The following is a 57354-nucleotide window of genomic DNA, read 5'->3' as shown; positions in this document are numbered from 1 at the left end:
CGCAGGTGATGCGGAGCTCGTCGGCCGGGGTGACGGTGATCTCGTCGTAGAGGCCCACCGCGAGGAAGACGTTGGCGAGGTCGTGGAAGCCGTCGGGGCGGGCGGCGCCGACCGCCAGCTGGACGTTGACCTTGGCCGGGACGCGGACCGTGACGCTCACGCGGTCTCCTTCTCCTGAGGCCGGTCGGCCTTGTGCTCGGCGATCCGCGCGAACTCTTCCACGGTCAGCGACTCGCCCCGGGCCTGCGGCGAGACCCCGGCGGCGACGAGGGCCTCCTCGGCCGCCGCGGCGGATCCGGCCCAGCCGGAGAGGGCGGCCCGCAGCGTCTTGCGGCGCTGGGCGAACGCCGCGTCGACGACGGCGAACACCTCGCGCTTGGAGGCCGCCGTCTTCAGCGGCTCGCTCCGGCGGACCAGGGAGACCAGGCCGCTGTCGACATTGGGCGCCGGCCAGAACACGTTCCGTCCGATGGAACCGGCGCGCTTGACCTCGGCGTACCAGTTGGCCTTGACCGAGGGGACGCCGTAGACCTTCGAGCCGGGCGGGGCGGCGAGCCGGTCGGCGACCTCCGCCTGGACCATGACGAGGGTGCGCTCGATGGTCGGGAAGGTGTCCAGCATGTGCAGCAGCACCGGAACGGCCACGTTGTAGGGCAGGTTGGCGACCAGCGCGGTCGGGGCGGGGCCCGGCAGCTCGGTGACGTGCATGGCGTCCGAGTGGACCAGGGCGAACCGGTCGGCGCGCTCGGGCATGCGGGCCGTGACGGTCGCGGGCAGCGCCCCGGCCAGCACGTCGTCGATCTCCACCGCCGTGACCCGGTCGGCTGCCTCCAGCAGCGCGAGGGTGAGCGACCCGAGGCCCGGGCCGACCTCGACCACCACGTCGTCGGGGCGGACCTGTGCGGTGCGGACGATACGGCGGACGGTGTTCGCGTCGATCACGAAGTTCTGTCCGCGTTGCTTGGTCGGGCGCACGCCGAGGGCTGCCGCGAGCTCGCGGACGTCGGCGGGGCCCAGAAGGGCGTCGGGGGTGGGGCTGCTGGTCACGGGGACAAGGGTACGGGGGGTTTCACAGGGCCCGGTTTCCCAGCCTGGTCGTCATCCGTGCAAGCGGCCGCCGCAGTGGGGCCATGGGCTCGCGCCCCGTCGGACGTACAGCTTCTTCGCCCGGTATGTCTGTTCCGCCGCCGGTGCGTCCTGGGGGCGGCCGCTGCCGCCGAGGGCCTGCCAGGTCCGGGTGTCGAACTGGTAGAGGCCGCCGTAGGTGCCCGAGGAGTCGACCGCGTCGGGCCGGCCGCCGGATTCGCAGGCGGCGAGGCCCTGCCAGTCGAGGTGGTCGGCGCCCCGGACCGAGGCCGGGCGCTGCTTGGTGCCGACCTTCACCACCTGCGGGCGCGGCTCGCGCACCACCTCCGACTTGATCCGGCGGGGCTTCTGCCGGACGCCGTTGACCGTGCGCAGGGCGAAGGTGATCCGCCGCAGACCGGGTTCGCCCGCCCGCTCCACGACCTCCGTGCCCCGGAACAGCGTCGGGTCCTCCGTCCGCCGCACCTGGAAGGGAATCGGCTCCTCGCGGACCTCCCGACCGCCGGTGATCCGCAGCACGGTCACGGTCTGCCCGTCGCGCGGGAAGCTGCCCTGCGGGACCGAGGTGGTGTCCTGGCCGTGCAGGGTGATCCCGGCCTCCTCGACGGCCTCCCGTACGGTCGCCGCGTTGGTGCGCACGGTGCGGGCGCGGCCGTCCGCCATGATCGTGACCGTTCGCTCGGTGCGCACATCAAGCGCGAGTCCCTCGCGTCCGATGCGCCGCGAGCGCGAGGTGGAGACGTACGCGCCCTCCTGCCGTACGCCGAGCTGCCGCAGCGCCCCCTCCACCGTGTGGGCGGTCGTCCACACCTGACGGCGGTGTCCGTCGAGGGTGAGCCGCACGGGGCGGGCGTAGTGCACGGCGACCTCGTCGCCGCTGCTGATCTCCGTGCCGGGCCCGGGCGCCACCACGTCGTGGGCGCCGATCTCCACGCCCTCCTCCGTCAGCAGCTCGGTGACGTCGTCGGCGAAGGTGTGCAGCGTGCGGGTCTCGCCGTCGACGTTCAGCTCGATCGCCTTGTCCTTGGCGACGAACGCCGTGGTGCCGCCCGCGAGGAAGGCGACGACCAGGGCCTGCGGGAGCAGGCGCCGCATGGGGCTGTCGGGGCGCTCGGCGTAGCGGGCGGCCTTGCGCCGGCGCGCGGACCTGCGGTGTGAGCCGTTGCGCGCCGCGGCACGCGACCCGGCGCGCGCACCCGTGCCCGGGTCGGGGTACCCCGCGAACCCGCGCCCGGGCTCGCCGTCCGGAGCCCCCTGCCGGGGCAGGCCGGGCAGGGTCGGCACCTCGTGATCGGGCAGGGTCGGCGCCTCGTAGGAGGGCAGGGTCGGCGCCTCGTAGGAGGGCAGGGTCGGCGCCTCACGGCCGGGGAGGGTCGGCGCCTCGCGGGCGGGCCGGTAGGTGTCCTCGCGGGCGGGCCGGTAGGTGTCCTCGTAGGCGGGCCGGTAGGTGTCCTGGTAGGCGCCGGGGGCCCCGGGTGTCCCGTGGGCGAGCGTCTGTGCGCTGTGCAGGTCGGCCGGTGGCGCGTCGAAGCCGCCGTACACCGGGTCGGCGTAGGCCGGGCCATACGTCTCGTACGTCTCGTACCGCGCGTTGCTCACGCCGCTCCAGGGGCCGGAGGGGTCCAGAGGGGTCCGGATCGGGCCCCCAGAACCTAGCGGAGCCGTCGTCACTCTCCAAAGCGACGCGACTACGCACAGTCGTGCGGTGAGGTCGGCGGCGGGGTCAGTATCCGAACGCGCGTGCCGTGTTGGCGCCGAGAGCCGCGGCCAGCGTGTCCTCGTCGATGCCGCGCACCTCGGCCATGGCCCGCACGGTGATCGGCACGAGGTACGGGGCGTTGGGCCGGCCGCGGTAGGGCGCCGGGGTGAGGAAGGGCGCGTCGGTCTCCACGAGGAGGAGCTCCAGCGGGGCCACCGCCACCGCGTCCCGCAGGTTCTGGGCGTTCTTGAAGGTGACGTTGCCGGCGAAGGACATGAAATAGCCCGCGCCCGCGCAGATCTCCGCCATCTCGGCGTCGCCGGAGTAGCAGTGGAAGACGGTCCGCTCGGGAGCGCCCTCCTCCTTCAGCACGCGCAGGACGTCGGCGTGGGCCTCGCGGTCGTGGATGACCAGGGCCTTGCCGTGCCGCTTGGCGATCTCGATGTGGGCGCGGAAGGACAGCTCCTGCGCGTCCTTGCCCTCGGGCCCGGTGCGGAAGTAGTCGAGGCCCGTCTCGCCGACGCCCTTGACCTGGGGCAACGCGGCGAGCCGGTCGATCTCGGCGAGCGCGTCGTCCAGGGCCGCCCGGCCGCCGGGCTCGCGGGCGCCCTGCCGCGACCAACCGTCGGGGTCGCCGTGCACGATCCGGGGCGCCTCGTTCGGGTGCAGGGCGACCGTCGCGTGGACGGCGTCGTGCGCGGCGGCCGTCTCCGCGGCCCATCGCGACCCCTTGATGTCGCAGCCGACCTGCACGACCGTCGTCACTCCGACCGACGCCGCCTTCGCCAGCGCCTCCTCGACCGTGCCGGACTGCATGTCCAGGTGGGTGTGGGAGTCGGCGACCGACACCCGGAGGGGCGCCGGGAGGGGCGGGGCCGCGTTCTTGTCCTGGCGGCCGGAGTCGTTCGAAGGCATGCCCCGATCCTACGAAAGGGGTCTGCGAGAGAGGCACGCCCTCCCCGATGGACGAGAGAGGCACGCCCTCCCCGATGGAGGAGGGCCGGGGAGGGCGTGAACAAGGGAAGCCGGACGGGTCAGCTCGCCTTGCGCTGGAAGGGGTGCAGCAGGTCGGACAGATGCCAGTGGTGGTGCTCGCGCTGCTCCTGGTCGGCCATCGCCCCGGACTCGGCGTCCGCGGTGGGCGCCGAGACGGGCCCGCCGGGCGGTGGCACGCGGGAGGGCCGGTGCGCCGCGTCACGCGCCGAGGCGACCCGCCCGGGCCGCATGATCCGCACGACGTGACTGTCGCAGTTGTGGCACTCGGGCTTGCTCAGCGGGGAGGGCACGACCTTGCCGTCCGCGACGTAGAGGACGAACTCGTGACCCGCGCCGTCCGTGTGGTGCTCTATCTCGTACGACTGCTCCCAGCCGTGCCCGCACCGCATGCAGGCGAAGGAGTAGGACTCGTTGACGACTGCGGTCGCACCGGCGCGGAGCCCGGTCTGCCCTGCGATCTCACTCATGCCAGCTCCTGTTGGTCCGCTGTGGCGTGAGGACGATTCCGTCCCCGCAGCCCAGTGGACTCCTCTGCCGGAGCGATGGCAGCAGACCTGTCGACTATTGGCCCCGATTTGGGCGTCCCTTGCCCCTGCGCCCCTTGCGCTTTGCCCAGACATGGGGCGCACGCTCAAACGACATGCGCCCTGCTCAGAGGGTGTTCAGCGCCCCCTTGGGGGCGCTGGGAACTGCGCGATCAACCCCACACAACCCGCGCCCCGCAAAGCACCCGAAGCCCCACCCCGAACCCGGTCACCCCGCCGCGTTCTTCGCAGCGACCACGGCATCGAACACAACCCTCTTCGGCACCCCGGCCTCCACCGCCACCGCGGCGATCGCCTCCTTGCGCCGCTCCCCCGCTTCCTCCCGCACCCTCACCCGCCGCACCAGCTCCTCCGGTCCGACCTCCTCGGGCCCCTTCTCCGGCGCGCCCTCCACGACGACGGTGATCTCCCCGCGCACGCCCTCCGCGGCCCACTCGGCCAGCTCGCCCAGTCCGCCCCGCCGTACTTCCTCGTACGTCTTGGTCAGCTCCCGGCACACCGCGGCCCGCCGCTGCGCCCCGAACACCTCGGCCATCGCCGACAGCGTGTCGTCGAGCCGGTGGGGCGCCTCGAAGTAGACGAGCGTGCGCCGCTCGTCGGCGACCTCCCGCAGCCGTCCCAGCCGCTCCCCCGCCTTGCGGGGCAGGAAGCCCTCGAAGCAGAACCGGTCGACGGGCAGTCCGGACAGCGCGAGCGCGGTGAGCACCGCGGACGGCCCGGGCACGGCGGTGACCCGCACGTCCCGCTCGACCGCGGCGGCGACCAGCCGGTACCCGGGGTCGGACACCGACGGCATCCCCGCGTCGGTCACCAGCAGCACCCGCGCGCCGCCGGCCAGTTCCTCGACCAGCTCCGGCGTGCGGGCGGACTCGTTGCCCTCGAAGTACGACACCACCCGGCCCTTGGGCGTGACGCCGAGCGCCTGGGTCAGCCGGCGCAGCCGCCGCGTGTCCTCGGCGGCGATCACATCGGCTCCGGCCAGTTCCTCGGCGAGCCGGGGCGGGGCGTCCGCGATGTCGCCGATGGGGGTGCCTGCGAGTACGAGGGTTCCGATCACGCTCCCATCCTCCCAGGGGCGGGGGGTGCGGACTCCTCCCAGGGGCGGAGGATGCGGACGCATACCGGCCATGCACGGGACTCACACAGAACGGTTCCCTACGATGGCGCGGTGACCAGTACCGCGTCCTCCACGGACACCCGGCAGGGCCAGGCGCCGCTCGACCAGCGGCCGTCCTGGCAGCAGCGGCTGCGCCGCTTCGGCTACCAGGGGCAGCCCAGAAGCGACGCCCGCGACGTCCGTGACCGCTTGGTGCCGCCGTACACCGAGCCCTCCCCGCGCCTGTGGGCGGCGCTCGGCGTCCCGCACAAACTCGCGGTGCGGCTGGTGCGCTGGTCGGGCTGGATCGGCCCGCTGCTGGTCACGCTGCTGGCGGGGGTGCTGCGGTTCTGGAACCTGGGCAGCCCCAGGGCGGTGATATTCGACGAGACGTATTACGCCAAGGACGCGTGGGCGCTGATCCACCGCGGTTTCGAGCTCAACTGGGACAAGAACGCCAACGACCTGGTCCTGTCCTCGGGCGGGCACGTCACGCTTCCGACGGACGCGGCGTACGTGGTGCATCCGCCGGTCGGCAAGTACGTCATCGGGCTCGGCGAGCTGATGTTCGGGTTCGACCCGTTCGGCTGGCGGTTCATGACGGCGCTGCTCGGCACGCTGTCGGTGCTGCTGCTGTGCCGGATCGGCCGCCGCCTGTTCCGCTCCACCTTCCTGGGGTGTCTCGCGGGCGCGCTGATGGCGGTGGACGGGCTGCACTTCGTGATGAGCCGCACGGCGCTGCTCGACGGTGTGCTGATGTTCTTCGTGCTGGCCGCGTTCGGCTGTCTGCTGGTCGACCGGGACAGGGCCCGCGAGAAGCTCGCCGCCGCGCTGCCGCTGGACGAGGACGGCCGGGCGCGTCCCGACCGGCACACGGCGGAGACGGCCCGCCTGGGATGGCGCCCCTGGCGCTGGGCGGCGGGCCTGATGCTGGGCCTGGCCATCGGCACGAAGTGGAACGGCCTCTACATCCTGGCCGCGTTCTGCCTGATGGCGGTGTTGTGGGACGTCGGTTCGCGGCGGGTCGCGGGTGCGCGTCACCCGTACGCGGCGGTCCTCAAGCGCGACACGGGCCTCGCGTTCCTCGCCACGGTCCCGGTCGCCCTGCTCACCTACGTCCTGTCCTGGACCGGCTGGATCCTCTCCGCGACGAACGGCTCCGGCGGCTACTACCGCAACTGGGCCGCGACCAGCGGCAAGGGCGGCAGCTGGACGTTCCTGCCCGACTGGCTGCGCAGCCTGTGGCACTACGAGCACCAGGTGTACGAGTTCCACGTCGGCCTGTCCTCGCCGCACACGTACCAGTCCAACCCGTGGAGCTGGCTCGTCCTCGGCCGCCCGGTGTCGTACTTCTACGAGTCCCCGGCCCCCGGCAAGGACGGCTGCCCCGCCGACGCGGGCGAGAAGTGCGCCCGCGAGGTCCTCGCCCTCGGCACGCCGATGCTGTGGTGGGTCGCCTGCTTCGCGGTCCTCTACGTCCTGTGGCGCTGGTTCTTCCGCCGCGACTGGCGCGCGGGCGCCATCGCCTGCGGCATCGCGGCCGGCTACCTCCCCTGGTTCATGTACCAGGAGCGCACGATCTTCTTCTTCTACGCCGTCGTCTTCCTGCCGTTCCTGTGCCTGGCGGTGGCGATGCTCCTCGGCGCGATCATCGGCCCACCCCGCTCCTCCGACACCCGCCGCGTCGCGGGCGCCACAGCCGCGGGCGTCCTGGTCCTGCTGATCGCCTGGAACTTCATCTTTTTCTGGCCCCTGTACACGGGCCAGGCCATCCCCATCGACGACTGGCGGTCGCGGATGTGGCTGGATACGTGGGTCTAGCTGGGCGGAGGTGTCACGGGGGTGCGGCAGTCTGCCGCACCCCCTTGGTCGTCGGTGGTCGCCAACTGCTGTAGCGCGGGCCGCCCTCGGACGGCCCGAAGACGGCCCCGCGCCGAACCTGGGCAGATGTGTGGACCGCGCGACGGGTGATGCGGGACCTGCGCTTACGTTGCCGACGGCCCGCTGCCCCATGGACCCCGGAACCACCGTGTAGGCGGGCCAACTCTGCGGCAGAATCTCTCAAGTTCGATGCAAGCGGCCGGGGGGCCGACACTCTGCGATGACGACTACGGGGGAACAGTTGCCGTTGGGCGGACCCATCCCGATTCCGAACCATCTGAAGTTGCCACCGGGACGCCAGCATTTCGTCAGGCGGCTTCGTCGAGCATGGCGGTCACGGAAGGCCTTGAAGGGTGTCACCCAGTGGGTTCTGGACTGGGGACTCCCGATGGCCGTCTGCCTGAGCGTGCTGTACGTCTTCGCCGCCCGAGCGGAGAGCCCCAGTGGGGTGTACCGAGTCTTCGCCCTCATCGACGCCCCGCAGCATGTCCTGTTGTGGTTCGCGTCGCTCATCGGCTGGCTCCTTGTGCCTGCCATCATCGGTGGATTCGCAGGGCACGTGATCGCCGAGCGCATCAGTCGGGCGAAGTCGATCTCGACGCACACCCTCTTCAAGCAGCGTAAGTTGCGGCAGCGCCTGCGTCTCCCCGGGCTCATCGATGACCTGACCGCCTACTTTCACGGAACCATCGCACAGCAGGACTTCGTTGATGCCTGGGTGCGAGTGGCTCACCGCAACGACTGGTCCAGAGCACAGGATCACTGGGAAGTCTTCGTCCGGGACACCATGTCGACCCAGCAGTACGCCCATCTCGACCGCCACGAGTGCCTGCGCCAGGTACAGAACACGACAAAGATGGCACTGCGCGTCTTGGCTCGCAGCTATGGGATCTGCATTGTCTGTGAGAGGAGGAGGTGAGTCGTGCGATCAGATGACGCCGTGGAGATTGTGCGAGCATCGCTGGCACTGGCTTTCCCGACAGCAAGCACCGAAGGTCTCACACGAGCTGCGGAAACGCTGATCCGCTGGGGCGCGGAGGATGTTGAAGAACACCTTGACCAGCCATTGATCGCTCGGATGTTGCTTGATCTGCTTGAGCTTGCCGGGGTGGAGCCCGAGTATTTCCGGCCTGCAGAACGAAGCTGGCGGGTAGGCGCCCTCATGGAGGCCGCAGCGCGATATCGCACCTGGTCGCACTCCGAAGGCATGGAACCGCTGCCGTTCCTGCCAAGACCCCCGGACGAACCCAGCGGCCCCCGCAATCCAGACGACCCCTTCGGGCCACCTCGCGGTCCGCGAAGGGGCTGAGGGCGCCTCTCCGCCTTCAGGCAGATGAAGCCTCAATCTTCTGGCCCCCGCACACCGGCCAGGACATCCCCTCGACCGCCGTCGGTCGCGGATGTGGCTGGACTCACGTGGCTCTGATCTATGTTCGGTCACAAATCGAAAGGCCCGCCCCCGTGGTAACCGCTTGCGCATAGAGTGCCCCCGGGACCGAGCTTTCTGAACGCGTTCAAAGGGGCGCGGAAGGCTCAACGGGGAGGGGATCACCCGATGAACAAGGGGGTCAAAGTCGCCGTCATAGGCGGGGTGTTCGCGGTGATGGTGGGTGGGGCCGGGTACGGCGCCTTCAACATCGTGAGCGCGCTGAGCGGTGACGGGGGCGGCGCCGGCGGGGTCGCCGCGGAGAAGCGGTCGGGGCCGCCCGGGGAGGACGAGGTCAAGGAGACCTCCGCCAAGTTCTTCGCGGCCTGGCGGACGGGAGCGGCCCCGGAGGCGGCGTCGTACACGAACAACGACGCGGCCGCCGAGCGGCTGCTCGGCGCCTTCGCCGACGACGCGCACATCACCGACGTGAAGATCACGCCGGGTGCGGCCCGGGGTACCACCGTGCCGTACACCGTGAAGGCGAAGGTGGCCTACGGCGGGAAGTCCGAGCCGCTGAGCTACAAGAGCGAGCTGAAGGTCGTGCGCGGGCTGACCACGGGACGGGCGCTGGTCGACTGGCAGCCGTCCGTCGTGCATCCCGAGCTGAAGAAGAACGACACTCTCGTCACCGAGCAGTCGGCCACCCCGCCCATCGAGGCCGTGGGCCGCGACGGCACCGTGCTGACGAAGGAGAAGTACCCCTCCCTCGGCCCGGTCCTGGACGCCCTGCGTGACAAGTACGGCGAGAAGGCCGGCGGCAGCCCGGGCATCGAGCTGGTCATCCGGCACGAGGGCGACGGCGCCCCCGACACCCCGCTGCTCACCCTCGCCAAGGGCAGGCCGGGCAAGCTCACCACCACCATCAGCCCGAGCGCGCAGGCGGCGGCCGAGAAGGCCGTCAAGCGGTTCGCGCAGTCGTCGGTGGTGGCCGTCAAGCCCAGCACGGGCGAGGTGCTGGCCGTGGCCAACCACCGTACGGACGGCTTCAACGCGGCCTTCGAGGGCCAGGCGGCGCCCGGCTCCACCATGAAGATCATCACCGCCGCGATGCTCATCGACAACGGCGTGACCTCGATGAACGGCCCGGCCCCCTGCCCCGACACCGCCGTGTGGCAGAGCCAGACCTTCAAGAACCTCACGACCATGAAGCCCAACGAGAACGCCACACTCGCGAACAGCTTCATGCGGTCCTGCAACACCGCCTTCATCAAGCTCATCGACGAGAAGCCGCTCACGGACGCCTCACTGACCCAGGAGGCCGAGGAGCGCTTCGGTCTGGGGCGGGACAACTGGAAGACCGGCATCGCGTCCTTCGACGGCCGTGTCCCCGCGGTCGACGGGCCGGACCGGGCGGCGGGCGCGATCGGGCAGGGACAGGTCCAGATGAGCCCGCTGAACATGGCGTCGGTCACAGCGACCGCGATCACCGGCGCCTTCCGCCAGCCCTACCTGGTCTCGCCGAAGCTGGACGGCCGGGAGCTCGCCCAGGCCCGCGGTCTGCGGTCGAGCACCGCCGCCCAGCTCAAGCAGATGATGCGGCTCACCGCCACACAGGGCACCGCCGCACCGGCCATGGCCCGGCTCGGCGGCGACATCGGCGCCAAGACCGGTTCCGCCGAGGTCGACGGCAACGCCAAGTCCAACAGCTGGTTCACCGGATTCCGCGACGACATCGCGGCGGCGGCCATGACCGAGGAGGGCGGCCACGGCGGCGACGCGGCGGGCCCTATTGTCGCAGCCGTGCTACGAACAGGTGGCTGATCTCACCTCCGGAGGACGGGACTCTAGGGTGGTGGCCGTCGTTGGGACAGCTGGGGCCTGTTACAGGCCCTGAGGGCAACGGGGACCCTGGGGATTCGCGGAGGAAAGAACAGCAGTGGGCAACAGAAGGCGCGTCGCCGAGCGACGGAAGTCGAGACCCGCCGTGATCGGCGGGGTGATCGCCGTGGTCGTCGTGGGCGCCGGGGCCGGGGCCTACGCGCTGTACGGCGGCGGCGCCGCTGCCGACGACGGGACGCGGGCATCGGACGGGAAGGCCGAGGTGAAGACCGGCCCGCTGTCGCCGGCCGAGGTCACCACCACCGCCCGCGCCTTCCTCACCGCCTGGCAGTCCGGAAAGGTTCCCCAGGCCGCCGCGGTCACCGACGACCCCTCCGCGGCCCGGCCGCTGCTCACCGGCTACACCAAGGACGCCCACATCAAGGACGTCACCCTCACCCCGGGCAAGCCCACCGGCGACAAGGTGCCGTTCTCCGTCAAGGGCACGGTGTCCTACAAGGGCACCGACAAGCCGCTGACGTATGACAGCGCACTGACCGTCACGCGCCGCACCGCCGACGGAAAGCCCCTGGTCGACTGGAACTCCGCGGTCGTCCACCCGGACCTCAGGGACGGCGACGAGCTGGTCACCGGCGAGGCGGGCACGCCCCCGGTCAAGGCCCTCGACCGGGACGGCGGCGAGCTGACCAAGCAGAAGTACGCGTCCATCGGCCCGATCCTGGACGGACTGCGCGAGAAGTACGGCAAGAGGGCGGGCGGCAAGGCCGGTATCGAGCTCCGGGTCGTGCGCGGCAAGGCCGCCAAGGCGAAGGACCTCTCCGACAAGACCCTGCTGGAGCTGAGTGAGGGCACGCCCGGCACGGTGAAGACCACACTGGACCCGGCGCTGCAGGCGGCCGCCGAGAAGCAGGTCGGGAAGAAGGCGCGCTCGTCGGTGGTGCTGCTGCGCGCGTCGACCGGCGAGATCCTGGCCGCCGCCAACGCCTCCCCCGGCTTCAACACAGCGTTCCAGGGCTCCCTGGCCCCCGGCTCCACGATGAAGGTCATCACCTCCTCGCTGCTGCTGGAGAAGGGCCTGGCCTCGGCCGACAAGAAGCACCCGTGCCCGAAGTACTTCACGTACGGCCACTGGAAGTTCCAGAACGACGACAAGTTCGAGATCAAGAACGGCACCTTCAAGGCGAGCTTCGCCCGCTCCTGCAACACGGCCTTCATCAGCCAGGCGCCCAAGCTGAAGGACGACGACCTGACCAAGGAGGCCCAGCAGGTCTACGGCCTGGGGCTGAACAACTGGGCCATCGGTGTGCCGACCTTCGACGGCGCCGTGCCGGTGCAGTCGGCGGCCCAGATGGGCGCCTCGCTGATCGGGCAGGGCGGGGTCCGCATGAACCCGCTGAACATGGCGTCGGTGTCGGCGACGGTCAAGTCCGGCACCTTCCACCAGCCCTATCTGGTCTCCCCGGACGTCGACGGACGCAAGCTGGCGAAGGCCGCGCGCACGATGCCGGCGAGCACCCTGTCCCAGCTGCGTGAGCTGATGTCGTACACGGCCGCGTACGGCACGGCCGCGGAGGCGATGGCCGGGGTGAGCGGCGACGTCGGCGCGAAGACCGGATCGGCCGAGGTCGACGGGCAGAAGAAGCCGAACGGCTGGTTCACGGCCTACCGGGGCGACCTGGCCGCCGCGGGTGTCGTCCAGCAGGGCGGGCACGGCGGCTCGACGGCCGGCCCGATCGTGGCGGCGCTACTGAAAGCGGGCGGCTGAACACCCCGGCAGACGACGAGCGGGGGCGCGGGTTCAGTGCGTCACGGGTTCGGCGGCGGCCATGTACGTCCGCCGCAGGAACCGCAGCAGCGCCTGCCGCTCAAACTGCACCACCGACGCACCGTGCGCGGAGTGGAACTCCACGACGACCTGCACCCGGCCGCACGGCCACACCCGCACCTCGCCGCTCCCGGCGGGGGCCCGCAGCCCCTCCTCCAGCAGATCGCGGCCGAAGACCCACTCGTGCCCGCCGCTGCCGGGCAGGGTCATGCGTACCGAACGGGGATCGTGGTCGGGGTCGTACCGAAGGGTGACCGGAACCGCCTCCAGCTCGTCGACGAGCGGCACCGCCGCGTCCGAGACGATGTGGGCTCGCGCGTACTGCTCGACTACGGACATCGGACGGCCCCTTCACCGTGCGCAATGCGAGTGGAAACTCTCCGTCCACCCTTCCTCCAATGTCACATATTTTCCCTATTACGCCCTTCTGAACCGATATCTCGCACGTGAGATAAAACGAGCCGCACGCTCTTGCACATCGTTCGCATCAAGCCACATCATCGAACGGTGCATGTACCTGACGGATTCATCGACGCGCCCACCTCAGCCGCCACCGGCGTGATCGCCGCGGGCGCCGTCGCCGTGAGCCTGCGCGGCGCACGGCGCGAACTCGACGAGCGCACGGCGCCGCTGGCCGGACTCGTCGCGGCATTCATCTTCGCCGTGCAGATGCTGAACTTCCCCGTCGCGGCGGGCACCAGCGGCCATCTGCTCGGTGGCGCGCTGGCGGCGATACTCGTCGGCCCCTTCACCGGGGTCCTGTGCGTCTCCGTCGTCCTGCTGATGCAGGGCATCCTGTTCGCGGACGGCGGCCTGACCGCGCTCGGCGTCAACATCACCAACATGGCGATCGTCACGACGGTCGTCGCCTACGCCCTCTTCCGCGGCCTGGTGAAGGTGCTGCCCCGCACCCGCCGGTCGGTCACGGTGGCCTCGTTCGTCGCCGCCCTGGTCTCCGTCCCGGCCGCCGCGCTGGCCTTCACGCTGATGTACGCGATCGGCGGCACCACCGACGTCTCCATCGGCAAGGTCGCCACCGCCATGGTCGGCGTGCACATCCTCATCGGCATCGGTGAGGCCGTGATCACCGCGCTGACCGTCGGCGCGGTCATCGCCGTACGCCCGGACCTGGTGTACGGGGCGCGCGGGCTGACGCAGAAGCTGAAGCTGCGGGTCAACGGCGAGCTCGTCGACGCTCCCGGCGCCGAGCCCGCGCCCGCGCCGGTGGCCGCCCGGACCTCGCACCGCAAGGTGTGGGCCGCCGGCCTGGTCACCTCCCTGCTCCTGGCCGGATTCGTCAGCTTCTACGCCTCCGCCGATCCGGACGGCCTGGAGAAGGTCGCCGGCGACCACGGCATCGACAAGAAGGCCGAGGAGCACACGGTCGCCGACTCCCCGCTCGCCGACTACGGCGTCAAGGACGTCGACGACGCCCGCCTGTCCGGGGGGCTCGCGGGCGTCATCGGCGTGGGCGTCACGGTCGTCGCGGGCACCGGCGTGTTCTGGGCCGTGCGCCGCCGCCGTACGGACGACGCCTCCCCATCGGAGACGACCAGCACGACGAGCGTCTGACATGGGCGCCGGGCACGCGCACAAGCTGTACCGGCACGGGCACTCACCCGTGCACGGCCTGCCGCCGCACACCAAGCTCGCGGCCGTGTTCGCCTTCGTGGTGGTCGTGGTGTCGACGCCGCGCGAGGCGATGTGGGCGTTCGGGCTGTACGCCGTACTGCTCGGGGCCGTCGCGTACCTCGCGCGCGTGCCCGCCGGCTTCCTGCTCCGGCGGCTGCTGATCGAGGTGCCGTTCGTCGCGTTCGCGGTGCTCATGCCGTTCGTGGCGGAGGGCGCGCGGGTCGACGTCCTCGGCCTGTCCCTGAGCGTGAACGGCCTGTGGGGCGCCTGGAACGTGCTCGCCAAGGGCACGCTCGGCGTCGCGGCCTCGGTGCTGCTCGCCGCCACGACCGAGCTGCGCGAACTGCTCCTCGGCCTGCAACGCCTCAAGCTCCCGCCGCTCCTGGTGCAGATCGCGTCCTTCATGATCCGCTACGGCGACGTCATCACCGACGAGATGCGGCGCATGCGGATCGCCCGGGAGTCACGCGGCTTCGAGGCGAGCGGCGTGAAGCACTGGGGCGTCCTCGCCAAGTCGGCGGGCGCGCTGTTCATCCGCTCCTACGAGCGCGGCGAGCGCGTGCACCTGGCCATGGTCAGCCGCGGCTACGCCGGTTCCATGCCGGTCATCGACGAGGTGACCGCGTCCCGGGCGCAGTGGTCGTACGCCTTCACCCTCCCCTGCGCCGCCCTGCTCGTCTGTCTGCTGGGATGGACCCTGTGACTGCTTCTCTGGAGGTCTCCGGCCTCGCCTTCGCCTACCCCGACGGACACCAGGCCCTCTTCGGCGTCGACTTCTCGGTCGCGCGCGGTGAGCGGGTCGCGCTGCTCGGGCCGAACGGCGCCGGCAAGACGACCCTCGTGCTGCACCTCAACGGCATCCTGACCGGCGGCGCCGGCACGGTGCGGGTCGCCGGGCTGCCCGTGGACAAGCGGAACATGGCCGAGGTCCGGCGCCGGGTCGGCATCGTGTTCCAGGACCCGGACGACCAGCTGTTCATGCCGACCGTCCGGGAGGACGTGGCGTTCGGGCCGGCGGCGGCCGGGCTGAAGGGGCCCGAGCTGGAGGAGCGCGTGGACCGGGCGCTGGAGCGGGTCGGCATGGCGGGGTTCAAGGACCGCCCGCCGCACCACCTGTCCTTCGGGCAGCGCCGCCGGGTGGCGGTCGCGACCGTGCTGGCGATGGAGCCGGAGATCCTCGTCCTGGACGAGCCCTCCTCCAACCTCGACCCCGCCTCCCGCCGCGAACTGGCGGACATCCTGCGGTCCCTGGACGTGACCGTGCTGATGGTCACGCACGACCTGCCCTACGCGCTGGAGCTGTGCCCGCGCTCCCTGATTCTCAGCGACGGGGTGATCGCGGCCGACGGGCCGACCGGCGAGCTGCTGTCCGACGAGGAGCTGATGCGGGCCCACCGCCTGGAGCTGCCGTTCGGTTTCGATCCGCGTTCCGTCCCGGCGGCCGCGGCCCGTCCGTGACAATGGGCGCGTGACCAACGAGGAGAGCGACGGACCGCCGCTGCTGGACGAGCAGCTGTGCTTCGCGCTGTACGCCGCCCAGCGCGCGGTGACGGCGGCGTACCGCCCGCTCCTCGACGAGCTGGGCCTCACCTACCCCCAGTACCTCGTGCTGCTGGTCCTGTGGGAGCGCGGCGAGATCACCGTCAAGGAGCTGGCCGCGGCCCTGCGTCTCGACTACGGCACGGTCTCGCCGCTGCTGAAGCGGCTGGAGGCGGCCGGTCTGGTCCGGCGTGAGCGGTCGGCGCGGGACGAGCGGTCGGTGCTCGTGGCCGTGACGGGGCGCGGGGAGGAACTCCGGGAACGCGCGGGGCGAGTGCCCGGCGCGCTGCTCACGGCGACCGGGTTCGATGCCGCCGAGACCGGACGGCTGCGTGCGGAGCTGTGGCGGCTGGCCGAGCGTGCGGAGTCGGCGGCCAACCGGGCCCGCTGAGGGTTACCCCCGGTTGCCCACCCCCTGGTACCCACCCATGCATACCGGCCAGTACCTTGTGCACGATGTGTTTGTGCACACCTGGTTCCCGGGGGAGGACAGCATGACTGACGGCCCCGCCGTCGACAGCCGCCCGACGAAGATCATGTACGTGGCGGAGGCCACCGCTCACGGCGGTCGCGAGGGTTACGTCACCAGCCAGGACGGCCATCTCGAACTCAAGGTCGCGATGCCCCCGCAGCTCGGCGGCGACGGCAACGGCACCAACCCGGAGCAGCTCTTCGCGGCCGGCTACAGCGCCTGCTTCCACAACGCCCTGATCCTCGTGGGCAACCGCGAGGGCTACGACCTGGCCGGCTCCACCGTCGCCGCGAAGGTCGGCATCGGCCCCAACCGGCAGCGCGGCTACGGTCTCGCGGTCGCCCTCACCGTCTCCCTGCCGGTCGTCGACCCGGACCTCGCGACCAGGCTGGTGGACGCGGCCCACGAGATCTGCCCGTACTCGAACGCGACCCGCGGGAACATCGACGTGAGCATCCTGCTTGGCTAGAGGGGATCACGACGAGCGCAGCGGCAGCAGGAGGAGTACGGACGTGGACGTGAACGGCACGGTCGCCGAGGGCTTCGAGCCGGTCAGGGAAGCGTTCGTACGGAACTTCGAGACGCTCGGGGACCGGGGCGCGGCGGTCGCCGTCTACCGGGACGGGCACAAGGTCGTCGACCTGTGGGGCGGCACCAAGGACATCGACGGCACAGCTCCCTGGGAGCGCGGCACGGCCCAGGTCGTGCGCTCGGCGACGAAGGGTGTCGCGGCGGCCGTACTCCTGCTGCTGCACCAGCGCGGGCAGCTCGATCTGGACGCGCCGGTGGGGCACTACTGGCCGGAGTTCAAGGCGCAGGGCAAGGAGCGGGTGCTGGTCCGGCACGTGCTCAACCACCGGGCCGGGCTGCCGGTCCTCGACCGGCCGCTCACCCCGCAGGAGGCCCTCGATCCGCTGCGGGGACCGGCGGCGGTCGCGGCGCAGGCCCCGGCCTGGGAGCCCGGCACCGACCACGGCTACCACGCGCTCACCTACGGCTGGCTGCTCGACGAACTGGTGCGGCGCGTCACCGGGCAGGGCACCGGCCAGTGGCTCGCGTCGCAAGTCACCGGCCCGCTGGGCCTCGACCTCTGGCTCGGTCTGCCGCAGTCGGAGGCCGGCCGGGTCGGGCGCGTGGGCCGCGTCGAGGGGGCCGAGCCGACCGGGGGCCTGCGGGCCCGCCCGAAGCGCTCGGTCACCGAGGCCTACGAGGACCCGGCCTCCCTGACCCGCCGGGCGTTCGCCGCGATCTCCCCGTTTCCGGACCAGAACGACCCCGCCTACCGCGCGTCCGCCCTCCCGGCGACCAACGCCATGGCGACGGCGGACGGGCTGGCCCGCTTCTACGCGACCCTGATCGGCGACACGGCCGGCGCCCCGCGCCTCTTCACGCCTCAGACGGTGGAACTGGCCCGGGCCGAGGAGTCGGCGGGCCCCGACCGGGTCCTGGTGGTCGGCACCCGCTTCGGCCTGGGCTACATGCTGCACGGCAGCGCCTCGCCGTTCCTCACCCCGGGTTCCTTCGGCCACCCGGGCCGCGGCGGCGCCCTCGGTTTCGCCGACCCGGAAACGGGGATCGCCTTCGGCTACGTCACCAACGGCTTCCGCAAGACGGTGACGGCGGACCCGCGGGCGCAGGGGCTGGTGCGGGCGGTGCGCGGAGTGCTGGGGCCGTAAGGCCCGCACGGGTCCTACAGCCCCTGTGCCCCCTAGACGTGGATGGGGTGGGAGGTCCGGCCGGACGCCTGGTCGATCTCCTCGTGGGCCTTGGTCAGCAACGCCATGGCCAGTTCGTTGAGCGCCCGGGCCCCGGCGATCTCCTCCCCGACCCGCGGCTGATTCGCGTCGGTCTGGTGCCGGCTGGCGTGCCCGTGCGCCCGTACCTCGCTGCCGTCGGGAAGGCGGACCATCGCGGCCGCCTTCGTGTGCTGGTCGTCCTCCGTGAACTCCATCTCGACGTGCCACCCCACAGTGGTGTGCATCATGACGATCACCTCCGGAACGCTTAGTTCCAGGGTGCTCCTCGCCCGGGCCGGACGCACCCGCCTGACAGCGACCTATCCGGCGTGCAGCATCAGCCCGATCCCGACGACCAGCAGCCCGGCCGCCGCGATCCTCGGCGCCCCGAACCGTTCCTTGAAGAACACGGCCCCAATCGCCGCGCCGACGATGACCGACGACTCGCGCAGGGCCGCGATGGGGGCGAGTTCGGCCTTGGTCTGCGCCCACAGGACGAGGGCGTAGGCGGCGACGGACAGCGCGGCGCCGATCAGTCCGACCCCGGCGAACGGCCGCAGCAGGGCGACGGTCCTCCCGCGCCAGTGCCACGCGGCGTACGCCGGGATGACGACCCCCTGGACCGCCATCAGCCAGGCGATGTACCCGAGGGAGGACCCGGAGGCCCGCACGCCCAGCCCGTCGAGGACGGTGTACACGGCTATGGTCAGCCCGGTCGCCAGGGCCGCGCCGATCGCCGCCCAGTCGGGCCGCCGTCCGCGCAGTCCCCACAGGGCGACGCCGGTCAGCCCCGCGCACGACAGGGCGATCCCGGCGGCGGCCCACCCGTCGGGCACCTCGTGTGCGAAGAGCGCGGCGAGCACGGTCACGACGAGGGGCGCGGTGCCCCGGGCGATGGGGTAGGCCTGCCCGAAGTCGCCCAGCCGGAAGGACTTCATCAGCAGGGCGTAGTAGGCGATGTGGACGGCGGCGGAGGCGAGCAGATACGGCCATGCCCCGGCCGCGGGGAACGCCACGAAGGGCGCGAGGGCCAGCCCGATCAGGACGCCGCCGCCCGAGATCAGCGCGAACCCGGCCAGCTTGTCGGTGATCTTGTGGGCGATGGCGTTCCAGCTGGCGTGGGTGACGGCGGCGAACAGAACGGCTGTGGTGACCAGTGGGGTCACGCGGTGCGCTCGCGCACGTCCACCAGGGTGCCGCCGGCGTGGGCGACGAGGTCCTCGGGCGCGATGGGGAACACGGCGTACGGCGTACCGGCCGCGGCCCAGACGACGTCGTGCTCCAGCAGGGAGCGGTCGGCGAGCACCCGGGTCCTGGTCTTGTGCCCGAAGGGCGGCACGCCGCCGATGGCGTACCCGGTGGTCTCCCGGACGACGTCCACCTTGGCCCGGGTGACCTTGTCGGCACCGAGCTCCTTGCGGACGAGCTCCAGGTCGACCCGGGAGGCCCCGTCCATGAGCACGAGCACCGGAACGCTGTCCGCCGCGAAGATCAGCGACTTGCAGATCTGGCTCAGCTCGCAGCCGACCGCGGCGGCGGCCTCGGTGGCGGTGCGGGTGGCGTCCGGGAACCGGCGCACCTGCTCCACGAGGTGTCCGATCCCGAGCTCCCGCAGGGCTTCGGCGAATCGGGGGTGGGCTCCGGAGCCCTCGGCGTCAGTGGCGGCTGTCGTCGTCATGCCCTGCACGCTAGCGGTACGTGTAGAAGACACGCGAGGCCGTTTCAGCTGGTGGTGTCCTCCGGCCGGACGTCCGCGAACTCCCACCAGGCGAGCGGCAGCCAGTCACCGTCGACGAAGCCGTCGACGGATCCGCCGTTGCCCCGGATGGCCACGCGGGTTCCGACCGGGTAGGTGGTGCCGGACAGCCCGGAGACCGCCACGAGAAGGGTGCCGATACGACGAGACAAAACCCTCACGTCCTTTCTCCTATAGATGCAAATCGTCTCATCATGCACCAGCCTGGTATATGAGCCACTGCACAGACGGAGGTGCTTGACGATGAGGGCTGTCGTGTACAAGGGGCCCTTCGAGGTAGCGATAGAGCAAGTGGAGGATCCACGGATCCAGCACCCGAACGATGTGCTCGTCCGGGTCACGTCAACGGCCATCTGCGGCTCCGACCTGCACATGTACGAGGGCCGCACGGCCGCGGAGCCGGGCATCGTGTTCGGCCACGAGAACCTCGGAGTGATCGAGGAGACAGGAGAGGGGGTCACCAGCCTCAACAAGGGCGACCGGGTGGTCATGCCGTTCAACGTGGCCTGCGGGTTCTGCAAGAACTGTTCGGCGGGTTTCACGGGCTTCTGCCTGACGGTGAACCCGGGCTTCGCCGGCGGCGCCTACGGCTATGTCGCGATGGGGCCCTACACCGGAGGCCAGGCGGAGTACATCCGCGTCCCGTACGCCGACTTCAACTGCCTCAAGCTTCCGGAGGGCAACGAGAAGGAGACCGACTTCGTCCTGCTCGCGGACATCTTCCCGACGGGCTACCACGGCAACGAACTGGCCGACGTGCGCCCCGGTGAGTCGGTCGCCGTCTACGGCGCCGGCCCGGTCGGGCTGATGGCGGCCTACTCCGCGATGCTGCGCGGTGCGAGCAAGGTGTTCGTGGTCGACCGGGTGGCGGAACGCCTCCAGAAGGCGCGGGAGATCGGAGCGATCCCGATCGACTTCACCCAGGGCAACCCGGCGCAACAGATCAAGGAGCAGACCGGCGGCGAGGGAACCGACAAGGGCATCGACGCCGTGGGCTACCAGGCACAGGCGCAGGGCGAGGACCGTGAGGAACCGGCGATCGTACTGAACTCCCTGGTCGACACGGTCCGGCCGACAGGTGCTCTCGGGGTGCCCGGCCTGTACGTCCCGAGCGACCCGGGCGGTCCGGACGAGCAGTCCAAGAAGGGCATGCTGATGGTGGCCGTCGGACGCCTCTTCGAGAAGGGGCTCCGCATGGGCACCGGGCAGTGCAACGTCAAGCGGTACAACCGCCACCTGCGGGACATGATCATCGAGGATCGGGCGAAGCCCAGCTTCGTCGTCTCGCACGAACTGCCGCTCGACCAGGCGCCGTCGGCATACGAGAAGTTCGACAAGCGCGTCGAGGGCTACACGAAGGTGGTCCTCCACCCACAGGCGGCCTGAGAAGCCCGGGTGGGACCGCCCGCTTCTTCGGCCAGTGTCGTGCCTCCGCGAGCCGAGTAGAGGGCGCTACGCGTCGCCAGCGGCGATGGCCCTGCGGGACCCTTGACTCACCTCGCTCCAGCACGAGGAAGAAGCGGGCGGCCCCGACAGTCAGTCGGTGACGTACGTCAGGAACGACGCCCACGTGGACATGTGACGGGCCGGTGAGGGCGCTCCGTCCCCACGGTGCCCTCACCGGCCGGTCCCTCCCGAGCGGTCAGACGCGGACCAGTTCCCGGTCTCCGTCGTCGTCGCCGGAGGCGGCGCGCAGACCCTCGCCCTCCACGTCGACGTTGGGCAGCGCGCGGTCGAGCCACTTCGGGAGCCACCAGGCCGTGCGGCCGAGGAGGGCCAGGACGGCCGGGACGATGGCCATGCGGACGATGAACGCGTCGAAGAAGACCGCGATCGCGAGGCCGAAGCCGATCATCTTGACCATCGACTCGGACGAGCCGATGAAGCCGGCGAAGACGGCCATCATGATGACCGCGGCGGCGGTGACGACCCGGGCGCCGTGCCGGAACCCGGTGACCACGGCCTGCGCGGGCTTCTCACCGTGGACGTAGGCCTCCCGCATCCGGGTCACGAGGAACACCTCGTAGTCCATCGCCAGGCCGAAGACCACGCCGACCATGAAGATCGGCATCATCGACATGACCGGCCCGGTCTGCTCCACGCCCATCAGGCCGGACAGCCAGCCCCACTGGAAGACCGCGACGACCGCGCCGAGGGCCGCCATCACCGACAGCAGGAAGCCCAGGGCCGCCTTCAGCGGGACGAGGATCGAGCGGAAGACCACGATCAGCAGGAGGAAGGCCAGTCCGACGACCAGCACCAGATACGGCACGAGGGCGTCGTTGAGCTTCTCGCTGACGTCGATGTTCATCGCCGTGCTGCCGGTGACCAGGACGCCCGCGTCCGTGTCGGCCTTGATGTCCGCGCCCGCGTCCCGGATGCCGTGGACCAGGTTCTCCGTGGTGACGGAGGAGGGCTTGGAGCCGGGGATGACGGTGATGGTGGCGGTGTCGCCGGCCTTGTTGGGTTGCGCCGGTGTGACCGTGACGACGTCCTTCAGGCCCTTGATCGCGTCGCCGGTCTCGGTGAAGGCCGCCTTCGGGTCGTCGCTGTTCTTCGCGTCGACGACGACCATCAGCGGGCCGTTGAAGCCCGGCCCGAAGCCCTCGGACAGCAGGTCGTAGGCGCGGCGCTGGGTGGTGGAGGTGGGCTGGGAGCCGTCGTCGGGCAGGCCCAGTTCGAGGGAGGTCGCCGGGACGGCCGCCGCGCCGAGGCCGATGACGCCGAGCAGCAGGACCGCGAGCGGGCGGCGGACGACGAAGCTCGCCCAGCGGGTGCCCAGGTTGGGGCGCTCCGGCTTCTGCTTCGCGGTCCGGCCGAGGAGTTTGCCCTTCTCCCCCATCGGCTTCACCCTGCGGCCCGCGTAGCCGAGCAGGGCCGGGACCATCGTCAGGGCGATCAGCACCGCGATGGCCACCGTGCCCGCCGCCGCGATGCCCATCTTCGTCAGCATCGGGATGTTGACGACGGACAGGCCCACCAGGGCGATCACCACGGTCAGACCCGCGAAGACGACCGCGGAGCCCGCCGTGCCGACGGCCCGGCCGGCCGCTTCCTCGCGCTCGCGGCCCTCGGCCAGTTCGGCGCGGTAGCGGGAGACGATGAACAGCGCGTAGTCGATGCCGACGGCCAGGCCGATCATCATCGCCAGGGTGGAGGTGGTCGTACCCAGGTCCAGCGCACTGGCCAGGCCCGTGATCGCGGAGACGCCGATGCCCACGCCGATGAGCGCCGTCAGCAGCGGCAGACCGGCCGCGACCAGCGAGCCGAAGGTGATGACCAGGACGACCGCGGCGACCGCGATGCCGATGATCTCGCTGGAGCCGGTGTGCGGCACCGCCTGGAGGGCGTCGCCACCGATCTCGACGGTCAGCCCGGCCTTGCGCGCGTCCTGCGCGCTGTCCTCGAGGGCGTCCTTCGCCGCGTCGTCCAGCTCCATGCCGGAGACCTTGTACGACACCTGCGCGTACGCGATCGTGCCGTCCTTGCTGACGGCCTTCGCCCGGTACGGGTCGGTGACACGGACGACCTCGGAGCCGTCGGACAGCTCCTTCACCGTGTCCTGGACCGTCGCCTTGTTGCCGGGGTCGGTCATCTTCTCGCCGCTCGGCGCCTTGAAGACGACGCGTGCGGTGGCCCCGTCGGCGCTGGTGCCCGGGAAGCGCTGCTCCAGCAGGTCGAAGGCCTTCTGGGCCTCGGTGCCGGGGATGGAGAACGAGCTGTTGCCCGCGGCGGGGGCGCTGGCGGCGCCGACACCGGCGAGGGTCAGCAGGGCCACCCATATCAGGGCGACGAAGTGCCGCCGCCGGAACGAGAGCCGGCCGAGTTTGTAGAGGAATGTGGCCACGAGGGCCCTCCCGGTCAGTCGTGGGGTCTTCAGGGCAGGGGTGATCAGCCCGACGACGTGAGCGGTACGTCAGGTAGGGGCTAGCTCAGGGGACTAGTCGGTGGTGCGTACGCCGAGGGCGGGGAGGACCACGGCGTCGATGTACGAGGTGAGGAAGGCCTGTGTCGGTGGCTGGTCGTCGATCAGCGTGCGGGTGGCGAATGCCCCCACGAGCATGTGCACGACGAAGTCGAGTGCCGGGCGGTCGGCGCGGATCTCGCCGCGGTCGACGGCGCGCTGCACCACGCGCTGGAACTCCTCCATCTCCGGCTCGATGAGCAGTTCCTTGAAGGCCTGGAGGAGGTCCGGGTTGGCGTGCACCGCCATGAACAGGCCCCGCATCAGCGCGGCGTTCTGCTGCATGGCGCAGTCGTCCTCACGTGCGGTGAGGGCATGGAGGTCGCCCCGCAGGGACCCGGTGTCGACGTCGGCGATGTTGCCCGGCTTGTTGTGCCGGATCGCCTTCGCCACCAGCTCCGGCTTGCCGCCCCACTGGCGGTAGAGCGTGGCCTTGCTGGAGCGGGTGCGGGCTGCCACGGCGTCCATGGTGAGGGCGTCGTAGCCGACTTCCCGGAGCAGGTCGAGCACGGCCGCGTAGAGCTCGGCCTCACGCTCGGGGGTGATCCGACTGCGACGCGCGGCGGCGACCTCAGCCATCTCTCTCACCTTCCTGCATCCGAACGACACGGTTTCGTACGCCCCCAAGGTAGCGCAGTCTCCACAGAAACGAAACCGTTTCGTACGTGTGCCGCGCCACGACTGCGGATTTGCCTTGACTTGCCCAGGTCCGTCCCCCGGCAAAGCATGAGGACGTGACCTATCTGCGCCTGCCTCACCTCCATGACGACCTGCTGTGCTTCGTGGCCGAGGACGACCTCTGGCTCGCCCCGCTCGACACCCCCGGCCGCGCCTGGCGGCTCACCGTCGACCGCACCAAACTGGGCCACCCGCGCTTCTCGCCCGACGGCCGCCACCTCGCGTACACGAGCTGGCGCAGCCTGGTGCCCGAGGTCCATGTCGTCCCGGTGGACGGCGGCCCAGGCCGCCAGGTGAGCCACTGGGGCAGCGCCGACACCCGGGTCTGCGGCTGGACCCCGGACGGCGAGATCCTGGCCGTGGCCTCGCACGGCGAGCCGTTCTCCTTCTTCACCTGGGCCTACAAGGTCGCCCCGACAGGCGACCCGGGCCGCAAACTGCCCTGGGGGCCGGTCTCCGACATCCAGGTCGCCGACGTGGACGGGGAGCGCAGATCCCTCCTCCTCACCGGCACCCCACCGCACGAACCGGCCGCCTGGAAGCGCTACCGCGGCGGCGCCACGGGCAGGCTCTGGCTGCACGGCGAACGGCTGCTCGAGGGCCTCGGCGGCCACCTGCACTCCCCCATGTTCGTCGGCGGCCGCATCGCGTTCCTCTCCGACCACGAGGGCGTCGGCAACCTCTACTCCTGCGCCCCCGACGGCTCCTCATTGCGCCGGCACACCGACCACGACGCCTTCTACGCCCGGCACGCCGCCAGCGACGGCACCCGCGTCGTCTACCAGTGCGCGGGCGATCTGTGGATCGTCGACGACCTGTCCCCGGACTCCGTGCCGCGCCGGCTGGACGTACGGCTGAGCGGGCCGCGGGCCGGGCGGCGCCCCTACCAGGTGGCCGCGTCCCGGCACGTCGACGGGCTCTCGGTCGACGAGACCGGGCGGGCCAGCGCCGTCGTCGTGCGCGGCAGCCTGTACTGGCTGACCCACCGCGACGGCCCGGCCCGCACCCTCACCGACACCCCGGGTGTCCGGGTCCGGATGCCGGAGATGCTCGGCGGGAGCGGGCGGGTGGCCTACGTGACGGACGCCGAGGGCGACGACGCCGTCGAGATCGCCTTCCTGCCCAGGGCGAGCGGAGCCCGTGCGCCCCGGCGGCTGGCCGCGAGTCGGCTGGGCCGGGTGCGCGAGCTGGTCTCGGACCCCGACGGCGAGCGGCTCGCGATCGCCTCGCACGACGGCCGGCTCCTCCTCGTCGACGTCACCGAGGACTCCGGCGGCGAGGTCACCGAGCTGATCCGGTCGATCAACGGGCCCGTGCGCGACCTCGCGTTCTCCCCGGACGGGGCGTGGCTCACCTGGTCGCACCCGGGCATCGGACGGACCCTGCGGCAGATCAAGATGGCCCGGCTCGCCGACCGGCTGATCGTCGATGTCACAGGCGGCCGCTTCGAGGACGAGAACCCGGTCTTCACCCGCGACGGCCGCTACCTCGCCTTCCTGTCCTGGCGCGGCTTCGACCCCGTCTACGACGTGCACACCGGCGACCTGTCCTTCCCGCTGGGCTGCCGCCCCTACCTCGTGCCGCTGTCCTCCGCGACGCCCTCCCCGTTCGCCGTGAACCCCGAGGGCCGCCCGGCCGCCGGGGGCCTGGACCCGGTCGAGGACGACGAGAACGACGAGAACGGCGCCAACGGGGCCGTGACCGTCGAGATCGAGGGGCTGGAGAGCCGCGTCACGCCGTCCCCGGTGGCCGCCTCCAAGTACTCGGCGCTGCACCCGGTCGCGGGCGGGGGGCTGGTGTGGCTGCGCTGGCCGATCTCGGGCGCCCTCGGCGAGACCTTCGCCAACCCGGACGACACCAGCGGCCGGCCGACCCTGGAGCACTTCTCCATCACCAAGGCCAGGAAGTCCGAACTCGCCCAGCACCTCGACTGGTTCGCGGTCAGCGGCGACGGCAGCCGGCTGGTCGTCGTCGACGAGGGCGAACTGCGCGCGGTGCCGGCCAACGAGCCGGGCGACAGCGACTCCACCGTGTGGATCGACGCGCGCCGCATCCTGCACGTGGTCGACCCGGCGGCGGAGTGGCGGCAGTCGTACGAGGAGGCCGGGCGGCTGATCCGGGCCTACTTCTGGGAGCCGCACATGTGCGGCATCGACTGGGACGGCGTGCTGGACCAGTACCGCCCCCTGGTCGAACGGGTCGCCTCCCCCGACGAGTTCGCCGACCTGCTCCGCGAGGTCCTCGGCGAGCTGGGCACCTCCCACGCCTACGTCACCGCCTCCCGGCGCAACGAGGGCCCGCCGCACTACCAGCGCCGGCAGGGCCTGCTGGGCGCCAACTTCGTACGCCGGGACGGCGGCTGGGTGGTCAAGCGGATCCTGCCCGGCGACTCCTCCGACTCCAAGGCCCGCTCCCCGCTGGCCGGCACGGGCATCCGGGAGGGCGCGATCCTGACCCACGTCGACGGCCGCCCGGTGGACCCGGACGCGGGCCCGTATCCGCTGCTGGCCGGCGCGGGCGGCACGACGGTGGAGCTGACCTTCACCCCGGCCGGGGACTCGGCGGAGGGCCAGGGGCCGCCGCGCCGGGTCGCCGTCGTCCCGCTCGTCGACGAACGGCCCCTGCGCTACCAGGACTGGGTGGCCAAACGCCGTGCCGTGGTACGCGAGTTGAGCGGCGGACGCTGCGGCTATCTGCACATCCCGGACATGGGCGGTTCGGGCTGGGCGCAGTTCAACCGCGACCTGCGCATGGAGGTGTCCCGCCCGGCGCTGATCGTGGACGTGCGCGGCAACGCGGGCGGCCACATCAGCGAGCTGGTCGTCGAGACACTGAGCCGGACGATCGTGGGCTGGGACCTGACCCGCGACGCCCAGCCGGTGTCCTACCCCTCGAACGCGCCGCGCGGCCCGCTCGTGGCGCTGGCGGACGAGGCGACCTCCTCCGACGGCGACATGATCACCGCCGCGTTCAAGCTGCTGAAGCTCGGCCCGGTCGTGGGACAGCGCACCTGGGGCGGCGTGGTCGGCATGACCGGCCGCCACGAACTGGGCGACGGCACGGTGATCACGGTGCCGATGAACGCCGCCTGGTTCGACGCGTACGGCTGGTCGGTGGAGAACAAGGGCGTCGCCCCCGACATCGACGTCCTGCGCACCCCGCTGGACTGGGCCGAGGGCCGGCACGCCCAGCTGACCGACGCGGTGGAGCTGGCGCTCGGACTGCTGGAGACCAACCCGCCCGCGACACCGCCGACCTACAGCGACGTACCGAACCACTCCCGCCCGAAGCTGCCGCCCAGGGCCTGAACACCCGGGCGGCACAAGGGGAAAGGGGCGCCCCGCTCAGGGGAGCCCCTTCCCTTCGGCACGCAACGTCAGGCGTCGTAGTCCTGGTCGAAGCGGTCCTCCTGGTCACGCTCACGCTCACGGTCGCGCTGCGGCTCGGTGCGCTCACGGTCGCGCTGCGGGTGCGAGGGGTCCATGTCCTCGTCACGCCGGTGACCGCGGCCCTGCACCTGCTCGCGAGCCTGGTCCGCCTTCTGGCGAGCCTGGTTCTGCCACTGCTCGGACTTCTCCTGGAACTGGTCCTTCATACCCATGTGGGTTCACTCCCGTTGGGGGTGAGGGGATCTGGCTCGATCAGATTCACACGGGCCGTGACGCTGCGCATGTCGATCACTTACGCAGCGTAGTCCGCTGCTGTTCATCGGCCGCTCCACCCGCTCCGACCAGGCCCGTGCGCATGCCCGTCAGCCGGTCCGCGAACCGCCGCATCTCGCGCTGGCCGACCGTCCCGATGACCCCGGGCAGATAGCCGCGCACGCCCTGCATGCCGCGCAGCCACCACTGCCCGTACACAGCGCTCGACCGGCGCTCGATCCCCTCCACCAGCCGGTCCACGGCCGGCCCCAGCGGGTACGTCTTGTTGGACGGCCAGGGCAGCCGCTGCCTCAACTCCCGCATGACGTCGTCCTGATCGGCCCCGCGCACCATGTCGGTGTCGGTCCACGACAGATACCCGACGCCCACCTTCACGCCCCGGTGCCCGACCTCGGCCCGCAGGCAGTGCGCGTAGGCCTCCACGCCCGACTTGGACGCGCAGTACGCGGTCATCATCGGCGCCGGCGTGATCGCGGCGAGGGACGCGATCTGCAGCAGATAGCCCCGGCTCTCCGTCAGCAGCGGCAGGAAGGCGCGGCCGGTCACCGCCGAGCCGATCAGGTTGACCTCGATCACCCGCCGCCAGGACTCCGGGTCGGAATCGGCGAACGGACCGCCGGTGGCGACACCGGCGTTGGCGACGACGATGTCGACCCGGCCGAAGCGCTCCTTGACCTCGCCCGCGACGCGGACCATCGCCTCGTGGTCGGTGACATCGGCGTGCCAGTGGTCGCTCTCGCTGTGCAGCCGCCCGGAGACCTGCTTCAGTTCGTCCGGCTCCAGTCCGACCAGGGCCACCTTCACGCCCCGTGCGGACAGCTTGCGGGCCAGCAACTCCCCGACGCCGCGCGCCGCCCCGGTCACCACGGCGACCTTGCCTTCGAGGCTCACCCTGCTCATGCGCTCTCCTCGGATACGACCCGGATGTGTGCGTGGACGAGTTCCCGAACGGTGGCGGTGACCAGTTCGGGCGCCTCGACGGGCGTCATGTGGCCGATGCCCGGCAGTTCGACAACCCCCGTGCACCGCGGCAGCGCCGCGGCCAGGGCCCGGGCCTGCACCGGCGGTGTCAGCCGGTCCGCCGTGCCGACGATCACGGCCGTGGGCACGTCCAGCTCCCGCACGCCGTGGTCGAGGTCGAGCAGGTCCAGCACCTGCGACCAGGAGTGGCGGACCTTGCGGGGGCAGGCGTGCACGATCCGGGCGCAGGCCTCGATCATCTGCGGGGCCGAAGCGGGTCCCATCGTGCCGTACTTGAGGATCCGGCGGGCCAGCGGTGTGACCGGCCCGAGCGGGGCGCGGGAGCCGAGGATCCGCCGGGTCAGCCAGGTCCGTACCCGCCCGGCCCGCATGGGCACGACGGTGGAGGCGGCGACCAGCTGCGAACTGCCCGTGCTGCACAGCAGGACGGCGGCCGCGTGCGCCCGGAAGGCGGCTCTGGCGGAGGCCGCCATCACGGTCATCCCGCCCATGGAGTGCCCGGCGATCACGGCCTGTTCGCCGGGCGCGAGGGTGGCCTCGAGGACGGCTTCCAGATCGTCGGCGAGCGCGTCGGAGCTGCACGCCGGGCTCGCGGGGCTGCGTCCGTGGCCGCGCTGGTCGTAGGCGATGACCCGGTGGTCGGCCGCCAGGTCGCGGATCTGCGCCGCCCAGAAGGCGGTGGAGCAGGTCCAGCCGTGGGCGAGGACGACGGCGGGCGCGCCTTCGGGCCCGTGCACCTCCACGTGCAGCCGGGCGCCGTCGGCGGACACGGCGGTCAGTTCACGCGCCGGGGAGGGCGGGGCGTAGGGCCCGGAGTCGATGGGGGTCCCCCCTGCTCGAGCGAAGCCGAGAGCTTGGGGGAGCAGCAGGCGGCTCACGCGTCCACCTCCGCCTTCTCCGCAGCGGTGGTCTTCTTCGCCGCGGGCGCCCGCAGGACGTCGTACTCGGCGAGGTCCACCCGCCGCGTCGCCCGCCGGAACTCGGCGGTCGTGCCGGGCCAGATGGTGGTGTTGCGGCCGCTCGCGTCGAGGTACCAGCTGGTGCAGCCGCCGGTGTTCCACACGGTGCGCTTCATGCGCTCCTGCACCCGGTGGTTCCAGGCGCGCACGGCGTCCGGACGGGCATCCAGGGCGACCCGGCCACCGAGGACGTCCAGCTGACGGACGTAGTCGGCGAGGTAGTTCAGCTGGGACTCGATCATGAGGATCATCGAGGAGTTCCCCAGGCCGGTGTTGGGCCCGATGACCGTCATCCAGTTCGGGAAGCCGGCCGCCGAGGCGCCGCGCAGGGCCTCCATGCCACCCTTCCAGGTCTCGGCGAGGGTCCGCCCGTCGGCGCCCACCACCCGGTCGGCGATGGGCATGTCGGTGACGTGGAAGCCGGTGCCGAAGACGATCGCGTCCACCTCGGCCTCGCTGCCGTCGGCGGCGACCAGGGTCGAGCCCCGCACCTCGGCGAGGCCGCTGGCGACGACGTCCACGTTGGGCTGTGCGATCGCCGGGTAGTACGTGCTGGACAGCAGGATCCGCTTGCAGCCGATGCGGTAGTCCGGGGTGAGCTTCGCCCGCAGGGCCGGGTCCTTGATGGCACGGGCCATGTTGCGCTTGGCCAGCTGCTCGACGAACCCGAGCTCGTTCGGGCGCTTGGTGAACGCCTGGACCTGCAACTCCCGGATGCCCCACAGCAGTCCGCGCCGGACCTGCGAAGTGAAGGGCAGCCGCCGGTGGACCCACCGCTCGGCGTCGCTGATGGCCCGGTCGATGCGGGGCATCACCCATGGCGCGGTGCGCTGGAAGAGGGTGAGCCTGGAGACGTCGGGCTGGATGGACGGCACGATCTGGATGGCCGAGGCGCCGGTGCCCACCATGGCGACGCGCTTGCCGCGCAGGTCGTGGTCGTGGTCCCAGCGGGCGGAGTGGAACACCTTGCCCGGGAAGGACTCCAGGCCCGGGATGTCCGGCACCTTCGGGTCGGACAGGGGCCCGGTGGCCGACACGACGAAGTCCGCCGAGAGGCTCCCGCTGCTGGTCTCGATGTCCCAGCACAGCCGCTCGCCGTCCCAGGCCATCCGCTTCACCTCCGAGTCGAAGCGGATGTGCGGCCGCAGCCGGAACACGTCCGTCACGTGCTCCAGATAGGCGCGGATGTGCTCCTGCCCCGAGAAGGTACGCGGCCAGTCGGGGTTGGGCGCGAAGGAGAACGAGTACAGATGGGACGGCACGTCACAGGCACACCCCGGGTAGCTGTTGTCCCGCCAGGTGCCGCCGACACTGCTCGCCCGCTCCAGGACGACGAAGTCGGTGACACCCTCGCGGCGCAGCCGCACGGCGGCCCCCAGCCCGCCGAACCCGGACCCGATCACCGCGACCCGTACATGTTCGTGTTCGCGCTCGCCCATGCCCGCACCTCCACACACCACGAGAACCGCGCCAGTGAACACTGGCGCAATGGGAGCGTAGGGCAGCGGCGTACCGATGGGTAGGGGGCGGGGCCAGGAAAGTTACCCCTGGTACGCCTTAAGGTGCCCAGGTGGCCGAGAAGCGTGAATACCGCATGGAAGAGCTGGCCCGCCTCGCCGGGATCACGGTGCGCACCCTGCGCTTCTACCGCGAACGAAAACTGATCCCGCCACCGCGCCGCGAGGGCCGCATCGCCTGGTACGACGACCACCACCTGGCCCGGCTGCGCACGATCACGGCCCTGCTGGAGCGCGGCCACACCCTCAGCGGCATCGCGGAACTGGCCGAGGCCTTCGACCACGGCCGCGACGTCGGCGACCTGCTCGGCGTCGGCGGCCCCACCGAGGAAGAGCCGGTCCACCTCACCCCCGAGGAACTCGCCGACCACTTCGCGGGCGAGGCCACCCCGGAGAACCTCGCCGCCGCGATGGACCTCGGCTACCTCGGCACCGACGGCCAGGAGATCGTCCACGTCAGCCGCCGCCTCCTCGACGTCTCCTCGGCCCTGGTCCACGAGGGCATCCCCCTCGCCGCGGTCCTCGCAGCCGCCAAACAGGTCCGCACCCACGCCGACGCCCTGGCCGAACTCTTCACCGACCTGGTCCTCGCCCACGCCACCCCCGAAGACCTCCCCCGCCTGCGCCCCCTGGCCCGCAGCGTGGTGGAGGCGGAACTGTCGCTGGCGTTGGACCGGAGGATGACCCGGCAGGGCTGACGTCCGAGGCGAGCGCCGTAAACCTCCCCCGCGCTCTGCGTCATTCACCCGATCGAGGCACTTTGCACGCAAAGGCCCACGCAACGGTGTTCGCACTCCGACAGTGAGATCGAAAGGCCCCGGCGGCTGTCCTACCAGTCCCGGGGTGTGGCCGACACTTGTATCGCGCCGTACGCTCGGTGGCCCACATGTCCGAGTTGATCGAGTGGAGCCGACATCGCACCAAGACGCTCATCTTCGGGATGCCCGAAGAACGTGAGCCGCTCGTGATCACACCGCAGGCGAACAGCGACGCGATCCGCCCTTGCATGAAGCTGGCCTACGCTGCGGAGCAGGAGACGCGCGCCATCTCCGCTCGTCTCACCAGTGCCCACGAAGTCTTGCGCGCCACAGGCAGATACGGCGGTGGCCTGGTTTCCGTTCGGGTACAAGAAGGCACCGCACCCCTCCGGTACCGGATGGTGCCTTGCCCCCGACCCGGAAACCGTCCCCGTTGTCCGTGCGATCGTGGACGACGTCCACTCGGGACTGTCCCTCGTGGCCATTGCTCAAAAACTCGAAACCGCAGAAGTGCTGGTGCCTCGCGACCGCCACGCTCACCTACAGGGACGTCCCACGGGTGGGCGGCGCCACGGACGCGACTTCGAGCGATTCCGCTGGACAGCAGGCAGCCTGTGCAAGATCCTCCGCACCCCGGCGCTCATGGGCCACCGGGTACACAAGGGAGCGACTGTCCGTGACGCTGACGGCTCACCCGTTCTGATCGGCCCCCCGCTGCTCACCGAGGAGGAGTTCCAGGCGCTCCAGGCCACCCTCGATGCCCGCTCGAACGGCAACCCTCCCAAGCGCCGGGAGACGTCGCTGCTCATCGGGGTCGCGCACTGCACCGGGTGCGGTGGCCGCATGTACTTCGCCACACGGAAGGCGTATGCGTACGGCGACTACGTCTGCCGCGCCTCTGCCCGCGGCACGACGTGCTCCGCTCCCGCTTCCATCCGCGCCAGCTGGCTCGACGAGTTCACCGTCGACCGCTACCGCGAGGCTTTCGCCACGGACCGTGAGGTGACTCGAGGGCAGCTTCTCAGGGACGGCGTTCGCGTCACAGTCGCCAAGGGCCGGTCGGGCGGCGGACGGGAGCGACTGGCCGGGCCCGATACCTCCCGCCTGACCTTCACCGTCGGCTCACGTCCCTGATCCGTTTCACGGCACCTGGGGTGCGCCATGGGTCGGCGCACCCCACCCCGTGTCACATCTCGAAGACGACCGTCACGGGAGCGTGATCCGACCACCGCTTGTCATGGCTGGCGGCCCGCTCCACAAACGCCTTGACCGCCCTCTCGGCAAGCCCGGGGGTCGCGACGGCGAGATCGATCCTCCAACCCGTATCCCGCTCGAACGCACGCCCCCGATACGACCACCACGAGTACGGCCCCTCGGTGTCCGGGTGCAGTGCCCGGACGACGTCGACGTATCCGCCGTCGGCCCGGTCGAAGACCCGGGTCAGCCACTCCCGCTCCTCCGGCAGGAATCCGGAGCTCTTCTGGTTGCCGCGCCAGTTCTTCAGGTCGGCCCGCTGGTGGGCGATGTTCCAGTCGCCGCACACGAGCACCTCGCGCCCCTCGGCGGCGGCGCGCTCCCGCAGCCCCTTGAGGTGGGCGAGGAACTCACCCATGAAGCGTTCCTTCTCGTCCTGCCGCTCGGTGCCGACCTCGCCGGAGGGCAGGTAGAGGGAAGCGACGGTGACCCCCGGAAGGTCGATCTCCACATACCGCCCGCTGCCGTCGAACTCTTCCGACCCGAAGCCGATCCGCACCCGGTCGGGCTCGCGGCGGCTGTACAGGGACACCCCGGCCCGTCCCTTGGCGGCCGCCGGCGCGTGCACCACATGCCACCCCTCGGGCGCACGGACGTGCTCCGGCAGCTGCTCCGGCTCGGCCCGCACCTCCTGGAGGCACAGCACGTCGGCTTCGGTCTCCGCGAGCCACTCCACGAAGCCCTTCTTCGCGGCGGCACGGAGCCCGTTCACATTCACAGAGGTCACTGTCAGCAAAGCACTCTCCTCGACATCACAGGCGACCCCATCGGCAGGACCCGTTGTCGGAGGTCACAGTGAGCACCCCGGCACAATACCCCCACACTGGACAAGGTCCAGTTCCGGATCGAATACGGTAGCGGCCATGCACATACGCCGGGTCTCCTTCGACCACCCCGACGCCTTGAAGCTGAACGACCAGGTCCAGGCCGAGTACGCCGTCCGCTACGGGGACGACGGCGACGCCACGCCCATGGCCGCCGCGGACTTCGACCCGCCGAACGGCACCTACCTGATCGCGCACGACGAGGACGGCACCCCCGTGGCATCGGGTGGCTGGCGCGCCCAGGACGCCAACGACGAGGGCAACCTCGACGGCGACGCCGAGCTCAAGCGCATGTATGTGACCGACGGCATGCGCGGCCGGGGCCTCGCCCGCCGCATCCTGGCCGCACTGGAGGAGGACGCCCGCACGGCCGGCCGCGCACGGATGGTCCTGGAGACCGGCACCAAGCAGCCGGAGGCCATCGCCCTGTACACGTCCAGCGGCTACGAGCCGTGCGCCAAGTTCGGCTACTACCGCTTCCACGACGCGAGCCGCTGCTTCGCCAAGGACCTGCGGTTCGCCGGCTGACGGAGGTTCAGCAGCCGTCCCGGCTGTGGCCCGTGTCACCCGGCGCGGGCCGCCACCGCCGTTGCTCCCCGAGCAGGCCCTGAACATACGTCAGAGCCCGGTCGGTTTCCCGACCGGGCTCTGAGCTGCGTGGACCTGAGGGGATTTGAACCCCTGGCCCCCTCGATGCGAACGAGGTGCGCTACCGGACTGCGCCACAGGCCCTTGCAACGAGTGAAACTTTAGCACCCCGATCGGCCTGCTTGGAAATCCGTTCCCGAGGGGCGGTCACCTGCGGCTTCGTGGGACTACTCGTTGGCGGCCCGGGGGCGCTCCCCGTCCTCGTACTGGTCGAAAAGCGGGGTGCGGCCGCGCTCGCGGGCCCGTCGGGCGGAGGCCGCCCGGCGGGCGTCGGTGCGCCCGTCGCCGTCGTCCGTGTCCGGGGTGGAGGGGTCCGGCTCGCCCGGGTGGTGATCCACGGCGGGCTCGTTCTCCGCGTTCGGGGCGACCGTGCTCGACCGGGCCGCGCTCCAGGTGTCGGGGGCGCCGAGGTCCACGTCGCTGGTGGCCCGCGGGGCGACCGGGGCCGTCACGTACGTCGGCAGGGGCACCGGCACCGGCTCCCAGCTGTCGCCGCCCTGCCCGGGGCGCCGCTGCCGCTCGCGCTGCTGGTCGACCCACTCGGCGTGGTCGGTCTGCTCGACGAGGGCGCGCCGGTCCGCCGCGAGGGCCGACAGGCCGGGGTCGGTCACCGGCTCGGGTCCCTCCTCCGGTTCGTCGTTCTCGTCGGCGGCCAGGGCGCGCCGGCGGGGCTGGCGCTGCCGTTCCCGCAGGCGCTGGGCCGCGACCTCGGCCATGCGGCGGTCCATCTGGTAGGCGAAGCGGCGGCGCTCCTGGGAGCGCAGGTAGGCGATGTAGACGCTGAGCATGACCGCGGGCACGCCGGGGGCCCAGAGGAACGCGAGGCCGCCGACCGCCGCGACGATCGCGCCGAGGGTGAAGGCGAGGAACAGCATGGTGGTGGTGCGCCGGCGGCGTGCGAGCACCTTCGAGCGCCGGGCTCGTGCTGCGGCCGCCTCGTTCGCCTGCGCCGATGCGGTGCGCCGGGCGGCCGGTACCCGTTCCCGGGGTCGGCCGGAACCGGCCGCGTTCGGTGCGGGCGACGGTACGGGTGCCTGGGTCTGCGGGCGGGTCTTGGACACGGCGAAGGCCCGGACGTCCACCGAGTCGGTGACGGCGTCCAGGTCGTCGGCGTCCTGCTCCCCCTCGTCGGTGGAGCGCGCCCGCAGGTCCTTGGCGTACCGGCGCTCCATTCCCGCCCGTCCGGACAGCAGCCGGATGGCGGTGCTGAAGCGTTCCGTCGGACGGGCCTCGTTCAGCTCGTCCTGCCTACGGAGCCACATCGGCACCAAGTAGGCGGCCCAGGCCCCGACAATGACTGCGTAGATGAGGCCGCTGCTGCTCACGCTCACACCGTAGAGGGGTTTGCGTGAGGCCATCTGCCAATTGAGTCGGTGTGTCGCACGATCTGGCTGATATTTCGAACTTTTCTTGTGACCGATGCGATCAGCAGACCGCCCAGGCCGGGAATTCATTGCCCTGAGACGGTCACCGGCCGATCAATTTCGAACACTTATTCAATTTCCGGGGTGGTGCCGCATTCCCGGATTACTCTGCGATCGCGCCCGGTGCCAGCGCCTGAGCAACCCGTCCGGGACCTCTTCCGCCGTGAGGGCGAAGACGAGATGGTCGCGCCAGGCCCCGTCGATGTGGAGATAACGCGGCCGCAGTCCCTCCTCGCGGAATCCGAGTTTTTCCACGACCCGGCGGCTGGGCCCGTTCTCCGGGCGAATGCAGACCTCGATGCGGTGCAGTCCGACGGTGCGGAAACAGTGGTCCGTGACCAGTGCCACCGCCGTCGGCATGACGCCGCGTCCCGCCACCGACTCGTCGACCCAGTAACCGACGTGACCCGAGCACATCGAGCCCCAGGTGATGCCGGCGACCGTCAACTGCCCGACCAGCCGCCCCTGGTACTCGATGACGAAGGGCAGCATCCGGCCCGCGTTCGCCTCCGACCGCAGGTGGCGGACCATCTGGCGGAAGGTCGGGCGGTGCGTCATCGGCCCGCCGGGCGTGGGCGGCGGGATCGTCGCCTCCCAGGGGCGCAGCCAGTCGCGGTTGCGCCGGTTGACCTCGCGCCATGCCCGCTGGTCGCGCAGCCTTATCGGCCGAAGGACGATGTCGCCGTCCACCAGCTCCACGGGCCAGGAGGGGCTGTTCAGCTCGCACCCCCGCCGGCGGGTCTGGGGTGGTCGCCGCCCCGGAGCTGCTCGACGGCGTGCACGAGCAGCGGCTCCAGCACGGCGAGGCCGTCCTTCACGCCGCCGCTGGAGCCGGGCAGATTGACGATCAGCGTGCCGCCGGCCACTCCGGCCAGGCCCCGGGAGAGCGCCGCGGTCGGCACCTTGTCCCGGCCGAACGCCCGGATGGCCTCGGCGATGCCCGGCACCTCGTGGTCGATCACGCGGCGGGTCGCCTCGGGGGTGCGGTCGGTGGGCGAGATGCCGGTGCCGCCGGTGGTGACGATGACGTCGTAACCGACGTCGACACCGGCGCGCAGGGCCGCCTCGACGGGGTCGCCGTCGGGGACGACCTGGGGGCCGTCGACCTCGAAGCCGAAGCCCTTCAGGCCATGGGCGATCATCGGGCCGCCCTTGTCCTCGTAGATCCCGGCGGCGGCCCGGTTGGAGGCCGTGACCACCAGAGCGCGATACGTCATGCCCGGCTCCAGTCGCCCGACTTGCCGCCCGTCTTCTCCTCCACCCGTACGTCCGTGATGACCGCTCCCTTGTCGACCGCCTTGACCATGTCGATCACGGTGAGCGCGGCGACGGAGACCGCGGTGAGGGCCTCCATCTCGACGCCCGTGCGGTCCGTCGTCTTCACGGTGGCCAGGATCTCCACGGCGTCGTCCGCGACCGACAGGTCCAGTTTCACACCGGACACCGACAACGGGTGGCAGAGCGGGATCAGGTCGGGGGTGCGTTTGGCGCCCATGATCCCCGCGATCCGCGCGGTCGCGAGGGCGTCGCCCTTGGGGACGCCCTCGCCGCGCAGCAGTTCGATCACGCGGGGCGAGACGAGGACGCGTCCGCTGGCGCGTGCGGTGCGCGCGGTCACGTCCTTCTCCGACACGTCGACCATACGGGCGGCGCCCGCCTCGTCGATGTGCGTCAGCCGGTCCGGCGTACGGCCGTCCGGCGGGGATGGGTCCTGCGTGCTCATGCTGTGTGGCGCTCCCGGTCCGGGCCCGTCGCGGTGCGGCGCACGGGCCTGTTGTGCGCGACACGGTACCCCCAACCAGCGGCTATCGGCCGAGCAGGACCACCTCGACCTCGGTGCCGGGCTCGACGGACACGGTGTCCTCGGGGACGGCGATCAGGGCGTCCGCGTGGGCGAGGGCGGCGACCAGGTGGGATCCGGCGCCGCCGACCGGGGTGACCTTGCCGTCGGCGTACGTGCCGCGCAGGAACTGGCGGCGGCCCTTCGGGGAGGTCAGCGCCTTGTCGGCGGTCAGCGTCGCCCGGATCGTGGGGCGGTGGACGTCCCGCAGGCCCATGAGGGTGCGGATCGCGGGGCGGACGAACAGCTCGAAGGAGACGTACGACGACACCGGGTTGCCGGGCAGGGCCAGCAGCGGGGTGTGGTCGGGGCCGATGGAGCCGAAGCCCTGGGGCTTGCCGGGCTGCATGGCGAGCTTGCGGAAGTCGATGCCGCTGCCGGGCTCGTCCTCGTCGCCGACGTGCGACAGCGCCTCCTTGACCACGTCGTACGCGCCCACGCTCACCCCGCCCGTGGTGACCATCAGGTCGGCGCGGACCAGCTGGTCCTCGATGGTGGAGCGCAGGGTCTCCGCGTCGTCGGCGACGGCGCCCACGCGGTAGGCGATGGCGCCGGCGTCACGCGCGGCGGCGGTGAGGGCGAAGCTGTTGGAGTCGTAGATCTGACCGGTGGCCAGTTCCGTGTCCGGCTGGACGAGTTCGCTGCCGGTGGAGACCACCACCACGCGCGGGCGCGGGCGGACCCGGACGGTGCCGCGGCCGATCGCGGCGAGCAGGGCGATCTGCGGCGGGCCGAGGACGGTGCCGGCCTCCAGGGCGCGGTCGCCGGCCCGCACGTCGCTGCCCTTGGCGCGCACGTGCGCGCGTGCCTCGGCGGGGCGGTACACCTGCACGTGCCCGGTGGCGCCCTCGGGTCCGAGGCTGCGGGCGGGCATGCCGCGCACCGGGCCCTCGCCGAGCCCGCCGTCGGTCCACTCGACGGGCACGACCGTCTCGGCGCCGGGCGGCAGGGGGGCGCCGGTCATGATGCGGGCGGCCTGGCCGGGGCCCACGTGGAGCAGTTCGGCCTGGCCGGCGGCGACGTCCCCGACGACCTCCAGGGCCGCCGGGAACTCCTCGCTCGCGCCCGCGACGTCCGCGACCCGTACCGCGTAGCCGTCCATCGAGCTGTTGTCGAAGGGCGGCAGGGACACCGGGACCGTGATGTCCTCGACGAGGACGCAGCCCTGGGCGTCGAGCAGATGCAGCTCGATGGGTTCCAGGGGCCGGACGGTGGCGAGGATGTCCTCCAGGTGCTCGTCCACCGACCAGAGGTGGTCGGGGCCGAAGTGGTCCTGGCCGGTGACGTGGGGCGCGGCGCTGCTCAACGTGCTACATCTCCTCGGCTACGTAACTGCGAAGCCAGGTCCGGAAGTCCGGGCCCAGGTCTTCACGTTCGCATGCGAGTCGGACAATGGCACGCAGGTAGTCGCCGCGGTCGCCGGTGTCATAGCGGCGGCCCTTGAAGACGACGCCGTGCACGGGGCCGCCGATCTTTTCGTCCTCGGCGAGCTGCTGGAGGGCGTCGGTGAGCTGGATCTCGCCGCCGCGGCCGGGCTCGGTCCGGCGGAGTATGTCGAAGATGTGGGGGTCGAGGACGTAGCGGCCGATGATGGCGTAGTTGGAGGGCGCGTCGGCCGGGTCGGGCTTCTCGACCAGGCCGCTGATCTGCACGACGTCGCTGTCCTCGGTGGTCTCCACGGCCGCGCAGCCGTAGAGGTGGATCTGCTCGGGGGCGACCTCCATGAGCGCGATGACGCTTCCGCCGCGCTGCTCCTGGACCTCGACCATGCGCTGCAGCAGCGGGTCGCGGGGGTCGATGAGGTCGTCGCCGAGGAGGACCGCGAAGGGCTCCTCGCCCACGTGCGGGGCGGCGCACAGGACGGCGTGGCCGAGGCCCTTGGGGTCGCCCTGGCGGACGTAGTGCATGGTCGCGAGGTCGCTGGACTCCTGCACCTTGGCGAGACGGCCGGCGTCGCCCTTCTTCTGCAGGGCCGACTCCAGCTCGTAGTTGCGGTCGAAGTGGTCCTCGAGGGGGCGCTTGTTGCGGCCCGTCACCATGAGGACGTCGTCGAGACCCGCGGCGACCGCCTCTTCGACCACGTACTGGATCGCGGGCTTGTCCACGACCGGCAGCATCTCCTTGGGAGTGGCTTTGGTGGCCGGCAGGAACCGGGTGCCGAGGCCTGCTGCGGGAATGACAGCCTTGCTGATCCGAGGGTGCTGAGTCATGTCCGCCACCCTATCCGGTGCCTTTGGATGGAATCTGCGGCTCCGGTTCATAGGCGCTCATATGAGCGTATTGCCATAGTTCGGGAGCAACCATTGAGGCCTATCGCACGTCCGGGCGAGCCTGACAAGCGGAGTTTGCGGCGCGAGATCCTCGCGGTGAGGAACAGGTTGACGGCGGATGACCTGCGGGAAACGTCGGCCGCGCTGGCCGGGCGGGCGCTGGAGCTGCCCGAGTTGGGACAGGCCGGGACGGTGGCGGCGTACGTCTCGGTGGGGAGTGAACCCGGCACGCGCGCGCTCCTGGACGCGCTGCACGCCCGGGGCGTGCGCGTGCTGCTGCCGGCCCTGCTGCCCGACAACGACCTGGACTGGGGGCCGTACGAGGGCGAGGGCTCCCTGGCGCGGGTGCAACACGGCGGCAGGATGGCCCTCTTCGAACCCGCGGGCGAGCGCCTCGGACCGGACGCCGTGACCACCGCCGACGCGGTGCTGCTGCCGGGGCTCGCGGTGGACGCGCGCGGGATGCGGCTCGGGCGGGGCGGCGGCTCGTACGACCGGGTCCTGGCGCGGCTGGAGCAGGCGGCCGCTCATCCCGCCCTGGTGGTGCTGCTGTACGACTCCGAGGTCGTCGGGCACGTCCCGGAGGAGCCGCACGACCGGCCGGTGCACGCGGTGGTGACACCGTCGGGTGTACGGCGGTTCAGCCGGGAGCCGTGACGCGAAACGGCCCTCCACGCGCGTGTGGAGGGCCGTTCGTCCTACGGGTGTCAGCGACTCACGGTTTGAGCACCAGCTTGTCGCTCGTGCTCTTCTCGACCGCCTGGTCCGAGAAGGCCCAGGGCAGCAGCTCGCCGTCGGCCCACTTCTCGGTCTGGTCGACGTAGTGGGCGCTGTAGGCGTGCCCGGAGGCACCGGAGAGGTTGATCCACTTCGACTTGTCGAGGTCGCCGAGGTTCACCACCATCCGCATGGACGGCACCCACACCACCCCGTAGCCACCGGCCGCGTTCCAGCCGGTCGCGTTGACCGTGGCCTCGCCACCACCCAGCTCCCAGGGGCCGCGGTTGAGGGCGTACTGGATGAAACCGGGGCCCGCGGTGCCGAGGGTCTGGTTCTTCAGGAACAGGCGGTGCAGCCGGCCCCAGCTCCAGGAGTCGATGTCCTTGCCGAGCTTCGCGGTCAGCTCCCAGCGGGCGTCGATCATGGCTCGCTTGAACAGCTGGTCGCGGTCGTGTGCGGCGGGGCGGGTGCCCACCTTGGGGGTGCTCCACCACTCGCTGTCCGGCTGGTCCATCAGCTTGCGGACCACCTCGAACCACCGGTCACCGCCGTCCGGCTGCGCCCGGTCGGGGTCGCGCTGGCCGCACTCGCGGACCTTCTCGGCCTCGTCGGCGGGGCCGGTGGTGTTGACCGGCTCGACCCACAGGCACTGGCCCCTGGGACGCAGCTCCTTGGGCAGCTTGTTGCCGAAGGCGAGCTTGAGGACGTTGCGCCACACCGCGTTGAAGTAGGCCGCCGCGGCGGAGTCGGCGTCCTGGGTGTAGTCCCAGCCCTCCAGGAGCTTCTGCGCCTCGCGGACGTCCTTGTTCTCCGGGTCGATCTTCAGCAGCGTGGGCACCAGCAGCCGGGCGACCTCGCTGCTGTTGTCCAGCTGCATCTGGCGCATGTCGTCCGTGGAGATCTTGCCGCCGTCCTTGATCTTCGACTGGATCAGGTCGGTGATCCGCTGGCTGCGCGCGCCGTAGCCCCAGTCCGCGGTGAGCGTGTACGGGTACGTGTCCGGGTCGATCACGGCCTGGTTGGCGGTGACGATGTAGCCGCGCTCCGGGTCGTACTCGTAGGGCAGCGCGTCCTGCGGGACGTATCCGGTCCAGCGGTACTCGGGGTCCCAGCCGGGCGCCGGGATGGAGCCGTTGTCGCTCTTCTCGCGCAGGGGGATCCTCCCCGGCAGCGTGTAGCCGATGTGGTTCTCGTTGTCGGCGTAGATCAGGTTCTGCGAGGGCACCTCGAACTGCGAGGCGGCCTTGCGGAAGTCGGTCCAGTTCTTCGCCTTGTCCATGGCGAAGACGGCGTCCATGGTGGTGCCGGGCTGCAGGGCGGTCCAGCGCAGTGCGACGCCGTAGCCGTCCCCTCGGTCGGGCGCGGCGGTGTCGACCGCGGCCTTCTTGCCGACCTTGACGAGCTCCTCGTCGCGGTCGGACAGCAGGGGGCCGTTGTTGGTCTCCCGGACGACGATCTTCTTGGGTGAGCCGCCGGCGACCTTGATGGTCTCCTCGCGCGTCTCGAAGGGCTTGACCTTGCCGTCGTACAGGTAGCCGTCGCCGGTGATCTTCTCCAGGTAGAGGTCGGTGACGTCGACGCCGGAGTTGGTCATGCCCCAGGCGATGTCCTGGTTGTGACCGATTATCACGCCCGGCATACCGGCGAAGGTGTAGCCGCTGACGTCGTACTGGCACGTGCTGGAGACGCTGCGGCAGTGCAGGCCCATCTGGTACCAGACGGACGGCAGGGACGGCGACAGGTGCGGGTCGTTGGCCAGCAGCGGCTTGCCGGTGATGGTGTGCTCCCCGCCGACGACCCAGGAGTTGGAGCCGATGCCGTCGCCGTTCACGCCGACGGCCGGCGGGAGGTCGTCCAGGACCCGGGTCAGGCCGCCGAGCTGGCTGTCCAGGCCCGCGGTGCCCGAGGCGGTGCCGCCCGTGCCGCCCGTGCCGGACGCACCGGAGGCGGTGCCGCTCGTGCCGGAGGCGCCGGAGCCGCCGGACGCCGTGCCGGTGGAGGTGCCGCCGGTTCCGTTCGCCCCGGAGGTGCCGTTCGTGCCGGACGAGCCGTTCGTGCCGCCCTGCTGGAACGCCCCCGCCAGTTCGCTGTACTGGCCCTCCTGGACGATCGCCTTGTTCCGGCCATACGGGTACTGCGGGTACAGGTCGGCGATCTGCTTCGGGCCTAGGCGGCTGGTGAGCAGGGCGCGGTCGATCTCGTCCTGCATGTTGCCGCGCAGGTCCCAGGCCATCGCCTTCAGCCAGGAGATCGAGTCGACCGGGGTCCACTCCTGCGGCTTGTAGTCGTTGGTGAAGCCCAGTGCCGCGTACTCCAGGGAGATGTCCTCGCCGTCCTTGCCCTGGAGGTAGGAGTTGACACCCTCGGCGTAGGCCTGGAGGTACTTCTTCGTGGTGGCCGACAGCTTGGTGTCGTACTCCTGCTTGGCGACCCGGTCCCAGCCGAGGGTGCGCAGGAACTCGTCGTTGTCGACCTGGCTCTTGCCGAACATCTCCGACAGCCGCCCGGAGGCCATGTGGCGGCGGACGTCCATCTCGTAGAACCGGTCCTGCGCCTGGACGTAACCCTGCGCCATGAACAGGTCCGCGTCGGAGGAGGCGTATATCTGCGGGATGCCGTAGGTGTCGCGTTTGACCTCGACGGGACCCGAGAGGCCCTTCAGCGTGAGGGTGCCCTCGGTCTGCGGGAAGGAGGCCCGGACGGTACTGATGGACCAGTACGACCCGTAGGCCACGCCTCCGATGAGGGCCAGCACCAGGACGAGCACGATAAGTCGGGCTTTGCGCCCCTTTCTCCTGCCGGACTTGCCGGGCTGCTGACCCGTGGAGGCGGTGGTGTTGGGGGGCATCGCTGTCCTTGCTGTCCTAACGCGAGCGGCAGGTTCGGCTGTGCTTTTAACTGAGCGCTGGAGCAACGATAGGCGCAGGGCCCTGCGCCCCTTGACGCGGAGTCGGGAAGCGGCACGGACTGACGTTCGATCTTGCCCCCGGAAGCGTCAAGAAATCGTCAAGAGTTAGGTAAGGTAACGAAGTAGTTGGCGCGGTGCGCCACAGCTTCATGTGCGATGTACGTGAGCCCACGCGCGCGTGCGTGCGGGCCAGGGAAGGATTCGGCCGCTGACTGTTCACCAGCTCAACCAGCTCCTGCTCATCTGCTCGCTCGTCCTGCTCGTCGCCGTCGCGGCAGTACGGATCTCCTCGCGAAGCGGGCTCCCAAGCCTGCTCGTGTACCTGGGGATCGGCGTCGCCATGGGCCAGGACGGCGTGGGCGACATCCACTTCGACAACGCCGAGCTGACCCAGGTCATCGGATACGCGGCCCTGGTCGTGATCCTGGCCGAGGGTGGTCTGGGCACGAAGTGGAAGGAGATCAAGCCGGTCCTGCCCGCCGCCACGACACTGGCACTGGCCGGTGTCGCGGTGAGCGTCGGGGTGACGGCCTCGGCCGCGCACTATCTGATCGGGCTGGAATGGCGCCAGGCGCTCATCATCGGAGCGGTCGTCTCCTCGACCGACGCGGCGGCCGTGTTCTCCGTGCTGCGCAAGATCCCCCTGCCCGCGCGCGTGACGGGCATGCTGGAGGCGGAGTCCGGCTTCAACGACGCCCCCGTGGTCATCCTCGTGGTCTCCCTGTCCACGGCGGGGCCGGTCGAGCACTGGTACACGCTGCTGGGCGTGATCCTGCTGGAGCTGGCCATCGGCGCGGCCATCGGGCTCGCGGTGGGCTGGCTGGGCTCCTGGGGGCTGCGGCACGTGGCGCTGCCCGCCTCCGGCCTGTACCCGATCGCCGTTATGGCGATCGCCGTGGTGGCGTACGCGGCGGGCGCGCTGGCCCACGGCAGCGGCTTCCTCGCGGTGTACCTCGCCGCGATGGTGATGGGCAACGCGCGACTGCCGCACTGGCCGGCCACGCGCGGGTTCGCCGACGGGCTCGGCTGGATGGCCCAGATCGGCATGTTCGTCCTGCTCGGCCTGCTGGTCACGCCGCACGAGCTGGGTGACGACATCGTGCCCGCGCTGGTCATCGGGCTGGTGCTGACCATGGTGGCGCGACCGCTCAGCGTGGTGCTCTGCCTGACACCGTTCCGCGTGCCCTGGCAGGAGCAGGCCCTGATGTCCTGGGCGGGACTGCGCGGAGCCGTGCCCATCATCCTCGCGACCATCCCCATGGTGGAGGGCGTCGACTCCACCCGCCGGATCTTCAACATCGTCTTCGTACTGGTCGTCGTGTACACCCTGGTCCAGGGGCCGACGCTGCCCTGGCTGGGCCGCAAGCTGCACCTCGGCGACGGGTCGGAGGCCGCCGACCTCGGCATCGAGTCGGCACCGCTGGAGCGGCTGCGCGGGCACCTGCTGTCCGTGGCGATCCCCGGCGAGTCGAAGATGCACGGCGTGGAGGTGGCCGAGCTGCGGCTGCCGCACGGCGCGGCCGTGACGCTCATCGTGCGCGGGGGCGAATCGTTCGTCCCGCTGCCGACGACGATCCTGCAACGGGGGGACGAGCTCCTGGTGGTCGCCACGGATCCCGTCCGGGACGCGACCGAGAGCCGGCTGCGGGCCGTGGGACACGGCGGCAAACTGGCCGGCTGGCTGGGGACGGACGGGTCGGGGCGATGAGGCCGGTCCGGGCGATGAGGCCGGACGGGGCGAGCCGATGAGGGGGAGTTTGCACCCTTTGAAATTCTGAGGGTGGACCGGCCCGTGGTGCTCACTTTCACAGGCACGCACCCCTTGATCCCTGTACGATGAAGGCGTTACCCAGATCGAACCAACTCTGCCTGACGCAGAGCTGGCGCGACCGTATGGCGGTCGGGACACCCCTCCTCACCGGGCCCCGGCATCTACCGCAGTTCCGCGCAAGAGGACAGCTCTCGGCGCCGCCCGCTACGGGGCCGCGCTACCAGGCGGCAGAAAGGCACGGGCCGTGGCGTCCACGGTCACCTCGAAGGCGTCGGAGAACCCGACGGCTTCCGCCCGCCCGGGATACGGCCGGCTGCTGCGCACCCGCGGCACCTGGACGTTCCTGCTCCCCGGCTTCGCGGCACGTCAGCCGTTCGCGATGCTGACCATCTCCATCGTGCTGCTGGTGCAGCACACCACCGGCTCGTACGGAGCGGCGGGCGCCGCCGCGGCCGTCACCGGTGTGTCCATGGCGCTGTTCGCGCCGTACAGCGGCCGCCTCGCCGACCGCTACGGGCAGCGCGCCGTGCTGATCCCCGGCGTGCTGCTGCACGCCCTGTCCGGGCTGACGCTCACCGCGCTCGCGCTGCTGGACGCGCCCCTGTGGGCGGTGTTCGTGGCGGCCGTCCCGACCGGCGCCTCGGTGCCGCAGGTCGGCCCGATGGTGCGGGCCCGCTGGGGCGTGAAGCTCAAGGACTCCCCGCTGATGACCACCGCCGCGGCCTTCGAGTCCGTCACGGACGAGCTGACCTTCGTGGTCGGCCCGTTGCTGGCCACCGCCCTGTGCACGGCCGTCGACCCGGCCGCCGGACTGGTCACGGAGGCCTCGCTGACCCTGATCGGCGGCCTGCTGTTCGCCGCGCAGAAGAGCACGCAGCCCTCCGTCGCCACCGACGGGCACGCGCGCGTGGAGCACGCTTCGGCCCTGCGCGTCCCCGGGGTGCGCGTGCTGATCGTGACCTTCCTGGGCATCGGCACCGTCTTCGGCGGCATGCAGGTCTCGCTGGCCGCGTTCACCGAGTCGATCGGCGAACCGGGCCTGAACGGCGTCCTCTACGGCGTCTTCGCCGCGGGCAACATGCTCTCCGGCGTGGTCTGCGGCGCGATCGCATGGAAGGCGGCCCCGCAGCGGCGCCTGGTCGTCGGCTACACGGCACTCGCCCTGACCGCGTCGGGCCTGTGGGCCGCCCACTCGGTGCTGGTCCTCGCCGGCCTCGGCCTGCTGGTCGGCATGTGCATCGCGCCCGCCCTGATCACCGGCTACACCCTGGTCGACAGCCTGGTCCCGGCCGGTGCCCGCACCGAGGCCTTCACCTGGCTGACCGGAGCCGTGGCACTCGGCCAGGCCGCCGCCGTCACGGCCGCCGGGCAGCTGGAGGACCGCTTCTGGTCGGGCGCCGGGTTCCTGGTCCCGATGGGCGGCACGGTGCTCGCCCTGGCGACCCTCCTGGCCCTGCGCTCCCGGCTGGTGCTGCGGGGCAACGGCCGGACGGTCGCACGTGGCGTGGGTCACCGCGTGCCGGTGGCAGTGGACTGAGCGGCCGGAATACGTCACTATGGATCGTCGTTAGCACTCATCGAGTGAGAGTGCCAGGAGGAAGACAGTGCCGACCTACCAGTACCAGTGCACCGAGTGCGGCGAAGGCCTCGAGGCGGTGCAGAAGTTCACCGACGACGCCCTCACCGAGTGCCCCAGCTGCCAGGGCCGCCTGAAGAAGGTGTTCTCTGCGGTCGGCATCGTCTTCAAGGGCTCCGGCTTCTACCGGAACGACAGCCGCGGCTCCTCGTCGAGCAGCTCCCCGGCCGCGAAGTCGTCGAGCACCTCGTCCTCAGGCTCGTCGTCCTCCGACTCCGGCTCGTCGAGCTCCGGCTCGAGCGCGTCGTCGAGCACCAGCAGCTCCTCCAGCAGCACCACCGCCGCGTAAGGCCTGATTCTTACGGGACCCTGTCACCTTCGGGCGACGGGGTCCTCGGCGTTTCCGCGTGCGGTTAGGGTGCGGGCATGGCGAACAAGGCGAACGTGACGGACCAGGCAGGCGCCGGGATCGGCGTCATCGGCGGCTCGGGGTTCTACTCCTTCCTCGACGACGTGACCGAGATCCAGGTCGACACCCCGTACGGGCCGCCGAGCGACTCCCTCTTCCTCGGTCAGGTCGCCGGCCGGCGGGTCGCCTTCCTGCCGCGGCACGGGCGGGGCCACCACCTGCCGCCGCACCGGATCAACTACCGGGCCAACCTGTGGGCGCTGCGCTCGGTCGGCGTGCGGCAGGTCCTCGCCCCCTGCGCCGTGGGCGGTCTGCGCCCCGAGTACGGGCCGGGCACGCTGCTGGTACCGGACCAGCTGGTCGACCGCACGAAGTCCCGCGCCGGCAGCTACTTCGACGGGCAGCCGCTGCCGGACGGCTCCGTGCCGAACGTGGTGCACGTGTCGCTTGCCGACCCCTACTGCCCGTCCGGGCGGGCCGTCGCGCTGAAGGCGGCGCGGGGCCGGGACTGGGAGCCGGTGGACGGCGGCACGCTGGTCGTCGTCGAGGGGCCGCGCTTCTCGACTCGTGCGGAATCGTTGTGGCACCAGGCGCAGGGCTGGTCGGTGGTGGGCATGACCGGCCACCCCGAGGCAGCGCTCGCCCGTGAGCTGGAGCTCTGCTACACGTCCATGACCCTGGTCACCGACCTCGACGCGGGTGCCGAGACGGGCGAGGGGGTCTCGCACGACGAGGTGCTGCGGGTGTTCGCGGCGAACGTGGACCGGCTGCGGGGGGTGCTGTTCGACGCGGTGGCCGGGCTGCCCGGGGAGGACGAGCGGGGCTGTCTGTGTGCGAGTGCGCTGGGTGGGATGGATCCGGGGTTCGTACTGCCGTGACCGGCAGTCCCCGGCCTCTGGAGGAGGGCGGAACTTGCCGTTCGGGTGAGGGAGTTGTCCACAGGCCGGCGGTGGGTCCACAGGGCTGAGCGGGCGGCGTCGGGAAGCCTCATCGTGGGGAGCGCAAGCCGGTCCCTCGTCGCAGGTGGTGGTCTCCGTGTCCCTCGCTCGTTCCCCGGTCGTCCCGTCGTCGCCCTCCTGGTCGCTCGCCTCGGGCCCACCCGGGGCCGAGGTGCCCGCGACGCGTGAGGTGCCCCGGTTCGATCCGGTCCGGGTGCGCGGCGGTCACCGGTCCGGCCGGCTCGTGCGGCACCGGCGGCGGGCCGTGGCCGTCGGACTCGCCGTCACCGCGACGGCACTCGTGGCGGCGGGCCCGCGTGATACCGACGGGGCCCGTGGCCATCCGCGGGCCCGGCCTCCCGCGCACACGGCCTCCCTGTCCGGGGAGCAGTCCGCCCACCCGCGCCGCACCGCCGGGTCGGTAACGGCCCCGGTCCGGATCTCCGACGCGGCCACGGTGCGGCTGCTGCGGCCCGGGGACCGGGTCGACGTCATCGCCGCTGCTGCCGCGGAGGGGGCTCTGCCGGGCGGCGACGCCCGCGTGGTCGCGCGTGGAGCCAGGGTGACGAAGGTGCCCGAGCCGGTGGCCGACGGGAGCGACAGTGGGGCACTGGTCGTGCTGTCCGTGCCCCGGGCCACCGCCGCCCGGCTGGCCGGCGCGAGTGCCACGGGGCGGCTGGCGGTGACGCTGTGGTGATGCTGTGCGTGTTCCGGTCATGGCCCTCGTTCGAGGGACCCGAGTCCTCGGGTCGGCCCAGGTGTGACGTAGGTTGCGGAGCGTTTTGTTCCACAAGCTGCTCGTACGAGGAGAGGCCCCGAGGTGAGCGAGAACAAGGAACCGAGCGTCTGGCAGGGCTTCAAGACCTTCCTGATGCGCGGGAACGTCGTCGACCTGGCGGTGGCGGTGGTGATCGGTGCCGCCTTCACCAACATCGTCAACGCCGTGGTGAAGGGCATCATCAACCCGGTCGTCGGTGCCATCGGGACCAAGAACCTCGACCACTACAGCTCGTGCCTGAGCTCGACCTGCCAGGGCGAGCAGGGCATCCAGATCCTGTGGGGTTCCGTTCTCGGCGCCGCCCTCAGCTTCGTGATCACCGCGGCGGTCGTCTACTTCCTGATGGTCCTGCCCATGGCGAAGTACCTGGCCCGGGTGGAAGCGCGCCGGAAGGCGAAGGAGAGCACGCAGGAGGTCCTCGAAGTCACCGAGCTGGAGGTGCTGAAGGAGATCCGGGACGCCCTGGTGGCCCAGCGCGGCTCGGGGCACGACCGGCAGTAGCGGCGTCCCGGGCGGTCCAAGGGGCCCGGGCGGTTCAGGGGTGCCGGGCGGTTCAGGGGGCCCGGGCGGTTCAGGGGTCCCGAGCCCTTCAGAGGTGGTGGGGCGGCTTCTCGTCCAGGAAGCGCTTGAGGTCCGCCGCACTGCCGCCGGAGTCGGTGCGCTCGCCCCAGCCGCGGTCGGTGTCGTCGGAGGACTGCTGGTCGAGCGGGTCGTCGAAGACCAGCGCGGGCTTCGGCTCGCGCGGCTCGGGGCCGGGGACGGTACTCATGCAACCAGGGTACGGTCGCGGAGAAATTCCCCGCGCCTTCTGTTGTGCTGGGACCCATGACGTCCAGCCCCACTCCCCCGCCCGTCCCCTCCGGCGCGCCCGGCGACCGGGGCCCCCTGCGCAGGCTCCGGGCCCGTGGCCGCGACGAGGCGCACCGGACGGCCTCGCCGCTGGAGCTCTTCTTCGACCTGTGCTTCGTCGTGGCCGTCGCCCAGGCGGGCATCGAGCTGGTGCACTCGGTCGCCGAGGGGCACGCGGGCCAGGGGATCCTCGACTACGCGATGGTCTTCTTCGCCCTGTGGTGGGCGTGGATGAACTTCACCTGGTTCGCCTCGGCGTACGACAACGACGACGTGCTCTACCGGGTCGTGACGCTGGTGCAGATCGCAGGTGTGCTGGTCCTCGCGGCAGGGGTCTCGCGGGCGTTCGAGGAGCACGACTACCTCGTGGTCTGGCTGGGCTACGCGATCATGCGGGTGGCCATGTCGGCGCAGTGGCTGCGGGCGGCCCGCTCCGCCGAGGGCCCGGAGCGGACGACGGCCCTGCGCTACGCCGGCGGCGTGCTGGCGTGTCAGGTCGGCTGGCTGGGGCTGCTGTTCCTGCCCGAGGGGGCCCGCCCCTGGTGGTTCCTGGTGATGGCACTGCTGGAGATGTGCGTGCCGCCCTTCGCGGAGAGAGGGCACAGCACGTCCTGGCACCCCCGCCACATCGCCGAGCGGTACGGGCTGTTCACCATCATCGTGCTCGGCGAGACGATCGCGGCGGCCACGGTCGCGGTGAAGTCCGGCATCGACGAGAACGACGCGCTGGGCGAGCTCCTCCCCATCGCGGCGGGCGGGCTGCTGATCATCTTCGCCGCGTGGTGGATCTACTTCGTGGTGCCGATCCACGGCCATCTGCGCTCCAACCGGCAGGCGTTCCTCTGGGGCTACGGCCACTACCTGGTGCTCGCGTCGGCGGCGGCGATCGGGGCCGGGCTGGAGGTGGCGGTGGAGGAGACGGTCGGCAAGGCGCACATCTCCACGCTGGCGGCGTCTGCGGCCGTGACCCTGCCGACGGCCCTGTACCTGCTCACGGTGTGGGCCCTGCACTCGCGCCACTTCAAACGGGGCATCACCCAGCAGCTGGTGCTGCCGATGACGGCCCTGCTGGTGATCTTCTGCACGTTCCTGGGGCACTGGGCGGTGTTCGCGGCGGGCGTGGTCTGCGCGCTGTCGGTGGTGGCCGGAGAGACACTGGCGGCCACGCACCCGAGGTGACTTCCACGAACGCCCACGCCGCCGGCCGCACGCCCGAGGTGATTTCCACGAACGCCCACGCCGCCGGCCGCACGCCCAAGGTGATTTCCACGAACGCCCAGGGGCTGATCCCCACGCGCGTCGACGGCTGACGCGGCGCCCACCGGCTCGACGCATCGACCGGCTCTGGCTCTGCATGCCCGTCGGGGCCGACGACCTGGACGAGACTGTGGGTCATGACAGTTGACGCACTGACGGATGTCTCCGGCCTGCGGGTGGGGCACGCGACCCGCACCGGCGACGGTTGGCTCACCGGCACCACGGTCGTCCTCGCACCGGAGGGCGGGGCCGTGGCCGCCGTGGATGTGCGGGGCGGCGGGCCCGGCACCAAGGAGACGGACGCGCTGGATCCGCGCAACGTGGTGCGGACGGTGGAGGCGGTCGTGCTGACCGGCGGCAGCGCCTACGGGCTCGACGCGGCGTCGGGGGTGATGGCCTGGCTGGAGGAACGAGGGCGCGGCATCCGGGTCGGGGCGGATCCGGCGCATGTCGTGCCGGTGGTGCCCGCGGCCTGCGTCTTCGACCTGGGGCGCGGCGGCGACTTCCGGGCCCGGCCCGACGCGGCGACCGGCCGGGCCGCGGTCGAAGCCGCCGCGGCGAGCGAGCTCGGAGCGCCGGTACCCCAGGGGTGCGTGGGCGCGGGCACCGGAGCGGTGACCGGGGTGGTGAAGGGCGGTGTCGGCAGCGCGAGCACGCTGCTCGGCTCGGGGATCACGGTGGCCGCGCTGGTGGTGGCCAACGCGGCGGGGTCGACGGTGGATCCGGAAACGGGGGTGCTGTACGGGGAGTTGTTCGGAGGCCGGGTGGAGTACCCGGGGGCGGAGGTCCACGCGGCAGCGCAGCGGCGTCTGGCCGAGACGGCAGCGCGGAGCACGCCGCCGCCGCTCAACACCACGCTCGCGGTGGTCGCCACGGACGCGGATCTGTCGAAGGCACAGGCGCAGAAGCTGGCCGGCACGGCGCACGACGGCATCGCCCGGGCGGTGCGGCCGGTGCATCTCCTCAACGACGGGGACACGGTGTTCGCGCTGGCGACGGGCGACCGCGCGCTGGACGCCACGAACCCGCTCGCCCTGAACGAGATCCTGGCGGCGGGCGCGGACATGGTGACGCGGGCGATCGTCCGGGCCGTATGGGCCGCGCGGTCGGTGGACGGTCCGGGCGGGGCGTGGCCGTCGTACGGGGAGTTGTACGCGGGCCGCTGAACAGATCTGGGGCGCACAGCGGATCCACAGCCGGCCGGAATTTGTCGCGGTTCTGTCACGTGACGGCCCTCATGGGGAACGGACGGAACCCGACCGGCTCCCCCGCCCCTCTTCTCGCACGTACTGGAGCGGATCACGCAACATCACACGAACTGGGAGCAGCCCGTGACAACGCCGAACATTTCAGCGCGGCGCACTCTGGGGGCCTGTGCCGCCCTGATGGTCGGCGCCCTGACGCTCACCGCCTGCGGTGGCAGCGCCAACGCCGAGGACGACGAGAAGGGCGGCAAGGGCGGCACCAAGACGTCCGTCGCGGAGATCGCCATCTCGGCCAAGGACGGTTCGACCGGCGCCTCCATCAATTCGACCGGCGTGAAGGTCAGCGACGGGAAGCTGACCGACGTGAAGATGACGGTGGCGGGCAGCGGGCAGACGGTCGCCGGCTCGGTCTCCGGTGACGGCAAGGTCTGGAAGCCGAAGGAGCAGTTGGAGCGCGGCACCAAGTACCAGATATCGGCGACCGCCAAGGACGCGGACGGCCGGACGGCCGCGGCCAACTCCATCTTCACGACGGTGACGACGTCGAACAGCTTCATCGGGACGTACACGCCGGACAACGGCACGACGGTCGGTGTGGGCATGCCGGTGTCGTTCACCTTCGACAAGGCCATCACCGCCCGCAAGGACGTGCAGTCGCACATCACGGTGACCTCCAGCAGCGGGCAGAAGGTCGTCGGGCACTGGTTCAACGGGCAGCGGCTCGACTTCCGGCCGGAGGAGTACTGGAAGGCCGGCTCCAAGGTCACGATGAACATCGACCTGGACGGCGTCGAGGGCGCCGACGGCGTCTACGGGGTGCAGAAGAAGACGGTCACCTTCACAGTGGGCCGTTCGCAGGTCTCCACGGTCGACGTCAACACCCAGACCATGACGGTCGTGCGGGACGGCAAGACCCTCAAGTCGGTCCCGATCTCGGCGGGCAGCCCGGAGCACACCACGTACAACGGGCAGATGGTGATCTCCGAGAAGTTCGTGCAGACCCGGATGAACAGCAGGACGGTCGGTCTCGGCGGCGAGTACGACATCCCGGACGTGCCGCACGCGATGCGTCTGACGACGTCGGGCACCTTCCTCCACGGCAACTACTGGTACAACAAGGGCAACCCGCCCTTCGGCCGCCAGGGCACCAGCCACGGCTGTGTGGGTCTCGCCGACGTCCAGGGCGCCGGGGGCAGCACGTCCGCGAAGTGGTTCTACGACAACTCCCTCATCGGGGACGTGGTGATCGTGAAGAACTCCCCCGACAAGACGGTGGCGCCGGACAACGGGCTCAACGGCTGGAACATGCCGTGGAGCCAGTGGGTCTCGGGCGGCACCGCCTGACTTGCTGAAAGTCCGCCCCTGCCGGGGCTCTTGACCCGACCGACCGGGCCGCGCGGGAACCATTCGCGCGGCCCGCGCGTTTTCCCGGGCACACGTTTTCTCGGTTCCCGGACATGATGTCCGACCGAGGGGCTACGGTATGCACCCACAAGGTGACATGCAGCAACGCCGGGAGATACCTTGAGCGTTCCGTACGAGACGGCAGCGTACGAACCCCACGACTCGCCCGAGTCTCCGGAGGAGCACCTCGCGCGACTCCTCGGCCGCGCCCTGAACTCCTTCGAGCTACCGGACGAGGCGATACGGCGCCTGGACTGCGCGCTGGCGCACGACGGTTCGCTGTACTCCGCGCATCACAGTGCGGGCCTGCACCGGGAGACGTACCGGCACACGTGGCTGCTCGCCGACGGTTCGGCGCTCACCCTGTGGGAGCTCGTCCACAACACCGCGCCCGGCAGCGAGCCGCAGCACGAGGTGTACGTGGACGAGGAGGAACTGCGCGCCGCCACCGCGCGGCTGCCGCTGCCGCCGGACGCCCCGGACTTCGAACTGCCGGTGACGGTGCAGGTGTCCCAGGTCCCGGCGCCCCGGCACGCGTACGCCGCGGAGAACTCCGCGGACCACGCGCGCAGGTTACTGCGCCGGGCGGAGAACACGGACCGGCCGGGCTCGGACACGGCGGACCTGCTGACCACGGCGTCCGGGCACCAGATCACCCAGGCCTTCGGCCGGCCGTGCCGCGCGGGCCGGGCGGGACTGGGCTTCTCTCTCTACGAGCACGCGTTCCTGCTGCGCGACGGCGCGGAGGTCTCCCTCTGGGAGGTCGAGCACACGGCGACGCCGGACGGGCGGCACATGTGCGAGGTGTACATCAGCGAGGACGCGGCGCGCGAGGCGATGGAGCGGCGGGCGGCGCAGCTCTCCTGAGACGGGCCGTATACCTGTCGTGCGGAGCGGCCCTAGAGGTCTCTGTCGCCGAGTTGACGCACCAGCTCGGTGAAGGCGTTTCTCTCCTCGGGGGTCAGTTCCACGGACTCCGACCGGGGGCCCGTCTGCCGCTGTTGCGGGAGGGCGGGGAGAGGGTGGCCTTCGGGCCATCGGGAGACGTGCTCGGGCATGCGCCCCAGTAGACACCACGGCCCGGGACCATGGTCCCGGGCCGTGATTTTCGTGATCTATCTCGCAGGTGGCATGAACGGTTCACACACCCCGAATGGGGCGAACCGCAGTGCCCTTCAGGCCGCTACGGGCTGCTTCGTCCCGGCCGTGCGGACCTCGCCGTCCGCGCCGGAGGCCGCTGCTGCGCCCGGGGCCGGCTTGCGCATGCCCTTCAGGACGACGACCAGGGCCGTCGTGACGCAGACACCGGCGCCGATGGCGACCAGGTAGAGGAACGGGTTGCCGATCAGCGGGACCACGAAGATGCCACCGTGCGGGGCGCGCAGGGTGGCGCCGAAGGCCATCGACAGGGCGCCGGTGACCGCGCCGCCCGCCATCGAGGCCGGGATGACGCGCAGCGGGTCGGCCGCGGCGAACGGGATCGCGCCCTCGGAGATGAAGGAGGCGCCGAGCACCCAGGCGGCCTTGCCGTTCTCACGCTCGGTCTGGGTGAAGAGCTTGCCGCGCACGGTCGTCGCCAGGGCCATGGCCAGCGGCGGGACCATACCGGCCGCCATCACCGCGGCCATGATCTTCATGGCGGAGTCGCTGGGGCTGGCGACCGCGATGCCGGCCGTGGCGAAGGTGTAGGCGACCTTGTTGACGGGGCCGCCGAGGTCGAAGCACATCATCAGGCCGAGGAGGGCGCCGAGCAGGATCGCGTTGCTGCCGGACAGGCCGTTCAGCCAGTCGGTCATGCCCTTCTGGGCCTCGGCGATGGGCTTGCCGATGACGACGAACATCAGGAACCCGACGATCGCCGAGGAGATCAGCGGGATCACCACCACCGGCATGATGCCGCGCAGCGCCGCCGGGACGTGCACCTTCTGGATCGCCATCACCACGCCACCGGCGATCAGACCGGCCGCCAGACCGCCGAGGAAGCCGGCGTTGATGTTGAACGCGATCATGCCGCCGACGAACCCGGGCACGATGCCGGGCCGGTCGGCCATGCCGTAGGCGATGTAGCCGGCCAGGACCGGGACGAGGAAGCCGAAGGCGACACCGCCGATCTGGAAGAACAGGGCCGCCCAGCTGTCCGCCTGCAACCACATGAAGTGGTCCATCACCGACGGGGCCTTGTCGACCTTGTAACCGCCGATCGCGAAGCCGAGGGCGATGAGCAGACCGCCCGCGGCGACGAACGGCACCATGTAACTGACGCCGGACATCAGCCACTTGCGCAGCTTGGTGCCATAGCCTTCGCCGGACTCGCCGGCGCGCTCCACCGGGGTGGCGGGGGCGGATCCGGAGGTGACCTCGCCGCGCGCGGCCTTCTCACGGACCTCGGCGATGAGTTCGGCGGGGCGGTTGATGCCCGCCTTCACGCCGACGTCGACGGTGGGCTTGCCGGCGAAGCGTTCCTTCTCCCGTACGGGGACGTCGTGGGCGAAGATCACGGCGTCCGCCGCCGCGATGACCTCCGGGGCGACCCGGGTGAAACCGGCCGATCCCTGGGGCTCGACGGTGAGTTCGACGCCCGCCTCGCGACCGGCGTTCTCCAGCGACTCGGCCGCCATGTAGGTGTGGGCGATGCCGGTGGGGCAGGAGGTGACGGCGACGATGCGGAACGGGCGCTCCGGGGAGGGCTCTTCGGCGGCGGTGTCGGCCTGGTCGGCGTCGTCGGTGACCGTGGCGGCGGCGGGAGAGGCCGCTCCCGCCGCCGCCACGGTGTTCTCGGGGCCCGCCGGAGCGGGTGTGTCCGGCTCGTCGCCGCGGATCAGGGCCGCGGCGGCGGAGGCGTCGCCCACCGCGCGCAGGGCGTCGGTGAACTCGCTGTTCATCAGCTGCCGGGCCAGCGACGACAGGATCGTCAGATGGGCGTCGTCCGCACCGGCCGGCGCGGCGATCAGGAAGATCAGGTCGGCGGGGCCGTCCGCCGCGCCGAAGTCGATGCCGTCGGCGCTGCGTCCGAAGGCGAGGGTCGGCTCGGTGACGTGCTCGCTGCGGCAGTGCGGGATACCGATGCCGCCGTCGAGGCCGGTCGGCATCTGGGCCTCGCGGGCGGCCACGTCGGCGAGGAAGCCGTCCAGGTCGGTCACCCGGCCCAGGGCCACCATGCGCTCCGCGAGGGCGCGCGCCGCCGCTTCCTTGGTGTCGGCGGACAGGTCGAGGTCGACCAGGTCCGCCGTGATCATGTCGCTCATCGCGGGCTCCTTAGCACGCGTATCGCCCGGTGGGAGGGGTGGGC

54 protein-coding genes and 1 tRNA gene (1 of these 55 only partly in view) are annotated in these 57354 nt (G+C 71.3%); 27 read left to right on the top strand and 28 right to left on the bottom strand.

What is annotated here, in order from left to right; all coding sequences use genetic code 11:
- The 6 genes from K4G64_RS08455 to rsmI all read right to left on the bottom strand — a co-directional run.
- Positions 1 to 160, bottom strand: the beginning of a protein-coding gene (locus tag K4G64_RS08455; protein WP_221755405.1) for a 4-(cytidine 5'-diphospho)-2-C-methyl-D-erythritol kinase. 743 nt of this gene lie to the left of the window's left edge; the window shows 160 of its 903 coding nt (coding positions 1–160); the start codon lies at positions 158 to 160; its stop codon lies off the left edge, out of view.
- Entirely contained in the window at positions 157 to 1047 is an 891-nt protein-coding gene (rsmA, locus tag K4G64_RS08450) for a 16S rRNA (adenine(1518)-N(6)/adenine(1519)-N(6))-dimethyltransferase RsmA (protein ID WP_221755404.1), read from the bottom strand. Before rsmA ends, K4G64_RS08455 begins: the two co-directional genes overlap by 4 nt.
- A 51-nt stretch (positions 1048 to 1098) precedes the next feature.
- Entirely contained in the window at positions 1099 to 2685 is a 1587-nt protein-coding gene (locus tag K4G64_RS08445) for a ubiquitin-like domain-containing protein (protein WP_308122279.1), read from the bottom strand.
- Positions 2686 to 2809: 124 nt separating this feature from the next.
- Positions 2810 to 3700 carry a TatD family hydrolase gene (locus K4G64_RS08440; protein ID WP_221755403.1) on the bottom strand — a complete coding sequence of 297 codons (891 nt, stop codon included), beginning with the start codon at positions 3698 to 3700 and terminating at the stop codon, positions 2810 to 2812.
- 119 nt (positions 3701 to 3819) lie between these two features.
- Positions 3820 to 4248 carry a hypothetical protein gene (locus tag K4G64_RS08435; protein ID WP_221755402.1) on the bottom strand — a complete coding sequence of 143 codons (429 nt, stop codon included), beginning with the start codon at positions 4246 to 4248 and terminating at the stop codon, positions 3820 to 3822.
- Between the two features lie 286 nt (positions 4249 to 4534).
- A complete protein-coding gene (gene rsmI, locus K4G64_RS08430) occupies positions 4535 to 5383 on the bottom strand; it encodes a 16S rRNA (cytidine(1402)-2'-O)-methyltransferase (protein ID WP_221755401.1) in 849 nt (282 codons plus the stop codon).
- 111 nt (positions 5384 to 5494) lie between these two features.
- On the opposite strand from rsmI, the gene K4G64_RS08425 reads away from it, so the two are divergent.
- The 4 genes from K4G64_RS08425 (at position 5495) to K4G64_RS08410 (ending at position 12276) form a co-directional block, all read left to right on the top strand.
- On the top strand, positions 5495 to 7243 hold the full coding sequence (locus tag K4G64_RS08425) for a dolichyl-phosphate-mannose--protein mannosyltransferase (RefSeq protein ID WP_221755400.1): 1749 nt from the start codon (positions 5495 to 5497) through the stop codon (positions 7241 to 7243).
- Between the two features lie 301 nt (positions 7244 to 7544).
- Entirely contained in the window at positions 7545 to 8222 is a 678-nt protein-coding gene (locus K4G64_RS08420) for a DUF6313 family protein (RefSeq protein ID WP_374206388.1), read from the top strand.
- Between the two features lie 636 nt (positions 8223 to 8858).
- Positions 8859 to 10493: a penicillin-binding transpeptidase domain-containing protein gene (locus K4G64_RS08415; protein ID WP_221755398.1), complete on the top strand. Its 1635-nt coding sequence runs from the start codon at positions 8859 to 8861 to the stop codon at positions 10491 to 10493.
- Between the two features lie 115 nt (positions 10494 to 10608).
- Positions 10609 to 12276: a penicillin-binding transpeptidase domain-containing protein gene (locus K4G64_RS08410; RefSeq protein WP_221755397.1), complete on the top strand. Its 1668-nt coding sequence runs from the start codon at positions 10609 to 10611 to the stop codon at positions 12274 to 12276.
- A 33-nt stretch (positions 12277 to 12309) separates the two neighbouring features.
- On the opposite strand, the gene K4G64_RS08405 is transcribed toward K4G64_RS08410, so the two are convergent.
- A complete protein-coding gene (locus K4G64_RS08405; RefSeq protein ID WP_221755396.1) occupies positions 12310 to 12675 on the bottom strand; it encodes an SsgA family sporulation/cell division regulator in 366 nt (121 codons plus the stop codon).
- Positions 12676 to 12843: 168 nt separating this feature from the next.
- Here K4G64_RS08405 and K4G64_RS08400 point away from each other — a divergent pair, with 168 nt between their 5' ends.
- From K4G64_RS08400 to K4G64_RS08375, 6 genes are all read left to right on the top strand, one after another.
- Positions 12844 to 13908, top strand: a complete 1065-nt coding sequence (locus K4G64_RS08400; protein ID WP_221755395.1) for an energy-coupling factor ABC transporter permease — start codon at positions 12844 to 12846, stop codon at positions 13906 to 13908.
- Between the two features lies 1 nt (position 13909).
- Positions 13910 to 14671: a cobalt ECF transporter T component CbiQ gene (cbiQ, locus tag K4G64_RS08395; protein ID WP_221755394.1), complete on the top strand. Its 762-nt coding sequence runs from the start codon at positions 13910 to 13912 to the stop codon at positions 14669 to 14671.
- Positions 14659 to 15426 (top strand): energy-coupling factor ABC transporter ATP-binding protein, encoded by a 768-nt coding sequence (locus tag K4G64_RS08390; protein ID WP_221755393.1) that lies wholly within the window; start codon positions 14659 to 14661, stop codon positions 15424 to 15426. The genes cbiQ and K4G64_RS08390 overlap by 13 nt, the downstream gene beginning before the upstream one ends.
- A 10-nt stretch (positions 15427 to 15436) precedes the next feature.
- Positions 15437 to 15898 (top strand): MarR family winged helix-turn-helix transcriptional regulator, encoded by a 462-nt coding sequence (locus K4G64_RS08385; protein WP_221755392.1) that lies wholly within the window; start codon positions 15437 to 15439, stop codon positions 15896 to 15898.
- 103 nt (positions 15899 to 16001) lie between these two features.
- Entirely contained in the window at positions 16002 to 16448 is a 447-nt protein-coding gene (locus K4G64_RS08380) for an organic hydroperoxide resistance protein (RefSeq protein ID WP_221755391.1), read from the top strand.
- Positions 16449 to 16491: 43 nt separating this feature from the next.
- Entirely contained in the window at positions 16492 to 17655 is a 1164-nt protein-coding gene (locus K4G64_RS08375; RefSeq protein ID WP_221755390.1) for a serine hydrolase domain-containing protein, read from the top strand.
- Positions 17656 to 17687: 32 nt separating this feature from the next.
- Here the strand turns inward: K4G64_RS08375 and K4G64_RS08370 are convergent, their stop codons facing one another.
- The 4 genes from K4G64_RS08370 to K4G64_RS08355 form a co-directional block, all read right to left on the bottom strand.
- Entirely contained in the window at positions 17688 to 17963 is a 276-nt protein-coding gene (locus K4G64_RS08370; protein WP_189592239.1) for a DUF1876 domain-containing protein, read from the bottom strand.
- Between the two features lie 72 nt (positions 17964 to 18035).
- Positions 18036 to 18881 carry a DMT family transporter gene (locus K4G64_RS08365; RefSeq protein WP_221755389.1) on the bottom strand — a complete coding sequence of 282 codons (846 nt, stop codon included), beginning with the start codon at positions 18879 to 18881 and terminating at the stop codon, positions 18036 to 18038.
- On the bottom strand, positions 18878 to 19393 hold the full coding sequence (locus tag K4G64_RS08360; protein WP_221755388.1) for a YbaK/EbsC family protein: 516 nt from the start codon (positions 19391 to 19393) through the stop codon (positions 18878 to 18880). The genes K4G64_RS08365 and K4G64_RS08360 overlap by 4 nt, the downstream gene beginning before the upstream one ends.
- A 44-nt stretch (positions 19394 to 19437) precedes the next feature.
- On the bottom strand, positions 19438 to 19623 hold the full coding sequence (locus tag K4G64_RS08355; protein WP_190904492.1) for a hypothetical protein: 186 nt from the start codon (positions 19621 to 19623) through the stop codon (positions 19438 to 19440).
- A gap of 91 nt (positions 19624 to 19714) precedes the next feature.
- Here K4G64_RS08355 and K4G64_RS08350 point away from each other — a divergent pair, with 91 nt between their 5' ends.
- Positions 19715 to 20857, top strand: coding sequence for a glutathione-independent formaldehyde dehydrogenase (locus tag K4G64_RS08350; RefSeq protein ID WP_221755387.1), 1143 nt, complete (start codon positions 19715 to 19717; stop codon positions 20855 to 20857).
- A 256-nt stretch (positions 20858 to 21113) separates the two neighbouring features.
- Here the strand turns inward: K4G64_RS08350 and K4G64_RS08345 are convergent, their stop codons facing one another.
- Together K4G64_RS08345 and K4G64_RS08340 are read right to left on the bottom strand one after the other, a co-directional pair.
- Complete coding sequence (locus tag K4G64_RS08345; protein ID WP_221755386.1) at positions 21114 to 23318, bottom strand: MMPL family transporter; 2205 nt, start codon at positions 23316 to 23318, stop codon at positions 21114 to 21116.
- A gap of 93 nt (positions 23319 to 23411) precedes the next feature.
- Positions 23412 to 24014, bottom strand: coding sequence for a TetR/AcrR family transcriptional regulator (locus tag K4G64_RS08340; RefSeq protein ID WP_221755385.1), 603 nt, complete (start codon positions 24012 to 24014; stop codon positions 23412 to 23414).
- 155 nt (positions 24015 to 24169) lie between these two features.
- Between K4G64_RS08340 and K4G64_RS08335 the strand changes: the two genes are divergently transcribed.
- Positions 24170 to 27421, top strand: a complete 3252-nt coding sequence (locus K4G64_RS08335) for a S41 family peptidase (protein WP_221755384.1) — start codon at positions 24170 to 24172, stop codon at positions 27419 to 27421.
- A 68-nt stretch (positions 27422 to 27489) separates the two neighbouring features.
- Here the strand turns inward: K4G64_RS08335 and K4G64_RS08330 are convergent, their stop codons facing one another.
- The 4 genes from K4G64_RS08330 to K4G64_RS08315 form a co-directional block, all read right to left on the bottom strand.
- Positions 27490 to 27714 (bottom strand): hypothetical protein, encoded by a 225-nt coding sequence (locus tag K4G64_RS08330; RefSeq protein ID WP_221755383.1) that lies wholly within the window; start codon positions 27712 to 27714, stop codon positions 27490 to 27492.
- Between the two features lie 76 nt (positions 27715 to 27790).
- Positions 27791 to 28675: an SDR family oxidoreductase gene (locus K4G64_RS08325; protein WP_221755382.1), complete on the bottom strand. Its 885-nt coding sequence runs from the start codon at positions 28673 to 28675 to the stop codon at positions 27791 to 27793.
- Positions 28672 to 29625 carry an alpha/beta fold hydrolase gene (locus K4G64_RS08320; RefSeq protein ID WP_260460173.1) on the bottom strand — a complete coding sequence of 318 codons (954 nt, stop codon included), beginning with the start codon at positions 29623 to 29625 and terminating at the stop codon, positions 28672 to 28674. The genes K4G64_RS08325 and K4G64_RS08320 overlap by 4 nt, the downstream gene beginning before the upstream one ends.
- Before the next feature lie 5 nt (positions 29626 to 29630).
- Entirely contained in the window at positions 29631 to 31154 is a 1524-nt protein-coding gene (locus K4G64_RS08315; protein WP_221755381.1) for an NAD(P)/FAD-dependent oxidoreductase, read from the bottom strand.
- 131 nt (positions 31155 to 31285) lie between these two features.
- Between K4G64_RS08315 and K4G64_RS08310 the strand changes: the two genes are divergently transcribed.
- Together K4G64_RS08310 and K4G64_RS39940 are read left to right on the top strand one after the other, a co-directional pair.
- The gene (locus K4G64_RS08310; protein ID WP_374206386.1) at positions 31286 to 31930 is read left to right on the top strand and encodes a MerR family transcriptional regulator; all 645 of its coding nucleotides are present in this window, start codon (positions 31286 to 31288) and stop codon (positions 31928 to 31930) included.
- A 366-nt stretch (positions 31931 to 32296) separates the two neighbouring features.
- Positions 32297 to 33124, top strand: coding sequence for a recombinase family protein (locus K4G64_RS39940; RefSeq protein ID WP_308122277.1), 828 nt, complete (start codon positions 32297 to 32299; stop codon positions 33122 to 33124).
- Between the two features lie 52 nt (positions 33125 to 33176).
- Here K4G64_RS39940 and K4G64_RS08300 read toward each other — a convergent pair whose 3' ends face one another.
- Entirely contained in the window at positions 33177 to 33980 is an 804-nt protein-coding gene (locus K4G64_RS08300; protein WP_221755380.1) for an exodeoxyribonuclease III, read from the bottom strand.
- 127 nt (positions 33981 to 34107) lie between these two features.
- Between K4G64_RS08300 and K4G64_RS08295 the strand changes: the two genes are divergently transcribed.
- Positions 34108 to 34596: a GNAT family N-acetyltransferase gene (locus tag K4G64_RS08295; RefSeq protein WP_221755379.1), complete on the top strand. Its 489-nt coding sequence runs from the start codon at positions 34108 to 34110 to the stop codon at positions 34594 to 34596.
- A gap of 130 nt (positions 34597 to 34726) precedes the next feature.
- Here K4G64_RS08295 and K4G64_RS08290 read toward each other — a convergent pair.
- The 7 genes from K4G64_RS08290 to galU all read right to left on the bottom strand — a co-directional run bounded on the left by K4G64_RS08290 (position 34727) and on the right by galU (position 40190).
- Positions 34727 to 34800 (bottom strand) — tRNA-Ala (locus K4G64_RS08290).
- An 83-nt stretch (positions 34801 to 34883) separates the two neighbouring features.
- Entirely contained in the window at positions 34884 to 36041 is a 1158-nt protein-coding gene (glpR, locus tag K4G64_RS08285; protein ID WP_221755378.1) for a gephyrin-like molybdotransferase receptor GlpR, read from the bottom strand.
- 171 nt (positions 36042 to 36212) lie between these two features.
- Positions 36213 to 36860: a GNAT family N-acetyltransferase gene (locus K4G64_RS08280; RefSeq protein WP_221755410.1), complete on the bottom strand. Its 648-nt coding sequence runs from the start codon at positions 36858 to 36860 to the stop codon at positions 36213 to 36215.
- Positions 36857 to 37357: a molybdenum cofactor biosynthesis protein B gene (locus tag K4G64_RS08275; protein ID WP_221755377.1), complete on the bottom strand. Its 501-nt coding sequence runs from the start codon at positions 37355 to 37357 to the stop codon at positions 36857 to 36859. The genes K4G64_RS08280 and K4G64_RS08275 overlap by 4 nt, the downstream gene beginning before the upstream one ends.
- On the bottom strand, positions 37354 to 37863 hold the full coding sequence (gene moaC, locus K4G64_RS08270; RefSeq protein WP_190899785.1) for a cyclic pyranopterin monophosphate synthase MoaC: 510 nt from the start codon (positions 37861 to 37863) through the stop codon (positions 37354 to 37356). Before moaC ends, K4G64_RS08275 begins: the two co-directional genes overlap by 4 nt.
- 82 nt (positions 37864 to 37945) lie before the next feature.
- On the bottom strand, positions 37946 to 39286 hold the full coding sequence (gene glp / locus K4G64_RS08265; RefSeq protein ID WP_221755376.1) for a gephyrin-like molybdotransferase Glp: 1341 nt from the start codon (positions 39284 to 39286) through the stop codon (positions 37946 to 37948).
- A 4-nt stretch (positions 39287 to 39290) separates the two neighbouring features.
- Positions 39291 to 40190, bottom strand: a complete 900-nt coding sequence (gene galU / locus K4G64_RS08260) for a UTP--glucose-1-phosphate uridylyltransferase GalU (protein WP_221755375.1) — start codon at positions 40188 to 40190, stop codon at positions 39291 to 39293.
- 168 nt (positions 40191 to 40358) lie between these two features.
- On the opposite strand from galU, the gene K4G64_RS08255 reads away from it, so the two are divergent.
- A complete protein-coding gene (locus K4G64_RS08255; RefSeq protein ID WP_374206385.1) occupies positions 40359 to 40907 on the top strand; it encodes a 5-formyltetrahydrofolate cyclo-ligase in 549 nt (182 codons plus the stop codon).
- A gap of 58 nt (positions 40908 to 40965) precedes the next feature.
- On the opposite strand, the gene K4G64_RS08250 is transcribed toward K4G64_RS08255, so the two are convergent.
- Positions 40966 to 43818 (bottom strand): penicillin acylase family protein, encoded by a 2853-nt coding sequence (locus tag K4G64_RS08250; RefSeq protein ID WP_221755373.1) that lies wholly within the window; start codon positions 43816 to 43818, stop codon positions 40966 to 40968.
- A 238-nt stretch (positions 43819 to 44056) separates the two neighbouring features.
- On the opposite strand from K4G64_RS08250, the gene K4G64_RS08245 reads away from it, so the two are divergent.
- The 6 genes from K4G64_RS08245 (at position 44057) to mscL (ending at position 49851) form a co-directional block, all read left to right on the top strand.
- Positions 44057 to 45586 carry a potassium/proton antiporter gene (locus tag K4G64_RS08245; RefSeq protein WP_221755372.1) on the top strand — a complete coding sequence of 510 codons (1530 nt, stop codon included), beginning with the start codon at positions 44057 to 44059 and terminating at the stop codon, positions 45584 to 45586.
- Between the two features lie 307 nt (positions 45587 to 45893).
- The gene (locus K4G64_RS08240) at positions 45894 to 47186 is read left to right on the top strand and encodes an MFS transporter (protein ID WP_221755371.1); all 1293 of its coding nucleotides are present in this window, start codon (positions 45894 to 45896) and stop codon (positions 47184 to 47186) included.
- 67 nt (positions 47187 to 47253) lie between these two features.
- Positions 47254 to 47574 carry an FmdB family zinc ribbon protein gene (locus K4G64_RS08235; protein WP_221755370.1) on the top strand — a complete coding sequence of 107 codons (321 nt, stop codon included), beginning with the start codon at positions 47254 to 47256 and terminating at the stop codon, positions 47572 to 47574.
- Positions 47575 to 47651: 77 nt separating this feature from the next.
- Positions 47652 to 48512, top strand: coding sequence for an S-methyl-5'-thioadenosine phosphorylase (locus tag K4G64_RS08230; protein WP_221755369.1), 861 nt, complete (start codon positions 47652 to 47654; stop codon positions 48510 to 48512).
- Between the two features lie 157 nt (positions 48513 to 48669).
- Positions 48670 to 49269: an RcpC/CpaB family pilus assembly protein gene (locus K4G64_RS08225; protein WP_221755368.1), complete on the top strand. Its 600-nt coding sequence runs from the start codon at positions 48670 to 48672 to the stop codon at positions 49267 to 49269.
- A 123-nt stretch (positions 49270 to 49392) separates the two neighbouring features.
- Entirely contained in the window at positions 49393 to 49851 is a 459-nt protein-coding gene (gene mscL, locus K4G64_RS08220) for a large conductance mechanosensitive channel protein MscL (RefSeq protein ID WP_221755367.1), read from the top strand.
- Between the two features lie 88 nt (positions 49852 to 49939).
- Here the strand turns inward: mscL and K4G64_RS08215 are convergent, their stop codons facing one another.
- Complete coding sequence (locus K4G64_RS08215) at positions 49940 to 50119, bottom strand: hypothetical protein (RefSeq protein ID WP_030845027.1); 180 nt, start codon at positions 50117 to 50119, stop codon at positions 49940 to 49942.
- A 56-nt stretch (positions 50120 to 50175) separates the two neighbouring features.
- Here K4G64_RS08215 and K4G64_RS08210 point away from each other — a divergent pair, with 56 nt between their 5' ends.
- The 5 genes from K4G64_RS08210 (at position 50176) to K4G64_RS08195 (ending at position 54932) form a co-directional block, all read left to right on the top strand.
- A complete protein-coding gene (locus tag K4G64_RS08210; RefSeq protein WP_221755366.1) occupies positions 50176 to 51378 on the top strand; it encodes a low temperature requirement protein A in 1203 nt (400 codons plus the stop codon).
- Entirely contained in the window at positions 51375 to 51509 is a 135-nt protein-coding gene (locus K4G64_RS39935; protein ID WP_260460164.1) for a hypothetical protein, read from the top strand. Before K4G64_RS08210 ends, K4G64_RS39935 begins: the two co-directional genes overlap by 4 nt.
- An 84-nt stretch (positions 51510 to 51593) precedes the next feature.
- Entirely contained in the window at positions 51594 to 52622 is a 1029-nt protein-coding gene (locus K4G64_RS08205) for a P1 family peptidase (protein WP_221755365.1), read from the top strand.
- Between the two features lie 165 nt (positions 52623 to 52787).
- On the top strand, positions 52788 to 54005 hold the full coding sequence (locus tag K4G64_RS08200; RefSeq protein WP_221755364.1) for an Ig-like domain-containing protein: 1218 nt from the start codon (positions 52788 to 52790) through the stop codon (positions 54003 to 54005).
- Between the two features lie 180 nt (positions 54006 to 54185).
- A complete protein-coding gene (locus K4G64_RS08195) occupies positions 54186 to 54932 on the top strand; it encodes a DUF6227 family protein (protein WP_221755363.1) in 747 nt (248 codons plus the stop codon).
- 308 nt (positions 54933 to 55240) lie between these two features.
- Here the strand turns inward: K4G64_RS08195 and K4G64_RS08190 are convergent, their stop codons facing one another.
- Complete coding sequence (locus tag K4G64_RS08190; RefSeq protein WP_221755362.1) at positions 55241 to 57310, bottom strand: fructose-specific PTS transporter subunit EIIC; 2070 nt, start codon at positions 57308 to 57310, stop codon at positions 55241 to 55243.
- Positions 57311 to 57354: the final 44 nt, after the last annotated feature.

Source organism: Streptomyces sp. WAC04114, from assembly GCF_019733245.1.
Classification (GTDB): Bacteria; Actinomycetota; Actinomycetes; order Streptomycetales; family Streptomycetaceae; genus Streptomyces; species Streptomyces massasporeus_A.
The sequence above is the reverse complement of the archived record's forward strand: the minus strand, read 5'-3'. Positions and strand labels throughout refer to the sequence as shown.

Bases quoted from the DNA above. Each gene is read 5' to 3' on its own strand.
- galU (WP_221755375.1), bottom strand. From the start codon at position 40,190: ATGACTCAGCACCCTCGGATCAGCAAGGCTGTCATTCCCGCAGCAGGC.
- K4G64_RS08205 (WP_221755365.1), top strand. From the start codon at position 51,594: ATGACAGTTGACGCACTGACGGATGTCTCCGGCCTGCGGGTGGGGCAC.
- moaC (WP_190899785.1), bottom strand. From the start codon at position 37,863: ATGAGCACGCAGGACCCATCCCCGCCGGACGGCCGTACGCCGGACCGG.
- K4G64_RS08230 (WP_221755369.1), top strand. From the start codon at position 47,652: ATGGCGAACAAGGCGAACGTGACGGACCAGGCAGGCGCCGGGATCGGC.
- K4G64_RS08415 (WP_221755398.1), top strand. From the start codon at position 8,859: ATGAACAAGGGGGTCAAAGTCGCCGTCATAGGCGGGGTGTTCGCGGTG.
- K4G64_RS08435 (WP_221755402.1), bottom strand. From the start codon at position 4,248: ATGAGTGAGATCGCAGGGCAGACCGGGCTCCGCGCCGGTGCGACCGCA.
- K4G64_RS08405 (WP_221755396.1), bottom strand. From the start codon at position 12,675: ATGTCCGTAGTCGAGCAGTACGCGCGAGCCCACATCGTCTCGGACGCG.
- K4G64_RS08360 (WP_221755388.1), bottom strand. From the start codon at position 19,393: ATGACGACGACAGCCGCCACTGACGCCGAGGGCTCCGGAGCCCACCCC.
- K4G64_RS08315 (WP_221755381.1), bottom strand. From the start codon at position 31,154: ATGGGCGAGCGCGAACACGAACATGTACGGGTCGCGGTGATCGGGTCC.
- K4G64_RS08295 (WP_221755379.1), top strand. From the start codon at position 34,108: ATGCACATACGCCGGGTCTCCTTCGACCACCCCGACGCCTTGAAGCTG.
- K4G64_RS08440 (WP_221755403.1), bottom strand. From the start codon at position 3,700: ATGCCTTCGAACGACTCCGGCCGCCAGGACAAGAACGCGGCCCCGCCC.
- K4G64_RS08350 (WP_221755387.1), top strand. From the start codon at position 19,715: ATGAGGGCTGTCGTGTACAAGGGGCCCTTCGAGGTAGCGATAGAGCAA.
- K4G64_RS08390 (WP_221755393.1), top strand. From the start codon at position 14,659: ATGGACCCTGTGACTGCTTCTCTGGAGGTCTCCGGCCTCGCCTTCGCC.
- K4G64_RS08215 (WP_030845027.1), bottom strand. From the start codon at position 50,119: ATGAGTACCGTCCCCGGCCCCGAGCCGCGCGAGCCGAAGCCCGCGCTG.
- K4G64_RS08250 (WP_221755373.1), bottom strand. From the start codon at position 43,818: ATGCCCCCCAACACCACCGCCTCCACGGGTCAGCAGCCCGGCAAGTCC.
- K4G64_RS08190 (WP_221755362.1), bottom strand. From the start codon at position 57,310: ATGAGCGACATGATCACGGCGGACCTGGTCGACCTCGACCTGTCCGCC.
- K4G64_RS08330 (WP_221755383.1), bottom strand. From the start codon at position 27,714: ATGGGTATGAAGGACCAGTTCCAGGAGAAGTCCGAGCAGTGGCAGAAC.
- K4G64_RS08325 (WP_221755382.1), bottom strand. From the start codon at position 28,675: ATGAGCAGGGTGAGCCTCGAAGGCAAGGTCGCCGTGGTGACCGGGGCG.
- K4G64_RS08380 (WP_221755391.1), top strand. From the start codon at position 16,002: ATGACTGACGGCCCCGCCGTCGACAGCCGCCCGACGAAGATCATGTAC.
- K4G64_RS08210 (WP_221755366.1), top strand. From the start codon at position 50,176: ATGACGTCCAGCCCCACTCCCCCGCCCGTCCCCTCCGGCGCGCCCGGC.
- K4G64_RS08340 (WP_221755385.1), bottom strand. From the start codon at position 24,014: ATGGCTGAGGTCGCCGCCGCGCGTCGCAGTCGGATCACCCCCGAGCGT.
- K4G64_RS08275 (WP_221755377.1), bottom strand. From the start codon at position 37,357: ATGACGTATCGCGCTCTGGTGGTCACGGCCTCCAACCGGGCCGCCGCC.
- K4G64_RS08370 (WP_189592239.1), bottom strand. From the start codon at position 17,963: ATGATGCACACCACTGTGGGGTGGCACGTCGAGATGGAGTTCACGGAG.
- cbiQ (WP_221755394.1), top strand. From the start codon at position 13,910: ATGGGCGCCGGGCACGCGCACAAGCTGTACCGGCACGGGCACTCACCC.